Genomic DNA, 57671 nt, shown 5'->3' on the forward strand with positions numbered 1-57671 from the left:
TATCGCTAATATCGTGGCTGGATTAATCGCATACTCATTTTTTCCTAAAAAACCGTCCATCTCTTATCAATCGACCTATTCTAATCAGATGGCCGCCTTTTGATTAATCGAACTCAGGTTAATAGTACAGTTTTTGCCTCTGTGTTCATTGTGTTCCCCTCTTTGCGTACTTTGTGTTAAAAAAAATCAAACACAGCGTCCACAGACAAAGCACAAAGTACTCTAAGAATGTTATTTCCCCTCCAAAAAGCCGCTTATCGTCCCAAACGGCAATCCACCCTGCTTAAAACTTACAATCAAATCTTCCATCCTTTGCAACATCGCCTCCCCGCTGTTTTTACTTACATAGCCGGGGAAGCCGAAGCGTGCTTTATTGTGCAGGTTGGTAAATTCCCAGGGATGGTAGTACAGGTTAAGGTAGCCATCGGCCTGGTAGGTCTTTCGGCACAGGTATTTGTAAAACCATAGGGGGAAGTTGTGCAGGGCCAGCCAAAACAGGGGCAACCGCAAACGTGGACTAACCGATGCGGGTAATTGCAACACGCCATCCTGCATAAAATAGGTGCGCGATACCTTGAGGTTGTTATACCGCCCGGGCAACAAGGTAGGGTTAATGGAGCTGTTGTACACATAGCCTGCTTTGTGTATCTCAGTTTCGTCTACGGGCATCATGCGGGCCATGCGGTAGCCGGTAACGGGCGTATGCGTAATGGCTTCCAATGCCAGTTTGGAGCTGAGCAGGTGTGCAGGTTCAAATTCTGAATGGTAATAGCCGTGCGAGGCCACTTCGTGGCCGTCGGCAATAATCTGCCTGACCAGGTCGGGACGCGCCAGGGCAAAGGTAGCCGTGCAAAAAAACGTGGCCTTTACCTGCTGCCTTTGCAGCATAGCCAGTATAGTTTGGGTGCCGGTAGCGGATATGGCTATCTGGTCTTCGAAAGTAATTGTTTTGCCGTACTCAAACGGCATATCAAACTCTTCTACATCAAAACTCAACAAGATCATACTGGGGCTGTTTAATACTGCTGCTCTCTACCACATAATTCGGCCTCAACTTCGTTTGCAGGAATATTTTGCCCACATAAATGCCTATAATACCCATAATAATTAACTGCAGGCCTCCCAAAAAGAAAACCGCCATTAATATAGATGCCCATGCGGCAGAAGCGTACCCTACAACGGCGTTCCCCGTATAGTAGCAATATAGCACATAAGGAAGGCAGATAGCCGTTATGGTAGAGAAGGCAAAGCCCAGGTAAACCGCAAAATAAAGCGGGCGTATGCTAAAGGAGGTTATCCCCTGGAAAGCAAAGCGCACCATTTTGATAAAAGAGTATTTGCTTTTGCCGGAGTGCCGAGGGTCCGCCGTGTAGCTGATGCCGTATTGCGAAAAGCCCAGCCATTTGATAATGCCACGCAAAAAGGGGTCAATCTCTTTAAATTGCAAAAGCGCATCGGCCACCTTACGGTCAATCAGGCGGAAATCGGCGGTACCAGGTTCCATATTTATCTCACTGAGGCGGTTGGCCAGCGCATAAAACATGTTGGATGTAGCGCGTTTAAACAAACTTACCTTTTCGGTAGAGGTGCGCTTGCTGTAAACGATATCGTAGCCTTCTTCCCATTTGCTTAAAAAGGCGGGGATGAGTTGCGGCGGGTGCTGCAGGTCGCCGTCCATGCAAATTATGCAGTGGCCGTCGGCATAGTCTAGCCCGGCTTTCAGCGCGTTCTGGTGGCCAAAGTTGCGGCTCAGTTTAATATAGTGGATACGGTTATCCTGCACGTGGAGGGTGCGGAGCACATCGGCGGTATCATCTTTGCTGCCGTCGTCCACAAAAACAAAATCATAATCGTAGGGCAGGGTATCAAACACCTGCCTCAACCCCTTGATCAGGATGGGGAGGTTTTGGGCCTCGTTAAAAGCCGGCACCACAACCGACACCTTTTTGCGGGGCGGGGCAGTCCTGGTTTTTGGGCGTTCCTGTACGGATCTCATATCGTTGTAGGGGTAGGGGTTATCATATCGTTAAGAGGGGCAGCTTCGGGCTGTACGGCTGCAGGCTTTTTGGCCAGCATTTCGGTAACTATAGTCAGCCATACCATCAGGCAGGGCAGGGCTTTAAGGGCGTAGGGCATAATCAAATTGTTTTTGATATAGGCCGGAAAAATATCGGTACGGAACAAACTGCCAAAGTATAGCGTAAATGCGAATAAGGCAATTTGCCATTTGTTTACCGGCTGCGGGGCACTCATAAACCATATGCCTACGCCTACGAAGGCGATGATATACGTAGGATGCTCTGAACTGGTACTGAACAACACCACAAACAGCAGGCAACTAGCCAGCATCAGCAGGCGGCTGCGCAAATCGGCAGCCATTTGTTTTTTTAAGGATGAAACCGCAAATAACACTACGGCGGTAAGCAGTATGGGCAGTATATTTATCTGATGGCCTACAATGCGGCGCACCATACCGGTTACAGATATATCCTGATATTGGGTAGACATGGAAATGTTCTGCGCGTTCTTTTCCATCAGCGAATGGTACCAATCGATGTACGAATGGGCCACGAAAGCCGGCGAGAAGAAAAGCATTGGCAGCACAAAGAGTACCGCGCCCCAAAAGAACAAACCAGCGATGAACTGCTTTTTTTGTTTGGATAGCAGGAAGAACACCACACCCACAACCCCGTAAAGTTTTACGAAGAGGCCCAGCATAATGAACAGCGATGCCCAGAAATCTTTCTTATTTTCTACCAGTACCCAGGTAAAGATAAGCAGTGCGGCAATGGCACCGTTGGTTTGGAATTCTTTGAGGGAGATGATGAGTTCCTGCGCGCAGATAATGCAGATGATATTCTTTTTGAGCGTGCTTAAGGGCAGTAGCTGTATGGCGCAAAACAGGAACGCCACGTTGCAAATTTGCCAAAAATAGAGGCCCAGATTGCCCGCAAGCAGTGCGAATGGCGCGATGATTAGGCAGAAGATGGGGCCGTAGTGGTTAGTATCTGAATAAAATTGAGGGTAAGCGGCGTACAGGTTATGCCCCATAGCGGCATTGAAATAGGTGTACTTAAAAATGAGGTAATTGTTGATAGACCCGTAGCCGATGTACTTGTAAGTATAGAAAACGGCAAGGAATATCCACACCGCCAGGATGAAGTACCTATTGCTAAAAATTTTGTAAAACAGGCTAAGTTGCCCTTGTTTGGCCATCGGCTGTGCTTTTTTTCGTTGTTTTGAAAGCATTACGGCAAACGCCGACACTTTGAAACAGCAGTTTGAACAATAGTATATAACTTAATTAGGCTATAAAGATAAAGGATTTTTTCAAAGTGTATTGAAAATGTTACAAAAATACATTCGGTTATCTGGAGAGTTAAATTGTGCAGTACGGGAGTTGAAATGGCAGGAAGCCCCAAGGGGGGTTATCAACACGGGCGCGAAGATTTGAATAACACTAATTTTTCGAATTAAATCGAATTCCACTAATTTTCAGCTTCGTCCTTCTGGCAAATAAAACCTAATTGATAAACACAACGCTTCGTGAAATTCGTATAAATCTTTTTTAATTCGTGTTGTTTGAATAACACTAATTTTTCGAATTAAATCGAACTAATTGATAAACACAACGCTTCGTGAAATTCGTATAAATCTTTTTTTAATTCGTGTAGTTTGAATAACACTAATTTTTCGAATTGAGTCTAATTCCACTAATTTTCAGCTTCGTCCTCCTGGCAAGTAAAACCTAATTGATAAACACAACGATTTGTGAAATTCGATTAAATCTTTTTTAATTCGTGTTGTTTGAATAACACTATTTTTTCGAATTAAATCGAATTCCACTAATTTTCAGCTTAGTCCTCCTGGCAAATAAAACCTAATTGATAAACACAACGCTTTGTGAAATTCGTATAAATCTTTTTTAATTCGTGTTGTTTGAATAACACTATTTTTTCGAATTGAGTCTAATTCCACTAATTTTAAGCTTAGTCCTCCTGGCAAATAAAACCTAATTGATAAACACAACGCTTTGTGAAATTCGTATAAATCTTTTTTAATTCGTGTTCAATCCCTTATCAAACAGGGCAAGCTTTGTGTGGCTCTGTATTTATTTCTCTTAAAACAAGGCGGCAATTATAATAACTTCCATTTTTACCCTACAATGCTTTCCTTTGAACCATAAATTTTAACTCATTTGGCAAAAGATATATTCGGGCAGGCGCTGTATGATGCCTATAAAGGGCGTCAGGCTGCTAAGCTTTTCATCCATAACAAATACGGACCCAAAGAGGAGATGCCGCTGGATGTGTATTTCCGTACCGAAGCGGAAATGCCCGATCTGGAAGTGCTGGCCCTGAGCCACTGTCGTGGGCGTATTCTGGATATCGGCGCGGGAGCGGGCAGTCATGCCCTGTTTTTGCAGCAAAAAGGTGCAGACGTAACCGCCATGGATATATCGCCGCTGGCGGTGCAGCTCATGCAGGAGCGGGGTGTGAAGCAGGCGTTTGTACAGGATATATTTAGCTATACCGAGGAGAAATACGATACTTTGTTATTGTTGATGAACGGCATAGGCCTCTGCGGGAATATCCAACAATTACGTGTATTTTTACAGCACGCCAAACAACTCTTGAACCACGGCGGCCAATTATTATTCGATTCATCTGATATTGCTTATTTGTATGAGGGTGCGCCGCCCGCCGGTAATTATTACGGCGAAGTGTGGTACCAATATGCCTACAAGGGCCAAAAAACCGATTGGTTCCAATGGCTTTACGTAGACGCAGATACGTTGATACAAATTGCCGCCGAAGAAGGGTGGGCGATTGAGATTCTGGATGAAGACGATACGGATGGCTACCTGGCGCGGCTGATGCCATTAGATTAAACCAATTATGACAAGAAACTTTTATAAAATCCTGCATGCTTTCGGCCTGCTGTTGTTGCTTTCGGGTGCTACGCAGGCTCAAACAAAACTACCTGCCTGGGCCTTCGGCCCCTTTGTGCGGCCGGCGGGGGTGAACCCTTTGATTAGTCCGGATACCACCACCCGTTTCAACGATCCGATGTACAAGCGTAGCGTAGACTGGGAAAGCAACGATACTTTCAACCCCGCCGCTACTATCAAAGACGGCAAGATATATATCCTGTACCGTGCCGAGGATAAATCGGGCACGGGGATAGGGGGGCGCACATCCCGCCTGGGCCTGGCCGAAAGCAAGGATGGTATCAGCGTAAAACGCTCGCCGGTACCCGTGCTGTATCCAGCTAACGATAGCCAAAAGGAATTTGAGTGGACGGGCGGCTGCGAGGACCCCCGCGTGGCCATGACGGCCAACGGCACCTACGTGGTTTTCTACACCCAATGGAACCACGATATGCCGCGCCTGGGCGTCGCTACTTCAAAGGATCTCAAAACCTGGGTAAAGCATGGCCCAATATTCCGAAAGGCATATGGTGGCAGGTTCCATAAGATAGCAAGTAAATCGGCTTCCGTCATTACCAAACTATCTAATGGTAAACAGGTTATCGCCAAAATAAACGGCGAATACTGGATGTACTGGGGCGAAACCGGCGTATACGCCGCCACCTCTACCGATCTGGTGAACTGGACACCGCTAATAAACAGGGATAGCACGCTCAGGCCGCTTATCTCGCCCCGCCGCAACTTTTTCGATAGTGACCTTACCGAATGCGGGCCGCCGGCCATCGTAACTGCCAAAGGCATCGTGTTATTATATAACGGCAAAAACAACCCAACCTACGGCGATAAGAACTATACCGCCAACTCGTACTGCGGCGGGCAGGTGGTATTTTCGGCAACGGCCCCAACCAAGCCTATAGGCAGGCTGGATAAACCCTTCTTCGTACCGCAGGAAGCTTTCGAAAAAAGCGGACAATACCCCGCGGGTACCGTGTTTATGGAGGGCCTGGTTTATTTCAAAAGCAAGTGGTTTCTTTATTATGGCTGTGCCGATTCGAGGGTAGGGGTGGCGATATATAAGCCTGGGAAATAGAGGAGGATAATATCGAACGCCGAATTTCGAATGTTGAATAACGAAGGGAAGAACTGCCTGAGGAAAACCTGTGGCTTTTCCTTTTATCTCAAATCTCATGTCTCAAATCTCACCTCTATTTCCATGTGTAACAATCTTGCGCTATTACAACAAATTGGTAAAAATGTTTGCGAATAAAAATATTTATATATATTTACCAACTAATTATACTCCCTAATCTGCATAGGATATTGTGAAAAGGTTTTTTGTTATATTGCTATTAAGCGTTCACCTGTTTTATGCAGGGGGCTACACGCTTTTTTTTCAATATTTCATTCACCGTTCCGAAACCCAGATGGTGAAGCAGATTTACGAGAACAAAGTAGATGCAACCCAGCTGGTACAGATAAAAATACCTGTACATATGCCCCAGATAAAGGATTGGGCCGATTACGAACACGTGCAAGGTCAGGTTCAGCTTAAAGATAATTACTATAATTACGTTGGTGTTAAAATGACTCGGGATACCATGTACCTGGTATGTATTGCCAACAGTGTTAAAACACGCCTCGTAAGCGCAAACTTAATCGTAGCCAAAGATGTAGCTGATGTACCCCTTACCAAAAAGGGAGCAGAGCAATCATCGGTAAAGAAAGCCTCAGGAGGGTTTGAGTATAATATCCCCGCTATGCATTACAGCTATGTTGCATACGCCCAACCAGTGAAAGGACATGAGAACCCTATATCTGCTAAGTTAACCAACCCTTACATCGAATCTCCAGGCAAACCGCCAAACTTCGCCGGTTAATATATTTGACATCTTATTAGTAGCCCAAATTTTCTTGCTTTTATTGGTAAATGCGCTGCCGTGCGTCATGCAGGGTGTTTCTGAACCAGTCCTGAACATTTTATGGCTACTTCCCTGCTGCCGCTTTTAAACGGACGCACAGCACCATGCTGCTTGTTTACTTTATTAACTGTTAAAATTCCTTTATGAAATACTTTTTACGATATACTTACAGGTATTGTGTTGGTATTATTGCTTGCGTTGCTTTGTCACAAACGGTTTGTGCGCAAACGGAAAGCGATGCTATCATGATCCCGAAAAATTATTTATGCGTAGCCGGCATGTATGCCCACAACAGCTGGGATAATTACTGGGAAGGCACCCTCAAACGCGATAACTTAAACCTGGGCACCGTCAGTTCCAATATTTACAATGCTGGCTTGGTTTACGGGTTGAGCAACCGCATCAATATTTCGGCATTTGTGCCCTATATCCAAACCAAAGCCAGTGCGGGCACTTTGCGTGGCCAGCGCGGTTTTCAGGATATCAACCTGGCTTTTAAATGGATGGCCATCCGCGAGCAAATAGGTACGGGCATTTTAAGCTTTCACGCTATTGCAACAGGTTCTATACCCGTTAGCGATTACCAGGGCGATTATTTGCCTTTCGCACTGGGCAGCCGCAGCAAAAGCGTAGCACTACGCGGTTTAATTAACTACCAGCGCGGCAGGTTCTTTATTGCCGGTGCGGGCCAGTACATCCGCAAGGACAATATCACTATCGACCGTGATGCCTATTACACTACCGAAATGCACTACACCAACCAGGTTGCTTTGCCAAACGCCACAAATTTTTTGGTTAGCGCGGGTTTTCGTAGTTTATTGCTCAACGTAGAGGCTATTGCCACCAAATACACCACATTGGGTGGTTTCGATATCACCCGCAACAACATGCCTTTCCCCAGCAACCGCATGAATGCTACTGCAGTAGGCGGTTTAGTAAAATACATGCCTCAGTATGTTAGAGGGCTCGAGTTTACCATCGGCGGTAGCTACGTAACATCGGGCCGCAATGTTGGGCAAAACACCCAAATTATGGGCGGTATAGATTATGTTTTTTCGGTTAAAAAAGAAAAGAACTAAGCAGAGAGGATCACCATCATGAAAACAAGGATACTATATATATCATCATTAATGGCCGTATCGCTTTTTGCAGCATCGTGCAAAAAGGATATTACCGAACGTAATCAGGTGTTCGAGGCACTTGCGCCGGCTAATCCCGATTCGACAGCGGGTGCATGGACACCAATCTTAACGGGTTCGTCTACATTCACATTAGCTTTACCGGATGCGAAAGGTACGCCCAATTACACTGCCGACCTGAACGAGATAAAAAGCTACCAAAAGAATCTTACCAGCGAACAAAAAGATATCATTAAATACTGGAGCGCAGGTTCGGTATTGCGCTGGAACGAAATCTTGCGCGAACTGGTGGCCAAACATAACCTGCCGCCCTACCAAAACGACGACGGAACCTACCCCTTTCCCAGTGCGGCTAACCCTTTGGCCTATCCGCTTTTTCCCTTTTCTAACCCGCCATATGCTGCCCGTGCTTATGCTTACGTAAGTGCTGCACAGTACGATGCATTGGTGCAAACCTTTAAATTCAAATACACTAGTGGCTACAGGCGCGAAGCTCCTTATGCTAACGATGCCAATGTGCAGGCATTGGTACCCAAGTCAAAATTGCCATCGTACCCAAGCGAAGACGCGGCGGTTGCAGGCGCAACTGCCCAGATGATGATTTTGCTATTCCCCGGCGATTTGGATTACATACAAAAAAAGGTTGCCGAAGAGAAACTATACCGCTTAATGGCCGGCGCTAACACCCGCTCGGATTGGGATGCCGGCGAAAACCTGGGCAAACAGGTTGCCAATGTGTTCTTGGCACGTGCCCGTGCAGATAAAGCAAACCTTGCTGCCGGGGCAAAAGACGACTGGACAAAATTAGAAACAGATGCAAAAGCAGCCGGTAACACCCCTTGGATAAGCCTGGAACTGCCACACCGCCCGCCTATGTTGCCGTTGTTTCCAAAGGTTACACCAATATTGATGCCTGCTGCGGATGTAGTGGCCATTCGCCCCGCCGCACCTTTCAAAGAGGGTTCGGCTGAGTATCAGAAAGATATGGATGAAGTGATGGCCATGAGCAAAAACTATGACCGCGATCACGAACGCATTGTTGCGTTTTGGGCAGACGGCGTTGGTACCGCAACGCCTCCGGGCCACTGGAATAGCATCGCTGCTGAGGAATTTGTGAAACATAACTGGAGCGAAGTGCGCTGGGCACGTAATATGGCCTTGCTAAACATGGCCGAAATGGATGCGGCTATCGTATGCTGGGATACCAAATACTTTTACTTTAACCCGCGCCCAACACAAATGGTGGCCGGCATAAAAACGCTGACAGGCATACCCAACTTTCCATCGTACATATCGGGCCACGCTACCTTTAGTGGTGCTGCGGCAACGGTGCTGGGCTATCTGGTTCCCGAACGTGCCACAGAATTTATGACGATGGCCAACGAAGCGGGCATGTCCAGATTATACGGTGCTATTCACTACCGTAACGACTGTACCGTTGGCCTGGCTACCGGCGTAAAAGTAGGTACCTATGCTGTAAACCGCGCTAAAACCGACGGCGCAAATTAATATAATTGCAAGAGAGAGAATTAGAGAGAGACTAAACCGTGAAAACAGAACAAGGGCTTCATTATATTTTACGCATAGCAGTTGCTATGTGTTTTATAGGCCATGGTGCATTCGGCATCATCACCAAAGTGATATGGTGTAATTACTTTGCCGTATTTGGCATTGGTAAAGAAATGGCCTATACCTTAATGCCTTGGGTTGGTGGGATAGATATTGTGATGGGGGTAATTATGCTGGTTTACCCGCTACGTGCTATTGCCTTATGGCTGGTGTTCTGGGGTGTTTTGACAGCGTTTTTACGGCCCCTTTCGGGCGAGCCATTTGCAGAAGTTATTGAACGTGCCGGTAATTTTGGCGCGCCATTGGCCCTGCTGATATTATCCGGAGGCATAAAAAACCGGCAGGCTTTGTTTACAAAGATAAATCCTGCCGCCGTAACCACACCACAAACACTGGAAACTGTAAGCCAGTGTTTGCGTATGGTGGTATTTATGCTGCTGCTTGGCCATGGCTGGCTCAATATCATCGAAAAGAAAGCTTTGCTTAATCAGTACGCTTCGCTTGGGTTTACGCACCCGGCTAAAGTGGCTGTATTTGTGGGCGTTTTTGAGATCACTGCCGCCCTTATCGTGCTCGTCAAACCCATCAGGAATATATTGCTCGTATTATTGATCTGGAAAATAGCCACCGAATTGTTTTATCCCCACTATGAATTATTCGAGTGGATAGAACGCGGCGGTAGTTACGGATCTATACTGGCATTATGGTTGGCTCTTAAACAAGCATCCTCAGGTTTTAGCTTATCCGCTCTTGCAAAACGCAAACAAATAGAACATCATTAACCAATTGATAAACCTGTAAACAGCCTGCAAACACACGCCCCGGTGCGTGACAGCGTTTACTCATTTCATTCTTTTAAAGCCCAATATCACACATGAAAACCACCTTAAAATTAGTGGCTGTACTAGCCGTTTTTATCCTTTTTAATTCCACAAAAGCAAGCGCACAAGGCTGCGTGGCCATCCGTAGCACGGGCGGCCTCTGCAATATGGACGAGCACCCCGATAGCACCACATTAGGCGGCATATGGCTGTTCAATAGCAATAGCCGTTACTATCGCTCTTATAAGCACTTCGTGGGTTCTGAAGAGCAGAAACAACGTATTGAATTAGGTACTAACGTTATCAACCATTCTTACGCGCAAGATCTTACGCTTACGCGCATCTTTAACAACCGCTGGTCGTTCTCGCTGGATATTCCGGTGTTGGCCAACAGCCGTTCGTCGCTTTACGAGCACGGTGGTAAAGAACGCCGTCTTACGCATTCCTTTGGCGTGGGTGACGTTACCTTGAAGGCTTATGCCTGGTTGCTTAACCCTGCCAAAGCAACCAAGGGCAACATACAGATAGGCCTGGGTCTTAAATTGCCCACAGGCAGCTACACCTACCAGGATTATTTTTACAACACCGGCACAGATGGTGCTAAAACCCTTGGCCCTGTAGACCAATCTATCCAATTGGGCGATGGCGGCACCGGCATCACTACCGATATCAATACATACTATAACTTCTCGCATAAATTTGGCCTTTACGGTAGTTTTTACTACCTCATCAGCCCGCGCGAACTTAACGGCGTATCATCGGCCCGTGGCGGTACGCCGAGTGCCAAAGCATTGGCCAACGGTAGCGATATCATGAGCGTACCCGATCAGCTGATGCTGAGGGCAGGTGCAAACTATGGCCTAAACAAATTCAATTTCTCTGCCGGTATCCGTTACGAATGCCTTCCGGTAAAAGATCTGGTTGGTGGCAGCAACGGTTTCCGCAGGCCGGGTTATATCACTTCTATAGAACCGGGCGTAACCTACCGCATCAGCAAATTCTCGATATACACCTTCGTGCCGGTTGCTATTGTGCGCAACCGTACGCAAAGCGTGCCTGATAAGATTTCTACCCAGCTAACCGGTACCAATAGCCACGGTGATGCTGCATTTGCCGATTATGCCGTTAACCTGGGCGTATCGTTCAAATTATAATATTCTATGTGTTTAATTGTTTGGTTAAAAGCCGGGAGTAGTGACCCCGGCTTTTTCTTTGCTTCTAAATTTGCAACCGACAGCTGATTTGCTAAGCTTTTTGCCCAATGCTGGTGGTGATGGTAATATTGCCTACCAATATTTTGTGAATTGGGCAGGCATCGGCAATAGCCACCAGGCGTTTCTGCTGCTCCTGCGTTACTTCGCCTTTGAAGGATATTGCGCTATCTATCAGGATACCGTTGCCGGTACGGTACATTTGCAAGTCGACAGCAACTTCGTCTATAGCCCACATCTTACGGTTGATATAAATTCGCAGGGTAATTACCGTGCAGCTGGCCAAACTGGCCAGCAACAGGTTATAGGGCGACATCCCTGTATTGGTACCGCCTTCATCTAAGGGTTCATCGGCAATGATAGCGTGCCCGCCGCTGTTTACCAGCGTTTGATATTGTGCACGGCCAATAACGGCACGGCCATTAATAATAAATTCTTTTTGGGTATCGTCCATATCAACTATGGCAGTAAATTGCTATTCCTGGTTCAAATCAAGTAGTTTCCAACTCTCCTCGCGGTTGCCCGCACCACCCATGTATTTCAACGAGATGGTGAAGTTGGTGGTTGTTTTTTCGCCGCTGCTTGTTACAGCCGAGTAGGAGGATTTAATTACGTAAACCGAATCTGATTTTTTGGCGAATCTATACTCATCATCGTGAAACGATACACTTGATGCCAGTACCGTAGGGCGGATATATACCTTTGCAATGGCATAAGCAGCGTCGCTATCCGGCAGTCCGCTAAACACACTTACCGAGTTGGAAGTGGCGATTTTTATGAGTATAACTACGAATATTGCGCCAAACGCAACCAGTATCCATACACTACTTTTTGCTTTTTTCTTCTTTGCTTGCTCTTCTTTTAGGTATTTTTTTTGCGCCTCTTGCATTTCCCTTAATAATTGCCCTGTTTCGCTCTAATAATTTACGAATTTAATAAAAATCGTAACAACGGCGTGCACCATTGAATTTTCTGTACTCGTTACTGCGGTAGGGCAGTGTGGTTTCGTACCCAATACTGCCTTCGGTAGTACCACTGGTATTGCTATAGTTGAGGCCGCGACCGGATGGTACATCGTGGCTTACGCCCAGGCGCATTTTTTCACCACCTTCGTGGTTGATGAACAGATCGAAAATAAAAGATACTACGATAGAACTTGGCCCGTTGCTGAGGCCACCGCTACGGTACCAAAGCCCGGCATTTATGCTGCGCCGTTTGTACTGAAAGCCCACGCTTAAAGATTGCGCCTGGCTTTGTTTGTAAAATACTACCGAGGGTATGATGTATGATTTTTGGTCCTCGTCCAGGTTGTCGTCCTGCGTTACGTTGTAGCGGTAGCTGGCGTGGAAAACACCGCGCATAGGGAGTTTAGCCGGCACGCCGGTAAACGATTCGTTGGGGCGGTTAATATGCTGCACGGCTCCGCCAATGTTGAAATTACCTGCAGTGAGGTTAAGACCTGCACCCGAATCGAAAAAGAATTTATTATTGAATAACGCTGCATCGGCCCCGCTCACCGAGCCGGGGATATAACCCAGCCGGGGATCTATCTGATCGCTGAAGATCAACTTCGTATAATCAACCGCGCGGTTGGTTACGCCTGCCTGCAAGCCAAAAGAAAGTACGAAATCATCGTTGCCTATGCTATAGGAGTATATACCAGAGATGTTATTTTTGGTGAGATAAGCCGTACCCTCGCTGCCTCTGGTAAACATGAGCCCAAAGCCGCCGCCGAAGCGCGGTACGTTATAATCTATTGATGCGGTAAGATAGGTTAAGCCCCCGCCTGCAACAGACGAGTATTGATTGCGATAGATGAGGTTCATGCGCAAATCGCCTTCAAACTGGCCGTTAAGGGCCGGATTCAGATAGTTGGGCGAGTTGAAGAATTGCGAATACATATGGTCCTGAGCCTGTAAACGTACACCTGCAAACAGCGCAATTAGCAGCAATGCATAAAATCTCTTCGTATCCTTCATCACTTATCTTATTAAATGTATCACGCCGGTGCGTTTAGGCAGCGTTTTGGGGCCATATTGCATGCCTTTCCAATCCGTTCCGTTTATGAAATGTGCCGATGCCTGCCATATATATACGCCTTGCTGGGCGGGCACACCTTTATAAAGTCCGTCCCAGCTTTCTACAGGTTGCCCTTTCTCGTCGAGTTTGGTGGTTTCCCAAACCAATTGGCCATAGTTGTTAAATATCTGCAGGCGCCAGCTTTCTATTCCCGATCCTTTTATAACGAAGGTGCGCAGCTCGGTTGTGCTGCTTGCAGGCATAAAGGCATTGGGTATATAAAGCTGACCGGGTATGCCGGTAATTTGCACGTTATGCGATACGGTACTGTCGCATCCTTCGCGGTTAACCACTCTCAGCGTTACTTTGTAGGTGCCTGTATCGGCATAAGTGTGTGCCGGGTTTTGTTCAGTAGAGAAGGTTTTATCGCCAAAATCCCAGCGCCAGCTAACCGGGTTACCGGATGTTTGGTCGTCGAAGGCGAAATGGTAATTGGGTATTTTGGTAATGAAACCCGGGCTGGCCGAGAAATCTACGGTGGGTGCTGCGTCAACTTTAATAAAATCGGGCTTGGTAATCATATCCGTGCAGCCGGTAGCCAGGTTGGTTACTTTCAGCGTAACGGTGTAAGCCGTGCTCCTGGCGATATAAAGGTGCGGCAGTGGGGTATAACCGATAAAGTGCGCAGAGCCATCACCAAAATCCCATTCGTAGCTTAGGGATTGCGGAGGCGTTTGCCCGTTTACAGGCGTAAGGTTGGCAAAGGAAACCCTGATCGCCTTGCAGCCTTCCCGTATATCTGCATTAAAATCAGGTGCCGGTTTAGGGTATGCCTCAAATTTTATCCTCTCGGCAGATTCTGGCTGGGCGCAGGGATTAAAGGCCTGTATACTTACGTAATAAACGCCTGGTGCAGTAAAAGTATAAGGCTGTTCGGTTTTGCTACCCTGCACGCGGTCCAATTCCTTTCCGCCTGTAGGTGCATCATAAATGTGGTAAATAAAGGTATCCCCGCCCGAAGATATGTTTACGAAAGTTGCTGTAAACGGAAAACAGGCCGCTGTGCTATTGTCTTTCGCGAAGAATAATGGCACGAAGGTGGCCGGGAAAATATTGATGGGTATGGGTGTACTTTTTGATGTATTGCCGCAAAAATCTGTAGCTATAACGTAAACAGTGTAAAATAAATCGTTTTTGGGTGGTTCCAGCGATGGGAACGTAACGTCGGTTTTATCTGTTTTGGTTATCTGGAAGATCTTCACGTTACCATCGTAAACAAAGAAGTCATAATGGTCATTATTGCCGGGCGACGTATTTTTAACCTTTATAGCCAAGGCCCCGCATGCAGACAGCCGTTCGGGCAAAAGAGACGCGATTGGCGCCGAAGGCCTTACGGTGATGGTCATGGTAAAGGCTGGTCGTGGAAAGCAGTTGTTGATGATGCTTAACGATATAGTGTAGGTGGTATCGCGGCCATCGGTACGCGGTAAAAACGTATGCTTAGGGTTTGCTTCGTTGGTATTGCCGGTGCCATCGCCAAAATCCCACAGGTAATCGGTAGTTGTAAACACAGGCGTAGAGGTATTGGTAAACTTTATAGTTACCGGCCCGCAAACCGTTTTGGTATTATCAAATGTAAATCCAGGTGTAACGTCAGGTTTGTTCACAACGGTAATGGCATTTTGGCTGTCGGCGCAGGGGGCAGTGCCTTTTATTGTCCAAACAAAGGTGTAGGTGTTGCCGCCTATAAGGCCGGTAACCTGAGTTTTAGGGTTATTGGCATCGGCAAATACTACGGGCGGGCCGCCTGTTTGTGTCCATATCCCAACAAATGGGGAAGGGTCGTTGCCGTTGAGTGTTACCGTAGAGGCATTACAAAGGGTTGTGATAGGGTTGCCACCGTTGGCCGCCATTACAGGCTGGTTTACGGTAACGGTGGCAATAGTAGAGCGGGCATCGCCACAAACCCCATTTTTAACAATAGCCCTAAACTGTGTTGTTTGGGTGAGGCCACTATAATTATACTGGTTAAGGGCAACGTTGTGAATAACCCAGGTAAGGCCGCCATCTGTAGATGACTCCCAGCCCGTAACGTTGCCTACATTGCCGGTAAGGGTTAGCTGCCCGGCATTCGCATCGGCGCATACGGTGGCATCGCCCGCCGCAGTGCCGCCAACGCTTGGAGCATCGGTAGTGATGGTAACGGTAGATGTTGTTGGTGGGCAGCCCGGCGAAGTATTGATGCTCCACACAAATTTATAAACGTTGCCTGGTAAAAGGCCACTTACCGTTGCCGTAGGGCTGTTAGGGTTTGAAAAAGTTATGCCGCTCTGGCCCGATGCGAGCGACCAGGTACCTATGCCCGGCGATGGATTATTCGCTTGTAGCGTGTAAACAGGGCCGTTACAAATGGTTTCGTCTGGCCCGGCTATAGCTGGTATGGGTAGCGGCGCCACACTTACTACTACTGTACGGGGCTGCCCGGGGCAGGCACCGTGGTATGGCGTAATGGTGTAGGTTACTGTGCCGTAGGTTGTACCCAAATTCACCAATACGTCGCCTATTGCGGCAACCTCTGTAGCCTGGTTGGTATTGCCTGTTACGCCTGGCGAGGCTACGCTGGTCCAGGTGTAGGTCGTGTTGGGCTGGTTTGAGCCAAGCATTATGCCGTTTGGCGATCCGGTACAAATAGGTGCCGGGGGCGCAGTTGCCGTTAACACAGGTATGCGGTTTACGGTTAATTCTAAAGTAAACGGTATGCCGGGGCAGCCGTTGGTGCTGGGCGTAATAATGTAGGTAACTACAGCATCGCCCACGCCGGTATCGGTGATCAGGTCGTTAATGGTGTTACCGCTGCCTGTGGTGCCAAAGCCTGTGGCACTCCCTGTGGTAACGCTGGCCGTCCAGGTGTAGGTTGAGGCTGGGTTTTTGGATTTGATGGTGTACTTGAAGTTTGTGCCCGTACAAACCTCTGCGGTTAAGGCGCTTGTTATCTTATCTTTATTAATGATGGTGATATTGGCCGCACTGGTGATGATGTTACATGGAGCGGCAAGGTTGGTGGTAGCTTCTAAAGAAAGCGTTACCGAGCCAGCGGTTATTTCGGCCGCAGTAGGGGTGTAGGTGGGTTGCAGTACATTTCGGCTTGGGCTAAATGTACCTGCACCACCTACCCATTGGTAACTGATTACCGAGCCTGTAATAACGCCCGGCAGTGTTACCGGGTTGCCCTCGCAAATGGTTTGGTCGCCACCCGATTGCACATCCGGAGATTGCTGAAAGGTAAGTTTCTGGGTATCTGAGGCACCTACGGTATTGCAGTTGTTAACGTGCGTTACCGTTATAGTGTAAGTTTTATACTCACTGAACTTTACCTGTGGGTATTTGGTATTAGCATCAGTGCCGTTTACATAAGTAAACGCGCCGCCGGTAATTACCCAGTTATAAGTAGTGGGTAGCGCTTTAGATGTACCCGTAAGTGAGGTTTTGGTAGTTGTAGCATTTGGGTCAAAGGTTATGGTTTGGTCTTTGCCGCAAACAAGCGCATTTGGAGACAGGCTTGCTGTTGGGGCGAGGTTGATGACCACCTCTTGCAACTCGGATTGCACCAGTCCGCAACTGTTGGTGGTAATATCCAACTCTACGGTGTATACGCCCGATGAGTTGAAATTGAAGGTGGGCGATTTGCTGTTTGCGTTGGTGCCGTTAAGGTACCCAACGGCAGCAGGACCTTTAACTACCCAATTATAGGTTGAGTTTGCAAAGCAGGGCTCATCTATCACTGAGGTATTTATTGGCGTAACCGAACCTGAGGTACAAATGGTAGAGCCGGGCAGCGTAAAGCTGGGTTTAGGCGGGTTCTGGATACATATGTCTACAACAACATCTTTTACCTCGCAGATAGCGTTGGGGTTTTGCAGGTGCAAGCCTACAAAGTGCTGCCCGTTTGTGGTAAAGGTGTACTCCAACTGTTTGTCGAGCTTATAGTTTACGGCCACTACGTTGCCATCAACAATCCAGGTGTAAAGTGCGTTTTGGTTTGTACAATCAAATGAAGTGCTGTTAGGGTCCTGGCCGGGGATAGAAGAGTTGGTAAACTTCACCGGCGTATTGGTACATGCAGTTTGATTGGAAGTTATTTTGTTGGAAGGCGGCTGTATAATACGGGCATAGCCGGTAACCGGTGTGCCCAATTTTCCACAAAGGGTGCTGGTAGGCTGCAAGTCTATCTGGAAAACGTTTTGCAGGCCATTAGCCGAGTTACCACATGACGATTTTTTGTAGGTATGTTCTATAAAGCCGCCGGCCGCTACGATATCGCAAAGGGTGTAGTTGGTGCTAAACCCATCGCCCCAGTTAACGTTGTAGATGAGGCCGGGGTAGTTTTTTTGAATGCCGTTTGGCGAGTTAATATCAACGCTGTAGGTAAGTTTATTTTGTCCGTTAAGGCAAACCTGGTTACTGCCCGATGCACCAAAGCTATTATTTACCGCGTTGTTAATAAGCGAATAAGCCTTGGTACCCACTACGCCTCCATTTACTGCTTTCACAAAAACCGTATAATTGGCTGCTTTTGCATTGAACGCAGGGGCGGGTAGGGTAATGGTACCCTCATCGGCCTGGGCAAGCTCATTAAAAAAATTAAGGGTTACCGCAGATCCTGTAGTTGATGCATCTACAAAAGGGTACGGTGTGTTATCAGCACCTATACAAGAACCGTAAACTTCCGGCGCGGCGGTAGCATTAAGCTGTTGAGACGATGCAGCTGCCATTACGCCGGTTACGGCATTCACGGTAATGAAACCCGAGGTAGCCGGAGCAATTGCAGGATCGGTAGATTGAATACGTATGCGGTATTTAGTGCTGGCGGTGGTAGTAGCCGGTATCACCCCATTTACGAACGTACCGTAAAAGCCGGTATAGTTCCCAATCAATTTAGGTGCGCCGAAATTTCCATTGGCATCTGAAAGATAAAGGTTGAACACGTTGGTAGAACTGGCGCAGGCCGTTGAAGTATTGAGGTGGAAGGGGACACCGATAGTAGAGCCCCGCCCGTAAGGACCCGGATCGATATTACCTATAGTAATAGTTTGAGCCAACGCACCCGCCGTTATGAGGCAGCAAAAAGTAAATGCAAGAAAAAATATCCTGGTAAAAATTCTCTCCATCAAACCAAATTATTAGCTAATCTCAGCGCGACGCTAAAATAACACAAATGTTACACATAAAAAGGCCAAATTTCACAATGACATGAGCCCTCGATTGTATACGCAGAGGCCGTGACAATAGTTGTGTGGAGAAATAAAATTATTTAATAGATAATTATATATTCTTTTAGATTTAAATTTTATTATTGAAACAAGGTTAATAACTATCCGAAAAAGAGATACGACACCAGGATAGCTGCAATTACCCCTGCCAGATCTGCAATTAGGCCAAAAGGAATGGCGTAACGCGATTTTTTGATGCCCACCGAGCCAAAATAGAGTGCGACAATATAAAAAGTAGTATCGGCCGAGCCATTAAAAACGGAGCCGAGCCTGCCGGCAAAACTATCAGCACCATAGGTTTGCATAGTACTTATCATCATGGCTTTAGAACCCGATCCGCTAAGTGGTTTCATGTAGGCTACAGGCAAAGCGTCTACAAAACGCGTATCCAGGCCAGCCTTGCTTACTACCCAGCGTACGCCATCGTTAAAGTAAGTGAGCGCACCGCTATTGCGAAAAACGCTGATGGCCACCAGCATAGCCACCAGGTAAGGTATTATTTTAACAGATACCTCGAAGCCCCCCTTGGCGCCATCTATAAAAGCCTCGAACACATTTACACGTTTGCGCAGGGCACCTAATATAAACACCACCGGGATACAAAAGATGAGCGTATTGCTGATCACTTTAGATACCAGGGCAATCTGATCGTGGTTAAGCTGGGTAGTAAAATACCAAACCAGCAGGGTGATAAAGGCCGTCATACCGCCCAGCCAGCCAATGATCACCCTATCCCAAAGGTTTATACGCTGCTTGATGGATACGGCCAGCATGCCCACTACAGTAGCTACATAAGTGGCGATGATGATGGGGATGAACACATCGGCAGGATCTTTGGCGTGCAGGATATATCGCTGCGCTATAATAGTTACCGGTAGCAGCTGCAAGCCCGAGGTATGCAACACCAGGAACATGATTTGCGCGTTGGAAGCCGTTTCTTTGTCCTCATTAAGCTCTTGCAGGCTGCCCATGGCTTTTAGCCCGAGTGGTGTGGCTGCATTATCCAGGCCCAGCAGGTTTGCAGAGAAGTTCATCATCATTTGCCCGTTGGCGGGGTGGTTTTTGGGCACGCCGGGAAACAGGCGGCTAAGGAAGGGGCCTACGATACGAGCCAGAAAATTCATGGCACCGGCGCGTTCTCCAATGTTCATGATGCCCAGCCACAAAACCATATTACCGGCCAGGGGCAGGGCAATATCCATTACGGATGACTTCGACATATCAAACATACCATCAACCAAAAGCTTAAAGGCATCTACATCGCCCAGGAAAATAAGCTTGCAAAGCGCTATAACAAAGGCGATGAGGAAGAATGCTATCCAGATGTAGTTAAGGGCCATAGTATGTTTAAAGGCTTGAAGTTAATTTTTTTTGAATAATTTATGCAGGAATGAGGATATTTAAATGATTTTTAAAACTAATAAATACCTTTTATGCCTGATATAGCCGAAAGATTAAACCAAGCAATCGATGATTTTTTTGAGGACAGGTCGCCGCATGTAGATTGGGAGAACAGCGTGCTGCCCGGCAAATGGAACAACAAAGAAATCATCGGGCACCTGATAGATAGCGCGCACATCAACCTGCAGCGCTTTGTACGCTGCACCTACGAAGAACGCTTTAAATTGATTTATTACCAGGACGAATGGGTGAAAGCGCAGCACTACGCCGATGCCGACCCGCAGGAGCTTTTGCTGTTATGGAAACTGGTAAACAAGCAAATTGTGCGCGTGCTTGCCAATTACCCGGCCGACAGGTGGCTGGTAACCTGCGATAACAACATGGGCCAACCGGTTTACAATACGGTAGCTTTTATTGCCGAAGATTACGTTGCGCACATGCAGCACCATTTAAACCAATTGAAATAAAATGGGAACGGCAGGTTATTCGAGCACGCCGCTGGCGAAGAAGCTGGGTATAAAGCCTGGGTTCCGTGTGAAGTTAATCAACCAGCCTGCCCATTATTTTTATTTGTTTACAGATATGCCGCCGGATATCAATTTGATTGACGATGATGCTACGGCAGTAAACCTTATCCATTATTTCACTAAAGAGAACAACGAATTAATAGAACTGCTGCCCGCCCTGAAGCAGCAAATTACCAAAGATGGCATCATATGGGTATCATGGCCCAAAAAGGCGTCTAAAGTAGTAACCGATATTACCGAAGATAAAATACGCAACTACGGGCTGGAAATTGGCTTGGTAGATGTAAAGGTTTGCGCGGTAGACGAGGTATGGTCGGGCTTGAAACTGGTTTTCAGGCTGAGGGATAGAGAAAAAAGGGAATAATATCGAATGATGAATTTCGAATATCCAATATCGAAGTACCTTGCTCCTGTGTTTTTACTTCATCATTCAATATTCAACATTCGGTGTTCGATATTTACTTCTCATCTAATAGAAGGCACTTCCCTAAATCTCGCATCTCCTATCTTACATCTCAAATCTAAAATCTATTTTTGCCCAATGAGCATTTCGGTACAGGGCCTTACGAAAATTTACGGGCAGCAAAAGGCTGTGGATAATATCACTTTTGATGCCGGGCCGGGCGTATTGGGTTTTCTGGGACCTAATGGTGCGGGTAAATCTACCACCATGAAAATGCTCACCTGCTTTATTCCCCAAACATCGGGTGCAGCCACGGTTTGTGGTTTCGATATCAGCAAGCAACCTTTAGAGGTAAAACGGAACATAGGCTACCTGCCGGAGAGCAACCCGCTGTATACAGAAATGTACGTAAAAGAGAGCCTGGCCTTTGTTGCCGGTATTCATAAACTGCATGCGCCTGAAAAACGCATTGCCGAAGTATTGGAACAAACCGGCCTTGGGCCCGAACAGCATAAAAAGATAAACCAGCTATCGAAGGGCTACCGCCAGCGTGTTGGCCTGGCGCAGGCTATACTACACAACCCGCAGGTACTGATTTTGGATGAGCCCACCTCCGGCCTCGACCCCAACCAACTCATCGGCATACGCCAACTGATAACCGACCTGGGCAAAACCAAAACCATCGTACTATCTACCCATATTATGCAAGAGGTGGAGGCTGTTTGCAACCATGTTATCATCATCAATAAGGGCAATATCGTAGCCAACGATACCTTGCAAAACCTGCGCAAAAACAATAACAACAAAACGCTTGAAACAATATTTATTGGCCTCACCAATAAATAGACGGCGTATTAATGCGCTAAAGCACAAATTTTTAAGCCTTCATGCTTTTTTTAACTTAATTGTCGTAACGTTTTGGTTTAGTAAAACGTCTGTAAAACACAAAAAACCGCCGGGCAGAAGGTACCCTGCAAAGCGGCAATAAATGTTTATTACAATTTTAAATTACCATGAAAAAAGTATTATTTGCAATGACCGTTTTATGCGGTTTATCATTAGGCGCGTTCGCGCAGTCATCGTCATCTCAGGATAGTAAATTCAGTATCGGTTTCGAAGGCGGTTTGCCAACAGGCGATGCCAAACAAGCTTACAACGCTGTATTAGGGGCCTCGCTTAAGTACGATTATAATGTTGCGACCGGCACTTATTTAACAGGTTCGGCAGGTTACAATGCGTTCCTCGTAAAATCGCAATACAAAAGCATTGTCGGTTCTACAGATGGCGCTATCCCGGTAAAAGCAGGCATTAAGTATTTTTTTGGCAGCGGCTTTTACGGCGAGGGGCAGTTAGGCGCTGCATTCTCTACCGAAAGTGGTGGCGGTACCGCGTTTGTTTACTCGCCGGGTATCGGTTATGATTTTGGCAGCGGCGTAGATGTGGGCGTGCGTTATGAGGCTTGGTCTAAAGACGGTACTATTGGCCAGGTTGGGTTACGTTTGGGCTTCAGTTTTTAAGCAGCATCTCTAAATTAATATAGAAAGTCCCGACCGGAATCTCCCCGTCGGGACTTTTACTTTTTTAACGAGTTAAGCAGGAAAAAAGCGTAATTGGTGCATTATATTTGTAATTTCGGCGTTGATAACTGGAAAGTAATATCATATATGAAGAAATTCTTACCCTTATTATTTTTGTTCTTTTACGCAGCAGCTCACAGTCAAACCCAAACCTCCCCCCAAAAAGCTTTCAGTGTTGGGTTAGATCTGGCAATCCCCACCAATAGTATCTATAACATCGGTTTTGGCGGCTCGGGCAAGGCCGAGGTACCCATTGTAGGTGCGGCCAGCCTTACCTTTACAGCAGGTTACACCAGCTTGTATTTCAAAAGTTCGTTGTTGGGCAGCGCGCAATCGCAGCAGCCCAGCGGCTTTTTGCCATTAAAGGCCGGCGTAAAGTATTATTTAAGCGAAGGTTTTTATATAGAGGGTGAGGCCGGCACATCCATAGAAACCAATTACGCCAAAAACAAACTGTTTGCCTTTGCCATTTCGCCGGGGTTCTTGCTGCCAATAAACCAAAATTCTGCTGTAGATTTAAGTTTTAGGTATGAGAACTGGGGTAACGGCCGCGTGCGTCAAACCGGCATAAGGGCCGCTTACCGGTTCAGCTGGTGATTAAATAATTGAATATTTTATATAATATTCGATATAATGGTACTATATTTCCAAAGTTTTTTAATAAATGCTACAAATGATGAAAAAATTACTAACCGTTGCTTTGGTACTAATTGGTTTCTATGCACAGGCCCAGGAGCGGACGACTGTCTTCGAAAGATTCACAAATCAGCATGCAATAGGTATAGGTGTTACCGGTTACCTTCCGTCGGGAAATGTATTTAAAACTGGTTATGGGGCCTCGGTAAAAAGCGAATGGCCAATTGCACAGGATTTGAGTATCACCGGTACAGTTGGCATTGCCCAATTTAATTATAAACGCATTTTCAATGAAGAGTTGCAGCCCACAAAGGCAGCTACGTTTGTACCAATAACAGTAGGCGCCAAGTATTTCCTGGGCGAAGAATTATATTTTGAAGGCAATTTTGGTGGAGGTTTTGCATCGGGCTACCCCCGCAAAGATGGTTTTTTTACCGTAGAACTGAGCGCCGGTTACCAATGGAAGCTAAGTAAAACGGGCAGCTTAGATACTTCTGTTGGTTATTTGAACTGGGGAAATAATGACAACCTTAAGGTGGTCGCGTTTAAAGTTGCCTACAGGGTTCAGTGGTTTTAAGTTTTTGCTATAAACATTGTTTGTGTTAATGCCTGGAAAATTAAAAGCGACAGCATATTGGTGCGTTTAGTGCAAATTCAAATCGTAACTTTGGCACTCTGATTATAGTTTAACCAAGCGCGAAACAGTGTTCCCTATCTTAAGAAAAGAAATTACCACCTATTTAAGTTCGTTGGTGGCCTATGTTACCATCGGTGTTTTTTTGCTGGTTTTAGGCTTGTTTTTATGGGTATTCCCGGCTACCAGCATACTGGGCTATGGCTATGCCGGGCTTGAGAGCCTTTTTAGCACTGCCCCATACCTGTTTATGTTTTTGGTGCCGGCCATTACCATGCGCTCCCTGGCCGAGGAGAGGCGGGAGGGCACCTTTGAGTTATTGCTTACCCGCCCCTTAAGCTACCTGCAAATTGTATTGGGTAAGTATTTTGCCGGTGTGGTGATAGTGCTTTTTGCGCTGGTGCCTACACTGGTTTATTACTATAGCGTGTACACCCTTGGCGCGCCGCAAGGTAATATAGATAGCGGCGCGGTTATCGGTTCGTACATCGGCTTATTTTTATTGGGCTCATCTTTTACGGCTATTGGTTTGTTTGCCTCATCGGTAAGTAAAAACCAGGTGATTGCTTTTACCATTGCCGTTTTCCTTTGTTTCTTTTTCTATAGCGGATTCGATTCGCTTAGCGGGCTGCTGTCTTTACAAAGTCTCGGCATTCAATCGCTGGGGATTACAGAGCACTACAATTCGGTGAGCCGCGGCGTACTGGATACGCGCGATCTGGTGTACTTTTTGGTGCTCGATGCTGCTTTTATTATGCTTACTATTTTTGTATTGCACAGGCAACAGCAAAAAAAGTTCATCAATACCGTTTTCTTAAGCACCATTGGTATTTTGTTCGCACTAACGTTGGGCAGCCAAAAGGCGTTCACCCGTTTCGATTTTACCAAAGAGAAACGTTTTACCATATCGCCAATCAGCCGTGCCGTGCTGGATAGCCTCCCGGCCAGTGTTAACGTGACCGTTTACCTGCAGGGCGAAGGTTTCCCTGGAGGTATCAAAAGGCTGCAAACAGCCACTAAAGATATGCTGAGCGATTTGCAGGCCTACAGCCATAATAAACTTAGCTTTGTATTTGTAGATGCATTAAAGGGCCTCTCGCAGGAGGAACAGCAAAAAACGGTTACGGACCTGGAAGGGCAGGGGGTATTTGCGCAAACACTCAGCGTAAAAAGCGATGATGGTGTGCAATCTAAGGTGATGGTACCCTACGCGCTAGTGAGTTATAACGGCAAAGCCATCCCGGTAAAATTGTTGGAGAACCAAAGCAACCTGGATACCAGTCCGGAGGAGAAGCTCAACAGCTCCATCCAAAACCTGGAATACGCTTTTACTTCGGCCATTAAAAAAATTACCACAGGCGGCAAACGTCGTATAGGCTTTACCGAGGGGCATAAAGAATTGACCGACCTTCAATTGAACGATGCCATGCGCAACCTATCCGATGGGTATTTGGTAGGCCGCATAAACCTGGCAACCATCCCCTTCGATAGTCTGCGCAAGGTTGGGCTCCTGGTCATAGCCAAGCCCGATAAGCCTTTTACCGAGCAGGAGAAATTCAAGGTAGACCAATACATTATGCGTGGCGGTCGTGTGCTGTGGGCCATAGATCAGGTAAGCGCCGAGTTGGACAGCCTGCGGGGCAAAGGTAACCAGGCGTTGGCTTTCAATAAAGAACTTAATCTGGACGATCAGCTGTTTCGTTACGGCATCCGTATCAATTACAATTTAATTGCCGATATCAACAGCTCGCAGATACCGGTTACCACCGGCGACGCAGGTGGCGCCCCGCAAATACAATTGCTTAACTGGTTGTTTTACCCCGTGTATATCCCGCAATCTACCCACCCGATAGTGAAGAACCTGGATGGCATTACCAGCCAGTTTGCCAGCACTATTGATGTATTGGAAACAAAGGATGTAAACAAAACCGTACTGCTAAACACCTCACCGTATAATAAAACCATCAAAACGCCGCATCTTATTTCGCTGATGTCGCTGCGCGATGAACCGGACCCTAAGGAGTTTCAAAGCCCGCAGAAGATAACCGGCGTACTGCTGGAGGGGAAATTTGTGTCGGATTTCCGCAACCGGCCTGTGCCCGATAGCCTGGGCGAAAAGATAGCGTCGCTGCCCGAAAGCAAACCCACCAAAATGATTGTGTTGAGCGATGGCGACATATTGCGCAACCAGGTTGGTGCCGATGGGTCGCCCTTCCCATTGGGGTATGATAGATACACCAAGCAAAGCTATGGCAACCTGGCCCTGCTGATGAACATTGCCGATTACATGGCCGATGATTCGGGTCTGATATCGCTACGCAGTAAAGAAGTGCAGATACGCCTGCTGGATAGGGCACGCATCCGCAGCGAAAAAATATACTGGCAGCTCATCAACAACATCGTGCCGATAGCATTAGTGTTAATATTCGCTGTTGGTCAATATTATATCCGCAAGCGGAAGTACGCAAGGTAAATGTTTACGATTCAGTCTCATTTTTTCCGTCTGACAAGTTTTTGATGATTTCAAAACACTTATCAATAATCTCGTCTTTATAGCGCGTTGTTAAATAATCCAGCTGTGTATCTTGTTGTTTAAGAAACTCAGGATTATAAGTAAGTCGTTCTGTACCGATGGGTAGATTTGCAGTCTGCGCCATGTATTCCTGAAATACATCTAAGTCAATGTTGTCTATTGGTGCAATTTGGCCAATCCAATAAATAATTGTTTTCATTTTTTGCACGCCGAGAGGAAGCGCAATTTGGTTTGATATGATTGCCCTGGAATTAGAGACTAGTTTTTTTATGAAGTTATTTCTCTTAAATTCATCGTGTTGGTTTAATTCCATTTAATTTTCAGCTTTGCTTTATTACAAAAATACGTACGTAAGTATTGGCGATACCTGTAGTTCTGCCATTGTTAATATTTCCCTTAGTTTTCAACAATGCTTTCATATCAAGAGGGAAGCACATTAAATTTTATACTTTTGATTTACTAAAAGAACTTACCTATTATGAGATTCATAGTTTCCACATCAACCTTACTAAAGCAACTACAGTCTGTAAGTGGCGCGCTTAGCAACAGCACTGTGTTGCCTATACTGGAGAACTTTTTGTTCGAGATAAAAGACGGGAACCTAACCATCTCTGCAACCGACCTGCAAACCAGCATGACCACTTCCCTGGCTGTTGAAGCTAAGGAGAATGGCCGTATAGCCATACCATCGCGCATATTGCTTGATACCTTGAAATCATTGCCAGAGCAGCCCGTTTCTTTTTCGGTAGACGATAAAACCTTCTCTATAGAAATAAGTGCCGGCGACGGTAAATACAAGCTGAGCGGCGAAAATGGCGAAGATTTCCCTAAGATACCTGTGGTAGAGAACGCATCGTCGGTAAACCTGCCTGCATCTGTATTGGGCGAGGCTATCAACAAGACCATCTTCGCGGTAAGCAACGATGAGCTTAGGCCAGCCATGACGGGCGTTTACTGCCAGTTGAGCAGCCAGCACCTTACTTTTGTGGCAACTGATGCCCACAAGTTGGTGCGTTACCGCCGCAAAGATGCCAAAGCCGATAGCACTACCTCGTTCATTCTGCCCAAAAAAGCGTTAACGTTGTTGAAATCTGCCCTGCCTGATAGCGACGTGAACGTTTCTGTAGAATATAACAGCACCAGCGCTTTCTTCAAATTCGGCAATATCAATTTGGTTTGCCGCCTTATAGATGAACGCTACCCCGATTACGAAGCCGTTATCCCTAAAGAAAATCCGAATAAGCTGGCTATAGACCGCCTGGCACTGTTGGGTACGCTTAGCCGTGTGGCCATATACGCTAACAAAACCACGCACCAGGTGCGTTTGAAAATAAGCGGCAGCGAACTGAATATATCTTCGGAAGATATCGATTTTGCCAACGAAGCGCACGAACGCCTAAGCTGCCAGTACGAAGGCGATGATTTGGAGATTGGCTTTAACGCCCGTTTCCTGATAGAAATGCTGAAGAACCTGAGCTGCGAAGAAGTATCGCTTGAAATGTCGACACCTAACCGTGCTGGTTTATTATTGCCACAAGGCGGCGACGAAAACGAAGATGTATTGATGCTGGTAATGCCGGTAATGCTGAATAGCTATGCATAGTTGGTGAATAGTGAATAGAGCGTGGTTAGTAGTTATCAGCTATATAAACTACCTACGCTCACTAGTCACTACTTACTACTCCACAAAAAAAGTCCGGTGCACCAACCGGACTTTTTTGCGTAAAGGATACCAAAAACTGCCTTTATACAGTTATTATTGCATCTGCTAATACATATGAATTTTAAGACAATTGTTTTTGTACTCTTTTCGGCCCTGGCCATTGCTGCCTGCAATAAAGGCGACGATAGCGTGCCGACCTCCTCTACGCTGACTACTACCCTCAATGTGGTGAACACCACCACTGATACGCTTAACTATTACCTTAACGGCAGCCGGGTAAATACCACTTCATCATTATACCCTTTTGGCTATACTGGCTATCTGGCGGTAAAGTACGACGACCAGGACTACCAGTTTAAACGCCTGGGCAGTGCCGACGTATTATTTAACTTATCTTTGACACTGGATACCAACAAGGTTTACTCACTGTTTGTAGCGGGACGCGCTGCGGAGCAAACCTTTACCACGCTCGATACTTTAACCGCAGATACTTCAGGCCGTGCACGCATACGTTTCGTAAATGCCTCGCCCGATGCCGGCAACCTGGATGTACTAATAGGCGATACCGTTAATTTTAAGGTGAGAGCGTACAAATCGGCTTCGGTGTTTTTGCCGGTAGGCGCGGGTATAAAACACGTTCGGGTGTTTCAATCGGGCAGTGCTACAGCCATATCGGATACTACACGTACCCTGGTTGCAGGGCGGGTTTATACGCTTTTTGCTAAGGGGAAGCTGGCTGGTATTGGTGGCGCAAAATTCGGCACGGGGCTGATGGTCAATAAATAGTTTCGATTAATTAACGATGAATAATCATAATAGCAGCATATTAAAGTACCTGGGCGTGGTTATAGGGAGCTTGCTTCTTGTTTCGCAACTGGTATCGTGCGGTAAAGACAATACCACTTCGCTGGGTACTGATAACGGCTACCTCAATATCGTAAACCTGAGCCCCAACATAAACCCGGTAAACCTGTATGCCGAATATATCAAACAAGGCACAACCCAATATAGGTACCCCAACGCGTCGGGCTATTTTTTAATGAACATAAACGATACACCATTGCAGGTGAGGCCTGCGCTAAGCACAACCAGTAGCCAGATTAATCTGATTTCGCTACCCGGATCGCTTAAAAAGAATGTGCGTTATACCTGGTTTTTAACGGGCTTACGGTCTGATAGTTCGCTCACGTATATCTTTACAGTCGATTCGGGCGCAACGCCTGCCATAGGGCGCAGTAAGGTGAGGTTGGTGAATGCATCGCCCGGTAGCCTTGGCATCAACGTTACGGCTAACGATTCGGAATTGTTCTCAAAGATAGCCTACAAGGGTGTGAGCGACTACCGCGAAGTTACCTCGGGCTCGTACAATTTTAAAATAAGTGCCACCAACGCACCTGGCGTTATACTTACCACGCTAAAGAATACCACCGTGCTGGATGGTAAGCTGTACACCATTTATGCTTACGGCCTGCCCAACCGAACCGATACCGCCGCCTTTAGTGCCGGTATTATCCTGAACACCATCCCCGATAAAAATTAGGACAAAGGGCGGCATATATGCTTAATCTTGCTATTTTTGGCTAAAATTAAAACGCTTTGGAACTTATACACGGCCTGATAGACTTCATACTGCATATTGATAAGCACCTTTCGGATATAACCCGCGATTACCAGGGTTGGACCTATCTCATCTTATTCATCATCATATTTGCCGAAACGGGTTTCGTGGTAACGCCTTTCCTGCCCGGCGATTCCTTGTTGTTTGCAGCCGGTGCTTTAATTGCAGGAGGCAAATCTGGACTGGACGTTAATTTATTAGCGGTGATACTCATCATTGCGGCATTTGCCGGCAATACGGTAAACTATATGCTGGGCAATTTCCTTGGTGCAAAGGTTTTTAAGGAAGAAAACAAAATACTGAAGCTAAGCTACTATTTGCAAACGCAGGCCTTTTTTGATAAGCACGGCGGCAAAGCCGTAATATTCAGCAGGTTTATGCCCATTATACGTACCATTGCGCCGTTCGTAGCTGGTGTAGGTAAAATGCCTATTGGGCGATACAGCCTGTACAATATCATCGGTGGCTTATCGTGGATAGTGTTGTTCTTGTACGGCGGCTACTTGTTTGGCAATGTAGAATTCTTTAAAAAGAACTTCTCGCTGGTGGCCATCGGTATTGTGCTGCTATCGATATTGCCGCCTATTGTTGCGGTAATAAAAAGCAGGTTTACTAAAAAAGAAGAGCAGCCGACTAAGCAATAAACCTACCGGTCGGCCTGGGTTACCAGTTCCCCGTTTTTATACCGATGCGTTTTTTTCCAGGCTTTGGTGGTGCGCCATTTGCGCCATTGCTGCAGGGTGATTAGTTTAAAATTTAACCCGTTGCCATTGTCGTAATCGTCCAGATAATAAACGTGCAAGGTTTTCGGGTCTACGAATAATTGATATGTTGCGCGCAGCATGCCAAAGTTACCTGTGCCAACCTTAACCCACCAGTAGTTTCGCCAACTGGGGCTCGGCCCATCTACATACACTTCCGGCTCACTAACCTTAGCGCTTTTTAAAAATTCCTGTGTTTCGGGCAGGTTATTAATGGTCGTAAAAATAGCTTTGTAGGTTTTGGGGTATTTTGCCTTCAAGTCATTCTGCGCTTGGGCGTATAGGCTAAATAATACAGCGATAAGCGTAACAAGGCGGGCTTTCATGGAGGGTAAACTAATTCCCTAAAATAAACACTTTCCCTGCCCTATACAAAGCTTCTTCCTTATTTATCTGTTGCTTTTGAGCGGAGGTTGGTGGGCTGGCAATCAGCTTATCCAGGTTGGGTTGCCCGGCATCTACCCATGCCGAAAACCAAAAACTGCCCACACTTAATATAGATTGCCGCATTTTGCGCTGCACCATGCCTGCCAGCATTTTATGGTAGGCTTTGCTATAGGCCACCGAGTATGCCTTCACCATGCGGTTACCGCGTTGTTCCATGGCGTATTTGGTGCTATCTGTAAAGCGTTTATTGAGCAGTTTCTCGAATTTTAGCACGCTATCGGCGCTTTTGAAACTGGCCCGGCAAATGGCGAAGGCTTCGGCTTGGGGGTTGGCTATGTAACGTGCCTTGCCCACATATAAATTGTATTGGTTGGCAAAAAGCTCGGGCAGCCTGCTTTCCCACAGCGAATGGATGCCGTTTTGGCCCGTTAGCTGGCCATCGTAATTTTGGGTGAGGTGTAGGGGTGTATGCGCGTCTGATACGTAATGCCCCAAATTGGCCGATAGGGTAAGGATGGCTGTAGTATCGTGCCGTTTGAAGGCTTTTACCAGCCAGTAATAGTTGGAGGTGATAACCCAGGGCAGGGTGCCGTATTTGTTGAGCGTATCTGATGAGTATTTAGCCGCTGCGTCTATCCAATGCTGCGGCATGGCTTTAAAGGGCTGTCTGCCGTAATGGTCGGCATCGAAGAAATGGTGCGGGGCCTCGGTAGAATCGATATAGCGCTTTTTGTCGGCGCTTACAGCGTGTTCGGTTATGTAATTGATATTGGCCCTGTAGAAGCCCGCCATGGCCTTGGGTAGCGTAAAAACAGCAAGCCGGTGTATGCGGTAATGCGCAAAGAAACCCCAGGAGGTGCAAACGGAAGTGATGATAGCGGCAGTAAGGAAGAGTAGGAGGGGGCGCTTCATGGAAGGTTGTCTGAACTCGAATTTTTAGAATTAACGAATTTACAGAATTAACGCAATGGAGAATCTTAATTCGAAAAATTCCATGAATTCCTTAAATTCGAGTTCAGGCAACCCGCGTTGGTGATTGGAAGGGTTTAGCCACTGTGTGGTGGACCGGAGCGCTGGGTAAGGGGCCGGAGCGCAGCGCAGCCCTGGAAAGCACGGGCCGAAGGCAACGCCATAATGGTGAGTGGTTGATTAGGGTGAGTGGTGGGCGGTTGCATATCGCCAGCGCGTTTTTACCAAATATCTCGCAGATACAACCACTCACCAGCTAACCACTCATCCAATCAACTACCCACCACTCAGCCATCCTTCGCCCGTCTGTTTTTGAAGCGGAATTAAACGGACAGGCGAATAAACACCGCATTTTTCCTTGGAATGTTGTTATATTTGGCGTTTCGGGGGCTGCTTTGTCTGATTAGATAGCAAACTTTCCCGTTATTCAAAAAATAATATCAACACTCTTGCAAATTAAAGTTTAACGGCCTATATTTGCACCTCTAAAAATAAAGAAAGAATAACAAGCTGAACGATGGCAAATCATAAATCATCCTTAAAAAGAATCAGGTCAAACGCTGCGAAGCGTCTGCGCAATAGGTACCAGGCTAAAACCACCAGGAACGCTATAAAAAAATTAAGAGGCACTACCACTAAGGTTGATGCTGCACCTTTATTGTCGAAAGTTATTTCGATGCTGGATCGTTTAGCTAAAAAGAACGTTATTCACAAAAACAAAGCTTCTAACAATAAATCGAAGCTTACCAAATTTGTAAACGCTTTAAGCTAATCGCTTAAAACGATATATTAAAAAGGGATAATGCACAAGCGTTATCCCTTTTTTAATGCGTCAGAATCAGAATTTCTCACTTTAAACTGTACTTTAAACTGTTGTCGAAAGTGCTGCGCCGTTTACAGAATTAAGGAATTTTCAGCATATCGATAGTTCTGCACGGTCGTCACATGAATGTGACGGCAATAAAGGTGGATAGCTGGTATAGTATCAGAACCCCACCTTCTTTGCCGTTGGTTTCCAACCAACGGAGATCGGCCAGGCATAGGAGCAATATCCTGCCCTTCCATAATTTCGTTCAATTCGAGTTCAGAAATTTTTCTATCTTCCCCTCATAAAACCTACGCCCGAATTGGAAGATTACAGTAATAATTTAAGTATAAAAAGCTGGGCCGAGGCCGACCGCCCCCGCGAAAAACTGAGCGGACAGGGCCGTCGCGCCCTTACCGACGCCGAACTCATCGCCATCCTCATAGGCAGCGGTAGCCGCAACGAAACCGCCGTTGAGCTGAGCAAACGCATCCTGCACCATTATGATAACGACCTGAACAAGCTGGGCAAGGCCGGCATAGCCGAACTATCTAAATTCAAGGGAATAGGCGAAGCCAAAGCCATCAGCATTATAGCTGCGCTGGAGATTGGCCGCCGCCGTGGCGAAACAGAAAGCGCAATCCCTGAGGTGCTTACCTGCTCGCGCGATATCTACAACGTAATGCGCCGCCACCTGATGGACCTGAATCACGAGGAGTTTTGGATAATATTGCTGAGTCAATCGAGTAAAGTTTTGGGTAAAGAACTCATCAGCAAAGGTGGCCTTAATAGCACCGTTGCCGACCCGCGCATCATTTACTACACCGCCGTGCAGCACCAGGCCAGCAGCATTGTGTTGGTACACAACCATCCCTCGGGAAGCCTGAAACCCAGCCGCGATGATGTTATGCTCACCCGCAAAATGGTGGAGGCTGGCAAGCTGCTGGATATAAGGGTTGTAGACCACGTAATTATTACCGATAAGGGGTACTTTAGTTTTGGGGATGAGGCGATGCTGTAGAGATTGTCTGAACCCTGATGATTAGGATTTGAAGATGGCCATGATGTCGCTCATCAGGTAATCCAAAAATCGTGTAAATCAAGGTTCAGATAAATTAAAACAACCGCGTAACTTAGCCGTTGTAATTAAACAATCAAAAACCCGCAAACCATGATAGAGCCAGAAGACGACCAACTGCAACAAGACGACCAGCTTGGCCAAACCGAGAACGACGACCAGATTAGCCAGCAGGATATCCACTCCAATGGTTTCGACGAAACTAACGAGCCCATTGGCGAAATTGACGAAAGCGCACCATTACAGCGTGCCTACGATGCCGCCGAATCTGCCTACACCCTCAACTTGGGTGAAGACGGCGATGCTATAGATGAGGATTAAATAATTTGTCTGAACTCGAATTTTAAGGAATTTATAAAATTAATAGAATGCCGGCATAAGGTAATTATGTAAATTCCATTAATTCGAGAAATTCGAGTTCAGACATTCCGAAATCTGAAATCCGCCCTCCGAAATCTTTCCGCCTTTCCCCCTAAATCGTATCTTTGCCGATTATCATTCTGCTATAATGAAGATATCGTACAACTGGCTAAAAGAATTTATTGATACAGATAAAACCCCCGAGGAGATATCCACCATACTCACCGGCACGGGTTTAGAGGTTGAGAGCCTCGAAAAGGTGCAGGCCGTACCCGGCGGGCTGGAAGGTCTGGTTATTGGTTACGTGCTTACTTGCACCGACCACCCGAACAGCGACCACCTGCATATCACCAAAGTTGATGTTGGTGGCGTAGAACCCCTTAACATCGTTTGCGGCGCAGCAAACGTAGCCGCAGGGCAAAAGGTGGTTGTAGCTACAGTAGGCACTACTGTGTACCCAACCGTGGGCGAACCATTCAAGATAGGCAAATCAAAAATACGCGGCGAAGCATCTGAAGGGATGATTTGCGCTGAAGATGAGATAGGTCTCGGCAGCAGCCACGCAGGCATTATGGTATTGCCTGCCGATGCACCTGTGGGTAACCCTGCAAAAGCATACTTTAATCTGAACGACGATTTTATGTACGAGATTGGCTTGACGCCAAACCGTGCTGATGCAGTATCGCATCTGGGTACCGCCCGCGATATCGCCGCGTTCCTTAAAATAGGTATTATTAAACCAGATGTTAGCGCCTTTAAGGTGGATAACAACGATAGCAAAATAGAGGTTGTAGTAGGAGATGAGCAGGCTGCTCCGAGATATGCCGGTGTAACCATCTCAGGTATCGAAGTGAAAGAGTCGCCGCAATGGCTTAAAGAGCGTTTGGCGGTGATAGGTGTGCGCAGCATCAACAACGTGGTTGATGTTACTAATTACGTGCTGCACGACCTTGGTCAGCCCCTGCACGCTTTTGATGCCGCAGCTATTACGGGCAACAAAGTTGTCGTAAAAACCGTTGCCGAAGGTACGGTGTTTAAAACGCTGGATGATGTGGATAGGAAGCTATCAGCCAGCGACCTGATGATATGCAATGCCGATGAGCCCATGTGCATTGCAGGCGTATTCGGCGGTGCAAAAAGCGGCGTTAGTGCAAGCACAACCAGCATCTTTTTAGAGAGCGCGTACTTCAACGCGGTATCGGTACGCAAAACTGCCAAAAGGCACGGGTTGAAGACCGATGCATCCTTCCGTTTTGAGCGTGGTACCGACCCGGATATGCCGGTGTTCGCCCTTAAACGTGCGGCCTTGCTGATACAAGAGGTAGCGGGCGGTGTGGTATCGTCGGAAATATTCGATCATTACCCTAACCCTGTAGCACCGTTCGAGATAGAAGTTACTTATAAAGGCATCGACAGGCTGATAGGCAAAGCCATTGGGAACGATACCATCAAGGCCATCCTAACCGGGCTGGATATCCATATTGTTGCCGAAACTGAAGAGGGTTTATCGCTAAAAGTTGCCCCTTACCGTGTGGATGTAACCCGCGAGGTGGATATTGTGGAAGAGATTCTGCGTATCTATGGCTACAACAACATCGAGATACCTACGCAGATAAGGGCATCGCTTAACAACTCCATCCGCCCGGAGAAAGATACTGTGCAGAACGCCATCTCTGATTTATTGAGCGCCAATGGCTTCAACGAGATCATGAATAACTCGTTAACCAAATCGGCTTACTCAGACGATTTGGAGCACGCCGTAAAGATACTGAACCCGCTAAGCAGCGATCTGGATGTTATGCGCCAGAGCATGCTCTATTCGGGTTTAGAGGCCATTGCATACAACCAAAACCGCAAAGCTGCTGATCTGAAACTGTATGAATTCGGTAAGATATACAGCTTTGTAGATGAGAAGTACGTAGAGGCGCAACGCTTCTCCATCTTCCTGACCGGTGCTTTCAAAACCGAACAATGGAACGGTAAAGCGGTTCCTTCATCGTTCTACAATTTAAAAGCAATAGTGGATGGCTTGCTGAAAAAACTAAGCATTACCGATTATACTACAGAAGAAACCACAGCCAATGGTTTTGCCTACGGTCTGCAATATTTACGCGGCAATAAGGTACTGGTAAGCTTCGGTTCGGTAGCGGCGTCGGCGTTAAAAAAGGCCGATGTAGATAAGGAAACTTTCTATGCCGATTTCGACTTCGATACCCTATTGAAGCTGGTGCGCAAGAATGTTATCGTGTACCAGGAAGTGAGCAAGTTCCCTGCCGTAAGGAGGGATTTGAGCATGCTGGTAGATAAGAGCGTGACCTTTGGGCAGTTAAAGCAGATAGCCATACGCACCGACAAAAAGCTGCTGAAAGCGGTGGATGTGTTTGATGTGTATGTAGGCGATAAGTTGCCGGCTGGCAAAAAATCGTACGCGCTTAGCTTTATTTTGCAGGACACCGAAAAAACTTTAACTGATAAGGCAATTGATGCTACCATGCAGAAATTAATTTATAATTTAGACAAAGAAGCAGGAGCGGAGATAAGGAAGTAGTTGGTGAGTGGTGAATAGTTGATTGGGTGAGTAGTTTCGCGCTGTCAACATTAACACCAAACAAACTAATCTAACTTAATCAACCAATAAACCATTAACTAAAAGATGCCTTCAGTAGCAGAACAATTAACTAAAGTTGTATATAAAACCGAGCGGTTGATAGAGCTTTGTGCTGCGCTACAGGAAGAGAACGACTTGCTTAAACTGGAAAGTGATGCGCTTAATGCCGCGCTTGATGCCAGCAAAAACAAGACTAAAGACCTGGAAGAAAAGCTTCGTGTATTGAAACTGGCAAAGTCTTTTTCAGAAACAAATGAAAAAAGTGTTGACATTAAGCAAAAAATTAACGACTTTGTGCAGGAAATTGATAAGTGTATTGTATTGCTTAAAAAGTAGTACAAAAAGTGAAAAGCTCAAATGGGAGAAATCTCAATAAAAATAAATATTGCTGACCGAGTTTACCCCTTAAAGGTAAACATGGAGGAAGAAGAGATAATAAGAAGGGCAGCCAAGCTCATCAACGACCGCATAAAGGAGTACCAGGAGAACTATGCGGTTAGGGATAAGCAGGATTTGCTTTCGATGTGCGTGTTGCATTACGCAACATCTGCGTTAAAAGCGGATAAGAAAGTTACGTCCGACGATTCAGAAGTTACGGATAAGGTTTACCATTTAGACCATATTCTGTCTGATTTTTTTTCTAAACAATAACGTTCTTTAAAATAAGCAGTAAGCCAAAAGCATAAAGTCCAAAGCAATAAGAAGCTTTCGGCTTTAATCCCTTCAGCTTTCAGCTCAAAAACGAGCCATTAAGATTTAACCGCAGTTAAATTTTAAGTTTTCACTATTAAAAACTTAACGCTTCGATATCTACGGATCAAAGAGGCATGCGTTGATCGTGTATTTTACGGTAACCCGTGATCCCGAGCCATCCGACCAGAAGTTTTAACAATACATGAACACTTAGAAGTTTAGTTGCGGTTTTTTTATTTATTATAACCTAAGAAATGAACACATATTTGTATTTGATTATCGGGGTGCTCATAGGAGTACCCACGGGCATCGTCATAGGCCGTTTCCTGCTAAGGAAGCTGTTTAAAGACCAGGAATTGAACGCCCAGAATAAAGTAAAGAAGATTTTAAAAGAGGCGGAAATAAACGCCGACATCCTTAAAAAGAACCGCCAGCTGGAAGCCAAAGAGAAATTTTTGCAGTTGAAGGCCGAGCATGAGCAGGAAGTAAACATCAAAAACAATGTGCTGAATCAGCGCGAAAACGGCATCAAGCAAAAAGAGCAGTCGTTTAATCAAAAGCTGGAAAACCTTAATCGTAAGGAAAGCGAACTGGATAACGCCCGTAAGAAACTGGAAACCCAAACCGATACCCTGGCCAAAAAGCAGGAAGAAGTTGAGCATCTGAAAAACCAGCATGTTACCCAGTTGGAGGCCATTGCCGGCTTAAGTGCCGAAGATGCCAAGAACCAGCTGATAGATAACCTGCGCGAAGAAGCCCGTAGTAAAGCTATGGCGCAGATAAAAGATATTGTTGACGAAGCCAAGCTTACAGCAACCAAGGAAGCCAAGAAAATCGTTATCCAAACGATACAACGTACCGCTACCGAGAACGCTATAGAGAACACGGTATCGATCTTCAACATCGAGAACGATGAGATAAAGGGCCGTATCATCGGTCGTGAAGGGCGTAACATCCGTGCGCTGGAAGCCGCAACCGGTATAGAGATCATTGTGGATGATACCCCGGAGGCCATCATCCTTTCGGGCTTCGACCCGGTGCGCCGTGAGATTGCCCGTTTAGCTATGCACCGTTTGGTTACCGACGGGCGTATCCACCCGGCACGTATCGAGGAGGTAGTTGCCAAAACCCGTAAGCAGATCGAGGAAGAAATTGTTGAGATAGGCGAGCGTACCGTTATCGATTTAGGCATCAATGGCCTACACCCCGAGCTTATCCGTATGGTGGGCAGGATGCGTTACCGCTCATCGTATGGGCAAAACCTGCTGCAGCACTCGCGCGAGGTTGCCAACTTCTGCGCCACCATGGCGGCAGAACTAGGCTTGAACGTTAAGCTAGCCAAACGCGCAGGCTTACTGCACGATATTGGTAAAGTACCAGATGATAACCCGGAACTGCCACACGCTATCTTAGGCATGCAGTTAGCCGAAAAGTATAAAGAGCACCCCGAGGTTTGCAACGCCATAGGTGCCCACCACGACGAGATTGAAATGACCTCGATGCTATCGCCAATCATACAGGTTTGTGACGCTATATCGGGCGCAAGGCCGGGCGCACGCCGCGAGGTGGTAGAAAGTTACATTAAGCGACTGAAAGAGCTTGAGGAGCTTGCCTTGTCGTACCCTGGTGTAGAGAAAACATTTGCTATACAGGCAGGTCGCGAATTGCGTGTTGTAGTAGAGAGTGAAAAGATAAGCGATGCCCAAAGCGAAATACTGGCGGCAGATATCTCCAACCGTATCCAAACAGAAATGACCTACCCGGGCCAAATAAAGGTTACCGTAATAAGGGAAACCCGCTCGGTAGCATTTGCAAAATAATAAGCCCCACCCAACCCTCCCCTAAAAGGGAGGGCTTTTTTGTTTATAGCCTAATTATTTATGGCAAAATTTAAACCCGTAACGCTTAAACCGATTCTTCCAAAGAAAGACGAGCGCCCCGTAGATGTTTACTTTAACCGATTGGATGCGAGTCACCGTAATCCCAGCAACCGCCTGCTGCATTTTATTTGTGTGCCGTTGATGTTGTTCTCTGCGCTAGGCATTGCCTGGGCTATCCCTTTCCCATACCTCAAATTTTTAGGCACCTATAATGGCATGTTCAACTGGGGCTCGTTTCTAATAGCTTTTTGCGTTTATTACACGCTAAAACTTTCGCCAATACTATCTTATACCATGCTGCTGGTATTGTTTGCACTAAGCTATGGGGTATCGCGCCTCGCGGCTCTCGAACTAGCCGGCGGCCCGCCCATGATATGGGTTTGTACTTTTACCATGGCACTAGCTTGGCTGGGCCAGTATTTAGGCGGTAAAAAGGAAGCTAATGAGCAATCATTTAAAGATGATGGGCAATTGGTGTTGAATACCCCGATATGGGTGCTGTACAGCTTGTTTAAAAGATTGGGGTGGAAGTATTAAAAAGATGGATTTGTCTATTTTATTACATACCAATAACCACCGCGTCATTGCGAGGATCCATCAGGCGGTACCCTGAAAAAAATGGTTATGATGTGTAAAAAAATCATATTGATTATCAATAACTTACGGCTACGTCATTATAAGGAACGAAGCAATCTCTACGTAGGACATCCACAAGGGTTTTTAAGTTCACCTCACCACCGCGTCATTGCGAGGAACGAAGCAATCTCTACGTAAGCAGAGAGGATTTGCTTTGTTGTTATGCATAACTTAAACATTGCTTCGTACCTCGCAATAACGGTAATATAATAATCCGGCTTTGCTATTCCTCCAACAGCCCATCGTACAAATTCTTCCAATCCGGATTCATAGATTTAACCAGCTGCCTTTTGTATTCCTTACTGCTACCCTTAATTGTCTTCTCCGCCGCGATGGCTTCCTCAATGTGCGGATAAAAGCAATAGTAGACAAGCTTGGTGCAATTGTATTTGGCAGTAAAACTATTGGGGTAAGTTTTGTTTTTATGATCCCAGATACGGCTAATTAGTTCCGAGGTGACACCGGTGTACAAAACGGAATTATACTTATTGGACATAATGTAAACGCAACCGCCCTTTTGAAAAACCATTCTGCAAAATAAGATTTTAGATTTATTTCACCGCTTCCTCGAGAGGTACGAAGCAATCTCTACACTTGCTTAACCGCTTTTTAGTTCGCTCTGCCAATCGGGAGATTGCTTCGTTCCTCGCAATGACGCGGTGGAGAGGGTTCGCTTACAAATTCTTCCCCAATTTCTCCAAAATATCCTGCGGCACCTTCTCCAGATCCAAAACCAAAAACCCATCCAGGCAATCGGAGAATTTAGGGTCGATGTTGAAGCTGATGATTTTGGCGTTGAGCTGAATATACTGGCGAAGCAATACTGGCACTTTCATGTTATGTGTTTCCACTTCGGATATTAGGTTATCCAGCCCTTTAAAGCTGTCGCCGGTGCTCATCAGCAGGTCGGTATCAATATTCTCGAAGTTTACCTTGAATTTTTTGCGTGGCTTTACATATTGCGCCAGTTCATGGTCGAAATGGTTACGGTTGATGTAATCTACGATAAGCGATTTGGAGAACTGCGAGAACGAATTGCTGATGCTTACCGGGCCTATCAAATAGCGGTAGCGTGGGTTATCTAATAGGTATTTAAGGATACCTTTCCACAGCAGGAACAGCGGAAGTGGTTTTTGCTGATATTCCTTGCGTATCCAAGAGCGGCCAAGTTCAAGGCTTTTCTTAAGCACCGGGCTGAATTGTTCTTTTATTTTAAACATTTCATTGATGTAGAAGCCTTTTTTACCTACGCTGTAGAATATTTCGTCGCCAAGACCAATGCGGTAAGCGCCTACGATCATTTTGGCTTCCATATCCCATATAAACAGGTGGTGATAGTAAATGTCGTACTCGTCAAGGTCTGTAGCTTTGTTTGTGCCCTCACCCACCTCGCGGAAGGTAATCTCGCGCAGGCGGCCAATTTCGCGTATGGTGCAGGGTATTTCTGAAGTTGGCGTTATAAATACCTCGTAGTTTTTCTCTGTCCATACCTTATAGTGTTCGCGCAGGGGGGCAATTTCGGCTTCTAATTTGTCGGCCGCAATTTCGGGTACGATGGCTTCGGGCAGGCGTTTTATCTTGAACAGGTTACGCGGGTTGAAGATTTTTTTCTCCTCATCAAGCCCTGCACCCAGGGCATAAGTTTTTGCCCGCAGGTAGTTCAATACTTTAGCACCGTTGTTATTATCGGGGATATCGGTTATTTTAATGGGTTTGCCAATACGCAGCTTTATAGTATGCCCCTGTTTATTGAATAGTTCTGATGGCAGCTTAGCGGTACGCAGTGCCGGGTGTATTAAACTGAGCAGGTTGAATAGCAAGCCATTATTCCCATGGAAATAGATGGGCACTACAGGTACCTTAGATTTGGCGATGATTTTGCCCACCACAGGGTGCCAAAGCCTGTCGGTAACCTCTTTTTTCTCCATTTTAAAGGTAGATACCTCGCCCGCAGGGAAAATACCTATCGGTGTACCGTTGGCCAGTAGTTCCAACGTGGTTTTAAGACCACTAATGCTGGAGGAGTGCTCCACGTTTTCGAAAGGGTTCACGGCAACAAAGTAATCGGCCAGGTTGGGTATCTTTTTCAGCAGGAAGTTGGCCATCAGCTTGGCATCGGGCCGTACCATACAAAGTATCTTTAGCAGCACCATACCTTCTATGCCGCCGTAGGGGTGGTTGGCAATGGCGATGAAAGCACCATCCTTAGGTATGTTTTTTAGTTCGCGCTCGTCAAAGTCTATCTCAATGCCGCAGCCTTTTAAAATAGCGTCTACAAATTCGGGGCCTTGTTTGGGCTGGGCCTGGGCAAACAGATCGTTCACCTGGTTAATTTTCATCAGTTCCATCAGCAGGGAGGCCAAGCCGGGCATCTTTAGTTTGTCCAGTTTAGTTGCTTTGGCAAATTCCTCGGTGGTTATAACTTTCATCCTCGTTTAGCGGATTAAATGGTTGTAAAATTATTACTTTAACGCTTGCAATTGTATGATATGAAAGCGCAGCTTAAAAACTATCTGTCCCTCACCAAAAAAGAATGGAACGGTATGCTTGTGCTGGTTATTTTGATAATTGTGGTTTTAGCTGCGCCCTACGTTTATCAATGGTGTCACAAAGATAGTAGAATTAATAGTAAAGCGTTCTATGAGGCGGCGGCGCAGCTGAACAAAGCCAACCCAGGGTACCAGGCAGTGGTGGATGCCGGTCGGACCAAAGCATCCAATCTTTCCAAATTCGACCCCAATACCTTGGCAGCTGCCAAATGGAAAGCGTTGGGAATAAGCGACAAGCAGGTGTCTATCATCCTAAATTATAGGGCAAAAGGTGGGCGGTTTTATAAACCGGAGGATTTGAAAAAGGTTTATGGCATCACAGATAGTAATTACAAAGCTATTGCTCCCTACATCGATATCAGCGCACGTAAAGAATCGGTATTGGTTATTGAACTCAACACTGCCGATTCGGCAAGGCTTACGCAGGTAAGCGGCATTGGCCCTGCGTACGCTAAGCGGATTATCTACTACCGCGAACGGTTGGGCGGTTTCGTAAACAAAGAGCAAGTGAAAGAAGTGTACGGGCTGGATGAGTTAAAATACGCCGAAATGGCCGGGCAGCTAAAGGTTGATGCCCGGCGGATACGCAAGATACCCATCAATGCCATCAGCTTTGATAAGCTGCGGCTGATGCCTTACCTAAACTATAAACAGGTAAACGCCATCATCGAGTACCGCAAGGAGCACGGCAATTATGCTTCCATGGCAGATTTACGCAATATTGCCATTATAGATGAAGGAATTTTGCGTAAAATTGAGCCATATTTAAGCTTTGAATGATACAGCAACAAATAAAGGATGCTATCCGCGATATCCCCGACTTCCCGAAGCCCGGTATAGTATTTAAAGACATTACGCCAATTTTGAAAGACCCCAGCCTGTGCGATAGCATAGTGGATGCCTTTGTTGCGGGCCTTAAAGATACCCGGGTAGATGCTATTGCCGGTGTGGAAAGCCGCGGGTTTTTATTCGGTTTAACGCTGGCTACCCGCTTAGGTGTGCCCTTTATACCGGTACGCAAAGCGGGCAAACTGCCTCACACTGTAATGCAAAAAGTTTACGAACTGGAATACGGTACCGCCACCATTGAATTGCATACCGATGCCTTTAAACCCGGCGACCATATCCTCATCCACGATGACCTTTTGGCCACCGGAGGCACCGTAACCGCAGCCAGTGAACTGATACAGGATATGGGCGGAAAAGTTGCCGGCTTTACCTTCGTAGTAGGCCTAGGCTTCTTAAATGGCCTCGAAAAAATAAGGCCTATCAGTAATAACGTAATGGTGCTGGCCAGTTACTAAGGTTTTTTTAGATAGAAACCATCTATATTTCACCTTATATTTTAGGGCTCTAAAAGCGGCAAAAACCCTCTAATTTTAGTAATTATAGGGTTTTTGCTTTATAAAAAATCCACAAAAATTGATATCCGTTCGCGATACCGCAAATGTGTTATAATTTCAACCAACCAAAATGATGCTCCGCCATATCGAGGCATCATTTTAAACCAGCCTGATTTAGGCTGCCCATACCATTATAAATATTCGCTGAACAAAAGAATGAAGATTGCTAATCGTTGTATTGCCCTTGCTGTAATTTTCGCAGCCTGCACCCATGTTGCCGGCGCACAAACCCTGTTGAAAAGGGTGGGCAAAATTACCGGGGTAACTGTAAGTAACCAGGAAGTTGATATTAAAACCGAGAATGCCTTCATTAAGCTGGTTGTTTATAGCCCGAACATCGTAAGGGTACGCATGGATAAGCAGCCCCTTGCCGACGATTTTTCATATGCAGTTATCTCCAAACCAGTTACGACAAAAGTATCGCTTACGCAAAACGATAGCGAGATAAAGCTCATTACCGATTCGCTTCAGGTAAACATTAAAAAGAACCCTTACGCCATTACTTTTAGCACCCTTGCGGGCGAGGTTATAAACCAGGACGAAACCGGCTTAACCACCTCATGGGTGAGCGAGAACGTTACTACCTACAAACACATGCAGGATGGCGAGCACTTTATTGGCCTCGGTGAAAAAACCGGCTCATTAGACCGCCGTGGCAATGCTTACACCAACTGGAACAGCGATGTATTTGGCTACTCTACCGGGCAGGATCCTTTGTACTCCACCATACCTTTTTATATCGGCGTACACCACAACGTGCAGTACGGTATATTTATGGATAACACCTGGCAGTCTGATTTCAACTTCGGCGCCAGCAATAACCGCTTTTCGTCTTTTGCGGCTAAGGGGGGGGAGATGAATTATTATTTCATCTATCACTCGCACCTTGCGGATATCATCACCTCGTACACTTCGCTTACCGGGCGTATAAAAATGCCGCCGCTGTGGAGTCTCGGCTATCAGCAAAACCGCTACAGCTATTACCCTGATACCGAAGTTTACCGCGTTGCTAACACTTTGCGCGAGAAAAAGATACCTGCTGATGGCATCACATTGGATATCCACTACATGGATAAGTATAAGGTATTTACCTGGGATAAAAGCCGTTTTCCCGATCCACCTGCGCTTACCAAAAAGCTGAAGGACATGGGCTTTAAAGTTACCCTGATAGTAGACCCGGGCGTTAAAGAAGAAAAAGGCTACGGCGTGTATGATCGCGGGCTGGCACAGAATATCTTTGCAAAATATCCCGATAGTACAAACTACACCGGGCAGGTTTGGCCGGGCTGGTGCAACTTCCCCGATTTTACCAACCCTAAGGGGCGCGCGTTTTGGGCAAGCGAATTAAAAACCTATGCGGCAGATGGCGTAAGCGGCATTTGGAACGATATGAACGAATTTAGCACCTGGGGCCAAAAAGCACCGGATAATATATTCTTTAACTATGAGGGCAAGGGCGCATCGCACCTGCAGGTACATAATGTGTATGGCCTTGAGATGATACGCAGCAGTTATGAAGGCTATCGCGCAGCATTGGGCGGCAACAAACGCCTCTTCGTGCTAACCCGTTCAGGTTATGCGGGTTTACAACGCTACGCCGCCTTGTGGACCGGCGATAATCGCGCTGAAGACAGCCATATGCTTGCCGGCATTCGCCTTATGAACAGCCTGGGCTTAAGCGGCGTACCTTATACAGGTATGGATGTAGGCGGTTTTACAGGTGGAGCTTCGCCGCAATTGTATGCCCGCTGGATGCAGATTGGTGCATTTAACCCCTACATGCGCAATCACACGCAAATCAACACCAAATCATCCGAGCCTTGGGCCTACGGCGAAGAAGTTTTGGAGATAACCCGTAACTACATTAACCTGCGTTATAAATTGCTACCTTACCTGTATTCATCATTCTACGAGGCTAAGGAAAATGGCAAGCCGCTGATGCGCTCGCTGGCAATAGATTACACGCACGATGAAAACGTGTACAACGGCACCTACGAAAACCAGTATATGTTTGGCCAGGCCTTTTTAGTGCTGCCGTTTGATGGGCAAACCTCTATAGGCAGGGCTTATTTCCCGGCCAGCAAATGGTACGATTTATACAATGGCCAGGTACAGCAAGGCAATACTAAATTGAACATTGAATTAGGAATGAGTAAGCTGCCGGTTTACGTAAAAGAAAGCAGCATTATCCCGATGCAATCGCTGATACAAACTACGGCCGATAAACCTACTGATACCCTGTTCGTACATGTTTACAAAGGTGATATCAACAACAAATTTGTTTATTACGAAGACGATGGCGAAAGCTACAACTACGAGAACGGTGATTTTTACAAACGCGCCATCACTTATGATGCCGCCAGGAAATCCATCACCTTTGCTAAACCCGAGGGTTCGGCAAAATCCAAGTTCAACAATATAAAATTGATTTTGCACGGTTTTGGCGCCGGCCCTGTTAAGTTGAATAACAAAACCGCAAAAGCCGGTGATGATTTTAGTGCGCTAATGGTGCCAATCTCGCGGTTCGATCCTACCGGTTTATCAAACCCGGTAGAGGGCGAGAAAGTTAAAAGTTTGATGCTGAAGAATGTATCTGAGCAAATTATAATAAGCTACTAAATATAAACTGATCTTATAAATAGCCAGCCCGCAGCGGTAAACGCTGCGGGCTTTTCAGGTTTAGTTCACCCACTTCCTTGCTTCAAATTATCAAAATCTCATGCCCTGATTGCAGGGCTGTTAGCGAGTCGTTAACAAAAACTAAAATTAGTCATCATTATAGTAAAAACCACCAAATGCGTCTGTACATGTTCGACGTTTAATTTTTAGTTATTAACTTTAATCCCGTCTCAATGCCAATTTATGAGGATATTTTTACTGTTTTTCTTCTCGTTGCTTTTTTCTGTTCCGGCGTTTTCGGCAGATAATGACGCGCTGCTGAACCAGCTTAAAACCGAGATAACCAAAAAAGACACTTATGAAAGTGCCAAGCAAGCTCGTATCCGTCAGTTGATGCAAAGGAGATCGCAGATTTCGCCAACTAATTATGCCCTGCAGTACGATCTTTGCCTTAAATTGTACGATGAGTACAAATCTTACCAGTACGATTCGGCCTATGTATATGTAAATAAGCTAAAGGACCTTAGCGTGAGCATGAACGATATGTCGCGCGCGTATTATAGCCGCATAAAGCTGGGTTTTATTTTGCTCTCCTCGGGCATGTTTAAAGAAACCTTCGACTGTATGAGCCACGTGAACCCAAAATTGCTTAACGATAGCATGAAGGTGGAGTACTATTTTATTATGTACCGCTGCAACAGCGATCTGGCAAAATACAATAGCGATAAATACTTCTCGCCCGATTACCTGGCCGCGAGCAACGCTTATATCGATTCGGCCATAGCGCTGAGCAAGCAAGGATCGGTAGATAGGATTTATTACTCTGGCCTTCGGCATGTTGGCTCTAACGATAACTACAGTGGATCGCAGGAATTGAGCAAACTGGTTGGGCCCGGCGTACCTATATCCATGCACCTTCGTGCCATGATAACCTGCTCGCTGGGGCAAAGCTACATCAACTCCAACCGGCGCGATGAGGGTATAGCATTCCTGATACAATCTGCCATTGCCGATATCAGGTCCTCTACCAAGGAAACGGTTGCCCTTTTTACGCTTGCAGAGCAGCTTTATAAAGTAGGGAACGTAAAAGATGCCTATAGTTTTGTACAGTTGGCCAAAGTCGATGCAGATTTTTACGGTGCTCGCCAGCGCAAAATACAAATAGGTGCCATATTGCCCCTTGTAGCCGCCGAGGAGCTTAACCACAGCGAAAGCGAAAAAGATAGGATAATGATGTTCTTGCTGGCCATAACCGCCCTGGCATCACTTGTAATATTGTTTTTGGTGATGATTTATAAGCAATTGGCCAAACTGAGGCACAAGGAGCGGATCATCGAGGATAAGAATGTGCTGCTTAAGCAGGTAAATTATAAACTGATAGAAGACGCGCACATCAAGGAAGAATATATCGGGCAGTTTTTTAAGATCATATCAGGGTATATACTCAAACTTGAAAAGTTGAAGATGTCGGTTGATACCAAGCTATCTATCAAAAAGTATGATGATATCAGGATGATAATCAATAATATCAATATAAAGAAAGAGCGGGAGGTGCTTTACCATAGTTTCGATCACATCTTTTTGAAGATATTCCCCAATTTTATTGCCGTGTTCAATTCGCAATTCGACGAGAAAGACCAGATTTGGCCCCAGGAACACGAGGTGCTCAATACCGACCTTAGAATATTTGCCCTCATCAGGATGGGCATAAATGATAATGAAACCATTGCCAAGATACTGGAGTATTCTGTAAACACCATTTATGTGTACAAGATGCGCATCAAAGCAAAGTCTAAAAACCCCGAGCAATTCGAGCACCGTATAATGGATATAAAAGCGGTTGATTCTGTTGAATAGATAAAAGAGCAGCAGTGGGCTTTTTTGATATTTTAAAAACTATTTGAGGTACTATTTTAACAATCCGAGCTTTAAAAACACTAAAAAACGCTTATATTTTTAGTGGTAATTTTGTAATTAAATGTTTGATTTTTAAGTACTTAATAATAAATAAACCTATATTTTTTTAGAAATGCTTCAAATGTGTAGGGATTGAGGCGTAAGACACACATCTTTGTATTGATGTAAAACTCTTTAAGAAGTTAACCGCTCAAAAGAGATACGACACAAGGCAGCTTTTAGGATTGCCGTTACCAATTATTAAACGTTTTAAGTTTTTTTTTGAATCCCCGTGTGTAAGCACGTTTTTGTTTGGAATCGGTCCTGCAGGCTTTCTGTGCGGCTGGTTAATAATCAATAGTGAACCATGTACAAGAACTTTTATATAACCAATTTTAATTAAACCACAAACTATGCAATTTAAACACTTACTCACATTATGTTTTTTTGCTTTAACCTGCTTCTTTATTCAGCCCGCACTGGCTCAGAATAAAGTAATTACAGGTAAAGTAACCGACAAAAAAGACGGTTCGCCCCAGATAGGCGTTTCCGTGAGTGCTGGCAATGGTATCGGCACCCAAACCAACGTCGACGGTACCTTCAGGTTATCCGTTCCGGCAAACACTACCTCCCTTACTTTCAACTACATCGGTTACCAATCGCAAACCGTTAACCTTGATGGCAAATCTTTCATCGCAGTTGCGTTGGAATCTACCAGCAAAGCGCTTAACGAAGTTGTTGTAATTGGTTACGGTAGTACCCGCGTTAAAGATGCAACCGGTTCGGTAGCATCTTTAAGCCCTAAAGACTTCAACAAAGGCGTTATCGCAACGCCAGAGCAGTTATTACAGGGCCGTATCGCTGGTGTACAGGTAACTCCATCAAGCGGCGAGCCTGGTGCAGGCGCTACGATCAACATCCGTGGTGCAAGCTCTATCCGTTCTGGTACAAGCCCATTATATGTAGTGGATGGTGTGCCTTTGGATAACGGCGGTACCTCGGGCGGTTTTGATAGCGGCGCGGGTGGTGCTTCGGCACGTAACCCATTGGCGTTTATCAACCCTAATGATATCGAAAACATCTCTGTATTGAAAGATGCGTCTGCATCGGCTATCTACGGTTCACGTGGTGCCAACGGCGTTGTATTGATCACAACCAAAAAAGGCCGTAAAGGTGCTGGTTTGCAATTTGGTGCCAGCACAAGCGTTGCAAATGCTGCCAAAACTTACGATCTGCTTGGCCGCGAAGATTTCCTTAAAGCAGTTGCAAGCGTAGGTGCTGATGCTGCTGCGGTTGATTACGGCGGCAATACCGATTGGCAGAAAGAAATTTTGAGGACTGCCGTTTCTCAAAACTATAACCTTTCTTTCGGTGGCGCAAGCAACACCGGTAGCTACCGTGCCTCTACCAACTACGATAACCAAGAGGGTATCGTTAAAAACACCAATCTTAAGCGTTTCAACGCACGTTTAAACGCTTCTCAATCGTTCTTTGGCGAAAGGTTGAAATTCGATTTGCAATCTTTGTACTCTAACGTTAAAGACAGGTTTGCTCCGGTAACCAACAACGCCGGTTTCAACGGTAGCTTAATTGGTGCTGCACTGCAAACTAACCCTACTATTCCGGTTTACGATGCACAAGGCAGGTATTTCAATTTAAATGGTTACTCTGCCAGCGGTATCCCTAATGGTAACAGCTTCCGTAACCCGGTTTCGTTGTTGAACCAGATAGATGATACAGATAACATCAACCGTTACCTGAACAACTTAACCATGACCATCAGGCTGATTGAAGGCTTGTCTTACAAAGGCAACATCGGTATTGATAGGGCCAACTCGTTAAGGCAAACTTATTACGATCCAACAATCGTTGGTTTCACCGATAACTCGGGCATCAGGGATTTCACTGTTCCCTCTGCAACAGGTAACGGCCGTGGTATATTGCAGCACAACGAGTTAAGGAGCACCACTACAGAACATACTTTAAATTACGATAAAAAACTAACCCCTAACAGCACTATTACAGCATTGGTAGGTTATTCCTATGCTACATATAAAAACTTTTATCGTTACGATATTGGTTGGGGTGCTGCAAATTCAAAAGACTTTCTTAAAAACTACAGTAGTTTCGCTAACCATTTAGCATATCCTATCGGCGATAGTAGCAGCTACAAACTGCAATCGTACTTTGCGCGTGTTAACTACTCTTACAAAGACAAATACATCATCACTGGTACAGTAAGGAGAGACGGTTCATCTCGTTTTGGTGCTAACCACCAATACGCTACTTTCCCGGCCGTTGCAGCTAAATGGCGTATCAGCAGCGAAAGCTGGGCTCCAAAAAGCATCTTCGATGATTTGAGCCTTCGCTTAAACTATGGTCAAACAGGTAACCAGGATTACCCTTCTTACGCTTCGTTGAAACTGAAGCAGCTTAACTACTACGGTACTTCAAGCTCTCCTTTGAACGCTGCCAATCCAGATCTAAAATGGGAAACCCAAACCGCTTATGGTGCAGGTATCGATTTTACCGTGCTGAGAGGTCGTTTATCTGGTACTGTTGAGTACTTCAACAAATCGCAAAAAGACCTGCTGTTCTTACAAGATTTGGCTCAACCAGCTGCCGATACAAGGTACTGGGTTAACTTGCCTGGTAACGTAAGGAACACAGGTGTGGAAGTAGGCTTAAAATTTGCTGCTGTTACAAATTCAACCGCAAAAGGCTTTACCTGGGATATCGACTACAACATGACTTTCGTGAAGAACCGTGTTGAGAACTTCGGTAACCGTAACGTAATCACCGGTAACATTGATGGCCAAGGCTTATCTGGTGCATACGCACAGTTTATAGGCGACGGCTATCCGCTGTACACTTTCAATGTGTCACAATACAATGGCTTGGATGCAAACGGTTTCGGTATCTATCCTAACGGTATCGATGCTGCAACTCCACACGGCAGCCCGCTTCCCACCTTCCTTGCCGGTATTAACAACAGTTTTACTTACGGAAACTGGAACGCCAGCTTCTTCGTAAATGGATCAACCGGTTTTTATATCTATAACAACACAGCAAACGCTTTCTTCTACAAAGGCAATCTGGTAAGCGGTCGTAACGTAACTAAAGAAATTGCTGCTACTAACGAGAACGCACTTAACTCTGGCGAGGTATCAAGCCGTTTTGTTGAGAAAGGTGATTTCTTAAGATTATCAAATGCGGTTATCGGTTACACCTTCCCTGTTAAAAATGGTGCTTTCAAATCGCTGCGTGTATCGTTAACTGGTCAAAACCTTTTATTGATTACTGGTTACAGCGGTCTTGATCCGGAAATTAATACCAACAAAGAAAGAAACGGCGTGCCATCACGCGGTATAGATTATACTTCTTACCCAAGCGCACGTACATTCACATTAGGTTTAAACGCGAGTTTCTAAAAAAAATATGAGCATGAAAAAAATAACATTGAAAGCAACACTTTGTGGTATGGCGCTTTTGGCCGCTACAGGTTGTGCAAAATTAAACGAAACTGTTTACGGGTCTAAATCCGTAGACGCTGGGGGAGCATCAAGTGCGGCGGATTTGAATGGTGTTTATTCACAATTAAATGGTCAGGCAGATCAGGCAAACACTTATGCTCTGCAAGAACATTCTACAGATGAGATGATGGGCCCAACCCGTGGTACCGACTGGGGAGACTTTGGAACATGGCGCAAGCTGCACACCCACACCTGGACTCCATCGCACAACCAGGTTAACGATACCTGGGACCAATTAAATATTGGTGTGTTCCGTGCAACTCAGGTAATTACCAGGGCAACATCTGATCAGATCAAAGCAGAAGCAAGTTTTTGCCGCGCTTACTTTATGTTCCAAATAGTTGACTTGTACGGCCAGCAGCCATTCCGCGATCCTGATGCTCCAAACTCTTCTGTGCCAACAGTAATGAACCGAGCAGAAGCTACTGCCTTCATTATTAAGGATCTGGAGTTTGCAGAATCTAAATTAGGTGCTGCAGCTAACATTGGTGTTGCCAGCAAGGCAGCCGCTGAAGCTTTATTAGCCAAAGTTTACCTTAACAAAGCAGTTTATACAGCTGCTACAGTGGGTGGCCCATTCACATTTGCTAAAGCAGATATGGATAAAGTTATCGAGTATGCTAACGCGGTTACTGCTGCAGGTTACACATTAGAGCCGGCCGGTAAATACTTCCAGGATTTTGCATGGGATAACTCAGACCAGTCTCACGGTAATATCTTTGGTTTGTACAACACAACTGCACGCCAAACAGGTAACGCAAAAAACCGTTGGAAAATGGGTTTACACTACAACCAGACACCAGATGGCTGGAACGGTTTCACTACCCTTGCCGATTTCTACAAATCATTTGAGGCATCTGACGAGCGCCGTGGTGTTGCTTACCCTGGCTTGACTGATAAAGTTGGCTTAAGGGCAGGTTTTGCAGTAGGGCAGCAATACGGCCCAGGCGGTGTTGCCTTGAAACAACGTGGCGGTAAACCACTCATCTTTACAGAAGATGTAAATATTAACTTCTCTACAGAAGCACAGGGTATTAGGGTGTTCAAATACTTTCCGCATCCTAATGCAGATGGTACAGTGCCTGATAACAGCGAGGATAACGACTATGTTTTCTTGCGTTACGCCGATGTTTTATTAATGAAAGCTGAAGCAATTATGCGTGGCGGTACAGATCCGCTTGGTCAAACTGCAGTAAGCATTGTTAACGCGGTACGTACCCCTCGTGGTGCAAGCACCCTGGCAAGCGTTGATGCAGCCACAATGCTGGCAGAACGTGGCCGCGAGCTTTACTACGAAGGCTGGAGAAGGAATGACCTGATCCGTTTCGAAAAATTCAACGATCCGGTTGATCAGCGCCCATTGGCAACTGATAAAACAAAAACGCTTTACCCAATCCCTCAGCGTGCGGTTGATACCAACCCTAACCTGAAACAGAACGCGGGTTACTAAATAAAGGAACATTTTTCAGTTTTATATTTGATTTGAACGTAGCGAAGTAATTCGCTACGTTTGTTTTTTCTAAACGTATAATGTTTATAAAAAAGCCCTTTCTCCTAATCGCTATTGCTTCTATTTTACTGGTATCCTGCGACAAAACGGGCGTTGACAATCCACTGTTTTGTTTGCAGGATAATAGCGCTGTAGGCATAAACTTTACCAACAAACTAAACGAGCAAGACCGTACCAATGTGTTCACCTTCCGCAATTACTACAACGGTGGCGGCGTGGCCGTAGGCGATATTAATAACGATGGGCTTAACGATGTGTACCTCACCTCTAACCAGGGTGGCAACCAGCTATACCTCAACAAGGGCAACTGGAAGTTTGAAGATATTACCGACAAGGCGGGTGTAAAAGGAACCAAATACTGGAGCACCGGCGTAACCATGGTTGATATAAACGGAGATGGTTGGCTGGATATATACGTTTGCCACAGCGGCAATATCATTGATAGGAAAGGAAATGAACTTTTTATAAACCAACACAACGGCACTTTTAAAGAAGAAGCCGAAAGGTATGGCCTGGTGGATAACGGATTATCTACCCAGGCCATATTTTTTGATTATGATAACGACGGCGACCTGGATTGCTTTGTGCTCAACAACTCTTTCAGGCCCATAGGTTCTTTTGATTTTAGTAAGAATTTGCGGGCGGTAATAGATGAACTGGGCGGCGCACGCCTTTACCGTAATGATGGGGGCCACTTTACTAACGTAACCAAAGGCGCAGATATATTCAGTAGCGATATTGGCTTTGGCCTGGGCGTATCGGTAGCCGACGTGAATAACGATGGCTATCCGGATATCTACGTATCCAACGATTTTTTTGAACGCGATTATCTTTACATCAACCAAAAGAACGGCACTTTTAAAGAAGACATACAAGCCGAGACCGGCCACCTGAGCCTGGCATCGATGGGCTCGGATATTGCCGACATCAACAACGACGGCAACCTCGATATTTTTACTACCGAGATGTTGCCCGAAGGCGACAGTCGTCTGAAAAAGATGACTTCATTCGAATCCTTCGACGTAATAAAGCTGAAACAGCACGATGGTTATTTTAACCAATACATGCAAAACTGCCTGCAGCTAAATAACGGCGACGGAACATTTTCCGAAGTGGCCTTTAATGCAGGAGTTGCCGCCACCGACTGGAGCTGGGGCGCGCTATTTTTTGATATGGACAACGACGGCTGGAAGGATATTTTTGTATCTAACGGCATATATAAAGACCTTACCGATCAGGACTACATCGAGTTTTTGGGTAATCGCGAGAACATGGATAAAATTGCCCAAAAGAAATCATTTGATTATAAAGATTTTACGGACAAGATGGTTTCGACACCACTTTCCAACTATGCATTTTCCAATAACCATAACCTCACTTTTACCAATAAAGCAAAAGAGTTTGGCCTCGACGAGCCATCATTCAGCAACGGGGCAGCCTACGGCGATTTGGACGGCGACGGCGATAACGATCTTATCGTGAATAATGTTAACTCCCCGCTGTTTATCTACAAAAATAACGCGGAAGTACTGAAGAATAACTTTATCCAAATAAAGCTGCAAGGCGATAAGCTGAACCGGTTTGGGGTAGGGGCAACTATCAAAACATTCAGTAAGGGGCAGGCCCTGATTTATTATCAGCAGCCTACGCGCGGCTTCCAGAGCAGCACTTCGCCAAATTTAATCACCATCGGCCTCGGCAAGATAGCCTCGATAGATTCTGTACAGGTTATCTGGCCCGGCGGTAAATATCAGGTGGCAAAAAACGTAAAGGCAAACAATACGTACACCTACAACATCGTGGATGCAAAAGGCGCTTACGATTTCAGTAGGAAAGCGGTTAAGCCGTTGTTTACCGAAACCGCCAAAGCCCTGTTTGATTCCATACCCACACATATGGAGAATGGTTTCATCGATTTCGACAACGAACGACTCATGCTACAGATGCTCTCTACCGAGAACCCATATATGGCAAAGGGCGATTTAAATAAGGATGGCCTCGCCGATTTTTACTTCGGCAGTTCTAAGGATAGCCCGGCATCCATCTACCTGCAACAAAAAAACGGCAAATTTAAAATATACGTCCCCGATGACCTGGGCAAGCAGAGCTACATGGAAAATGCAGGCGCAGCCTTTGGCGATTTTGACGGCGATGGCGACGAGGACCTGATTATTGGTGTGGGCGGCAATGAAGATGAACCCGAAAACCCCATATATTTTCCGCGCTTTTACGAGAACGATGGTAAAGGCAACCTGCATCGCAACCCACAGAAAAGTTTATCTGCACCTGTAAATGCATCGGTAGTGATGGCTTGCGATTACGATAAAGACGGCCACCTCGATTTATTCATTGGCGGCAGGAGCGTGCCCGGCACTTACGGTGCATCGCCACGATCTTACGTGTTTCACAACAATGGCGACGGGCACTTTACCGATGTATCTGCACAAGTGCTCGGTGCTGATGCTAAACCGGGGATGGTAACATCCGCTCAATGGGCGGATATAGACGGTAATGGCTATCCTGATCTCGTTATTGCGGGCAATTGGATGGGGATTGAGATATACCTGAACAACAAGGGCAAATTTACCCATGATAAGCAACTGGATAACTACAAAGGCTGGTGGAGCGCATTGCAGATTGCCGATGTTAATGGCGATGGCAAGCCCGATATTGTAGCCGGCAACATTGGTCTCAATATCAAATTCAAGGCATCGTTTGAAGAACCTATGAAGATTTATGTGAAGGATTTCGATAAGAATGGAACCAAAGAGTGCGTAACCTCTATGTACAAAAGCGACCATATCCCTTACGTGTTCCACATGAAGCCTGATTTGGTTGGCCAAATGCCTATCCTCAAAAAGAAGTACCTTAAATACAACGATTACGCGGGCAAGCCTTTCAGCGAGGTATTTCCCGACGAACAATTAGAAGGAGCCGAAACGCATGAAATGAATTACATGGCTTCGGCGGTGTTTATAAACGAGGGAGGCAAGTTTGTGGCGAAGGCATTGCCTTATAATGCGCAACTATCCAACGTAAGCACCATCCTTTGCGAGGATATTGATGGCAGCGGTATCCCGTCGATTATATTAGGCGGTAATTTTTATGGCTTTAAGCCCGAAGTAGGCCGGTTAGATGCCAGCCGTGGCCAAATTTATAAGTATGGTAAAAGCGGATTTACGTATATTTTGCCGTCGCAAAGCGGGATGGATTTGTCGGGCCAGGTGCGGTCCTCGTTGATGATAAAGAATGCCGGCGGAGAGCAATACTTTTTATTTGGCCTGAACGATGATAAGCTAAAAGCCTATAAATTACGCAGGTAAAACTGGAATATCTATAAAATGAAAAAAGCCAAGCGTAAAAAAGCCATACCCAATACGCGCCCTATAGTTCTTCGGTCCACAGTAGTAATTTGCTGTGTGGTGCTTGCTTTGATTGCTTTTTTCTATTCTTGCAGATCGAAAAGAGTGGGGGACGGCATTTTTAAACTGGTGCCTGCCGATGAGAGTGGTCTGGATTTCGTAAACCGTAACGTGGTAACCGATTCGGTAAATATCCTGGATTACCTGTACTTCTATAACGGTGCGGGCCTTGCCGCAGCCGATTTCAATAACGACGGACTACAGGACCTTTACTTTGCATCTAACCAGGGCGAAAACAAATTGTACCTGAATAAAGGCGACCTTAAATTCGAAGACATTACTAAGAAAGCAGGTCTTGCCGGTACCGGTAACTGGAAAACCGGCGTAACGGTTGTAGACATCAACGGCGACGGCTTAAAAGATATTTACGTTTGCGTAGTGAGCAATTACAAGGGCTTCAAAGGTAAAAACCAGCTGTACATCAACAACGGCAATCTTACCTTTACCGAATCGGCAGCGAAATATGGCCTCGACTTTTCGGGCTTCTCCACCCAGGCTAGCTTTTTTGATTATGATAAAGATGGCGACCTGGATATGTTCCTGCTTACTTCATCTGTACACAGTACAGATACGTACGGTGATTCTACCCAGCGCTTTAAGTATAGCCATGATGCAGGCGACCATCTTTTCCGCAACGATAACGGTAAATTTACCGATGTAACCCAAGGCTCGGGCATTTATTCGGCACCGAT

Annotated in this window: 48 protein-coding genes and 1 pseudogene (1 of these 49 running past the window's edge); 36 read left to right on the top strand and 13 right to left on the bottom strand. The window is 45.9% G+C overall.

Features of this window, described 5'->3' with window-relative positions; all coding sequences use genetic code 11:
- Nucleotides 1-103: pseudogene (locus tag E2R66_RS29400) on the top strand (IS982 family transposase); the annotation flags it as partial.
- Nucleotides 104-231: 128 nt separating this feature from the next.
- Here the strand turns inward: E2R66_RS29400 and E2R66_RS20330 are convergent.
- The 3 genes from E2R66_RS20330 to E2R66_RS20340 are packed head-to-tail and all read right to left on the bottom strand — an operon-like array spanning nucleotide 232 to nucleotide 3216.
- The gene (locus E2R66_RS20330) at nucleotides 232-1005 is read right to left on the bottom strand and encodes a polysaccharide deacetylase family protein (RefSeq protein WP_133234175.1); all 774 of its coding nucleotides are present in this window, start codon (nucleotides 1003-1005) and stop codon (nucleotides 232-234) included.
- A complete protein-coding gene (locus E2R66_RS20335; protein WP_133234177.1) occupies nucleotides 986-1996 on the bottom strand; it encodes a glycosyltransferase family 2 protein in 1011 nt (336 codons plus the stop codon). The genes E2R66_RS20330 and E2R66_RS20335 overlap by 20 nt, the downstream gene beginning before the upstream one ends.
- Complete coding sequence (locus E2R66_RS20340; RefSeq protein ID WP_158288461.1) at nucleotides 1993-3216, bottom strand: glycosyltransferase family 87 protein; 1224 nt, start codon at nucleotides 3214-3216, stop codon at nucleotides 1993-1995. The genes E2R66_RS20335 and E2R66_RS20340 overlap by 4 nt, the downstream gene beginning before the upstream one ends.
- 982 nt (nucleotides 3217-4198) lie before the next feature.
- Here E2R66_RS20340 and E2R66_RS20345 point away from each other — a divergent pair.
- The 7 genes from E2R66_RS20345 to E2R66_RS20375 all read left to right on the top strand — a co-directional run bounded on the left by E2R66_RS20345 (nucleotide 4199) and on the right by E2R66_RS20375 (nucleotide 11532).
- Nucleotides 4199-4891, top strand: a complete 693-nt coding sequence (locus E2R66_RS20345; protein ID WP_204985965.1) for a class I SAM-dependent methyltransferase — start codon at nucleotides 4199-4201, stop codon at nucleotides 4889-4891.
- A 7-nt stretch (nucleotides 4892-4898) separates the two neighbouring features.
- A complete protein-coding gene (locus E2R66_RS20350; protein WP_133234181.1) occupies nucleotides 4899-6020 on the top strand; it encodes a glycoside hydrolase family 130 protein in 1122 nt (373 codons plus the stop codon).
- 232 nt (nucleotides 6021-6252) lie between these two features.
- Nucleotides 6253-6807 carry a hypothetical protein gene (locus tag E2R66_RS20355; protein WP_133234183.1) on the top strand — a complete coding sequence of 185 codons (555 nt, stop codon included), beginning with the start codon at nucleotides 6253-6255 and terminating at the stop codon, nucleotides 6805-6807.
- Nucleotides 6808-6992: 185 nt separating this feature from the next.
- Nucleotides 6993-7928 carry a hypothetical protein gene (locus E2R66_RS20360; protein WP_133234185.1) on the top strand — a complete coding sequence of 312 codons (936 nt, stop codon included), beginning with the start codon at nucleotides 6993-6995 and terminating at the stop codon, nucleotides 7926-7928.
- An 18-nt stretch (nucleotides 7929-7946) separates the two neighbouring features.
- Nucleotides 7947-9497, top strand: coding sequence for a phosphatase PAP2 family protein (locus tag E2R66_RS20365; RefSeq protein WP_133234187.1), 1551 nt, complete (start codon nucleotides 7947-7949; stop codon nucleotides 9495-9497).
- 38 nt (nucleotides 9498-9535) lie between these two features.
- Complete coding sequence (locus E2R66_RS20370) at nucleotides 9536-10339, top strand: hypothetical protein (RefSeq protein ID WP_133234188.1); 804 nt, start codon at nucleotides 9536-9538, stop codon at nucleotides 10337-10339.
- Between the two features lie 92 nt (nucleotides 10340-10431).
- On the top strand, nucleotides 10432-11532 hold the full coding sequence (locus E2R66_RS20375; protein WP_133234190.1) for a hypothetical protein: 1101 nt from the start codon (nucleotides 10432-10434) through the stop codon (nucleotides 11530-11532).
- A 91-nt stretch (nucleotides 11533-11623) separates the two neighbouring features.
- Here the strand turns inward: E2R66_RS20375 and E2R66_RS20380 are convergent, their stop codons facing one another.
- The 5 genes from E2R66_RS20380 to E2R66_RS20400 form a co-directional block, all read right to left on the bottom strand.
- Nucleotides 11624-12043 (bottom strand): OsmC family protein, encoded by a 420-nt coding sequence (locus tag E2R66_RS20380; protein ID WP_133234192.1) that lies wholly within the window; start codon nucleotides 12041-12043, stop codon nucleotides 11624-11626.
- Nucleotides 12044-12064: 21 nt separating this feature from the next.
- A complete protein-coding gene (locus E2R66_RS20385; RefSeq protein ID WP_133234194.1) occupies nucleotides 12065-12478 on the bottom strand; it encodes a hypothetical protein in 414 nt (137 codons plus the stop codon).
- Between the two features lie 43 nt (nucleotides 12479-12521).
- The gene (locus E2R66_RS20390; protein WP_133234196.1) at nucleotides 12522-13568 is read right to left on the bottom strand and encodes a PorP/SprF family type IX secretion system membrane protein; all 1047 of its coding nucleotides are present in this window, start codon (nucleotides 13566-13568) and stop codon (nucleotides 12522-12524) included.
- Nucleotides 13569-13571: 3 nt separating this feature from the next.
- Nucleotides 13572-18776: a PKD domain-containing protein gene (locus tag E2R66_RS20395; protein WP_133234198.1), complete on the bottom strand. Its 5205-nt coding sequence runs from the start codon at nucleotides 18774-18776 to the stop codon at nucleotides 13572-13574.
- 203 nt (nucleotides 18777-18979) lie between these two features.
- A complete protein-coding gene (locus E2R66_RS20400; protein ID WP_133234200.1) occupies nucleotides 18980-20218 on the bottom strand; it encodes a nucleoside recognition domain-containing protein in 1239 nt (412 codons plus the stop codon).
- Between the two features lie 93 nt (nucleotides 20219-20311).
- Here E2R66_RS20400 and E2R66_RS20405 point away from each other — a divergent pair, with 93 nt between their 5' ends.
- The 7 genes from E2R66_RS20405 to gldG all read left to right on the top strand — a co-directional run bounded on the left by E2R66_RS20405 (nucleotide 20312) and on the right by gldG (nucleotide 26529).
- Nucleotides 20312-20746 carry a DinB family protein gene (locus tag E2R66_RS20405; protein WP_133234202.1) on the top strand — a complete coding sequence of 145 codons (435 nt, stop codon included), beginning with the start codon at nucleotides 20312-20314 and terminating at the stop codon, nucleotides 20744-20746.
- Between the two features lies 1 nt (nucleotide 20747).
- The gene (locus tag E2R66_RS20410; protein ID WP_133234204.1) at nucleotides 20748-21170 is read left to right on the top strand and encodes a DUF3052 family protein; all 423 of its coding nucleotides are present in this window, start codon (nucleotides 20748-20750) and stop codon (nucleotides 21168-21170) included.
- 177 nt (nucleotides 21171-21347) lie between these two features.
- Nucleotides 21348-22055, top strand: a complete 708-nt coding sequence (locus E2R66_RS20415) for an ATP-binding cassette domain-containing protein (RefSeq protein WP_133234206.1) — start codon at nucleotides 21348-21350, stop codon at nucleotides 22053-22055.
- 167 nt (nucleotides 22056-22222) lie between these two features.
- Complete coding sequence (locus tag E2R66_RS20420; protein WP_133234208.1) at nucleotides 22223-22726, top strand: hypothetical protein; 504 nt, start codon at nucleotides 22223-22225, stop codon at nucleotides 22724-22726.
- 147 nt (nucleotides 22727-22873) lie between these two features.
- Nucleotides 22874-23383 carry a hypothetical protein gene (locus E2R66_RS20425; RefSeq protein WP_133234210.1) on the top strand — a complete coding sequence of 170 codons (510 nt, stop codon included), beginning with the start codon at nucleotides 22874-22876 and terminating at the stop codon, nucleotides 23381-23383.
- A gap of 76 nt (nucleotides 23384-23459) precedes the next feature.
- A complete protein-coding gene (locus E2R66_RS20430; protein WP_133234212.1) occupies nucleotides 23460-23999 on the top strand; it encodes a hypothetical protein in 540 nt (179 codons plus the stop codon).
- Nucleotides 24000-24126: 127 nt separating this feature from the next.
- Nucleotides 24127-26529, top strand: coding sequence for a gliding motility-associated ABC transporter substrate-binding protein GldG (gene gldG / locus E2R66_RS20435; RefSeq protein WP_133234214.1), 2403 nt, complete (start codon nucleotides 24127-24129; stop codon nucleotides 26527-26529).
- Between the two features lie 4 nt (nucleotides 26530-26533).
- Here gldG and E2R66_RS20440 read toward each other — a convergent pair whose 3' ends face one another.
- The gene (locus E2R66_RS20440) at nucleotides 26534-26902 is read right to left on the bottom strand and encodes a hypothetical protein (RefSeq protein WP_133234216.1); all 369 of its coding nucleotides are present in this window, start codon (nucleotides 26900-26902) and stop codon (nucleotides 26534-26536) included.
- 165 nt (nucleotides 26903-27067) lie between these two features.
- Here E2R66_RS20440 and dnaN point away from each other — a divergent pair, with 165 nt between their 5' ends.
- The 4 genes from dnaN to E2R66_RS20460 all read left to right on the top strand — a co-directional run bounded on the left by dnaN (nucleotide 27068) and on the right by E2R66_RS20460 (nucleotide 30514).
- Complete coding sequence (gene dnaN, locus E2R66_RS20445; RefSeq protein ID WP_133234218.1) at nucleotides 27068-28192, top strand: DNA polymerase III subunit beta; 1125 nt, start codon at nucleotides 27068-27070, stop codon at nucleotides 28190-28192.
- Between the two features lie 174 nt (nucleotides 28193-28366).
- The gene (locus tag E2R66_RS20450; RefSeq protein ID WP_133234220.1) at nucleotides 28367-29038 is read left to right on the top strand and encodes a DUF4397 domain-containing protein; all 672 of its coding nucleotides are present in this window, start codon (nucleotides 28367-28369) and stop codon (nucleotides 29036-29038) included.
- A gap of 16 nt (nucleotides 29039-29054) precedes the next feature.
- Nucleotides 29055-29792, top strand: a complete 738-nt coding sequence (locus E2R66_RS20455) for a DUF4397 domain-containing protein (protein ID WP_133234222.1) — start codon at nucleotides 29055-29057, stop codon at nucleotides 29790-29792.
- A 56-nt stretch (nucleotides 29793-29848) separates the two neighbouring features.
- On the top strand, nucleotides 29849-30514 hold the full coding sequence (locus tag E2R66_RS20460; protein WP_133234224.1) for a DedA family protein: 666 nt from the start codon (nucleotides 29849-29851) through the stop codon (nucleotides 30512-30514).
- A 2-nt stretch (nucleotides 30515-30516) separates the two neighbouring features.
- Here E2R66_RS20460 and E2R66_RS20465 read toward each other — a convergent pair whose 3' ends face one another.
- Nucleotides 30517-30957 (bottom strand): hypothetical protein, encoded by a 441-nt coding sequence (locus tag E2R66_RS20465; RefSeq protein ID WP_133234226.1) that lies wholly within the window; start codon nucleotides 30955-30957, stop codon nucleotides 30517-30519.
- A 10-nt stretch (nucleotides 30958-30967) separates the two neighbouring features.
- Complete coding sequence (locus tag E2R66_RS20470) at nucleotides 30968-31930, bottom strand: zinc dependent phospholipase C family protein (RefSeq protein ID WP_133234228.1); 963 nt, start codon at nucleotides 31928-31930, stop codon at nucleotides 30968-30970.
- Nucleotides 31931-32073: 143 nt separating this feature from the next.
- Here E2R66_RS20470 and E2R66_RS28445 point away from each other — a divergent pair, with 143 nt between their 5' ends.
- The 9 genes from E2R66_RS28445 (at nucleotide 32074) to E2R66_RS20510 (ending at nucleotide 39948) form a co-directional block, all read left to right on the top strand.
- A complete protein-coding gene (locus E2R66_RS28445) occupies nucleotides 32074-32247 on the top strand; it encodes a hypothetical protein (RefSeq protein WP_158288462.1) in 174 nt (57 codons plus the stop codon).
- Nucleotides 32248-32504: 257 nt separating this feature from the next.
- Nucleotides 32505-32759 (top strand): 30S ribosomal protein S20, encoded by a 255-nt coding sequence (gene rpsT, locus E2R66_RS20475; protein ID WP_128531649.1) that lies wholly within the window; start codon nucleotides 32505-32507, stop codon nucleotides 32757-32759.
- 355 nt (nucleotides 32760-33114) lie between these two features.
- Entirely contained in the window at nucleotides 33115-33813 is a 699-nt protein-coding gene (radC, locus tag E2R66_RS20480) for a RadC family protein (protein ID WP_133234230.1), read from the top strand.
- Between the two features lie 150 nt (nucleotides 33814-33963).
- The gene (locus tag E2R66_RS20485) at nucleotides 33964-34191 is read left to right on the top strand and encodes a hypothetical protein (protein ID WP_133234232.1); all 228 of its coding nucleotides are present in this window, start codon (nucleotides 33964-33966) and stop codon (nucleotides 34189-34191) included.
- Nucleotides 34192-34378: 187 nt separating this feature from the next.
- Nucleotides 34379-36778, top strand: coding sequence for a phenylalanine--tRNA ligase subunit beta (pheT, locus tag E2R66_RS20490; RefSeq protein WP_133234234.1), 2400 nt, complete (start codon nucleotides 34379-34381; stop codon nucleotides 36776-36778).
- A gap of 105 nt (nucleotides 36779-36883) precedes the next feature.
- Complete coding sequence (locus E2R66_RS20495) at nucleotides 36884-37174, top strand: hypothetical protein (RefSeq protein ID WP_128531645.1); 291 nt, start codon at nucleotides 36884-36886, stop codon at nucleotides 37172-37174.
- Nucleotides 37175-37195: 21 nt separating this feature from the next.
- Nucleotides 37196-37489 (top strand): cell division protein ZapA, encoded by a 294-nt coding sequence (locus E2R66_RS20500; RefSeq protein ID WP_133234236.1) that lies wholly within the window; start codon nucleotides 37196-37198, stop codon nucleotides 37487-37489.
- Nucleotides 37490-37785: 296 nt separating this feature from the next.
- On the top strand, nucleotides 37786-39351 hold the full coding sequence (gene rny / locus E2R66_RS20505) for a ribonuclease Y (RefSeq protein WP_133234238.1): 1566 nt from the start codon (nucleotides 37786-37788) through the stop codon (nucleotides 39349-39351).
- A gap of 60 nt (nucleotides 39352-39411) precedes the next feature.
- Complete coding sequence (locus tag E2R66_RS20510; RefSeq protein WP_133234240.1) at nucleotides 39412-39948, top strand: Mpo1 family 2-hydroxy fatty acid dioxygenase; 537 nt, start codon at nucleotides 39412-39414, stop codon at nucleotides 39946-39948.
- Nucleotides 39949-40270: 322 nt separating this feature from the next.
- Here E2R66_RS20510 and E2R66_RS20515 read toward each other — a convergent pair whose 3' ends face one another.
- The gene (locus E2R66_RS20515; protein WP_262710314.1) at nucleotides 40271-40576 is read right to left on the bottom strand and encodes a GIY-YIG nuclease family protein; all 306 of its coding nucleotides are present in this window, start codon (nucleotides 40574-40576) and stop codon (nucleotides 40271-40273) included.
- Nucleotides 40577-40721: 145 nt separating this feature from the next.
- Nucleotides 40722-42476, bottom strand: coding sequence for a lysophospholipid acyltransferase family protein (locus tag E2R66_RS20520; protein WP_133234244.1), 1755 nt, complete (start codon nucleotides 42474-42476; stop codon nucleotides 40722-40724).
- Between the two features lie 60 nt (nucleotides 42477-42536).
- Here E2R66_RS20520 and E2R66_RS20525 point away from each other — a divergent pair, with 60 nt between their 5' ends.
- The 8 genes from E2R66_RS20525 to E2R66_RS20560 all read left to right on the top strand — a co-directional run.
- Nucleotides 42537-43376, top strand: coding sequence for a helix-hairpin-helix domain-containing protein (locus E2R66_RS20525; protein WP_133234246.1), 840 nt, complete (start codon nucleotides 42537-42539; stop codon nucleotides 43374-43376).
- On the top strand, nucleotides 43373-43900 hold the full coding sequence (locus tag E2R66_RS20530) for an adenine phosphoribosyltransferase (protein WP_133234248.1): 528 nt from the start codon (nucleotides 43373-43375) through the stop codon (nucleotides 43898-43900). Before E2R66_RS20525 ends, E2R66_RS20530 begins: the two co-directional genes overlap by 4 nt.
- 255 nt (nucleotides 43901-44155) lie before the next feature.
- Nucleotides 44156-46618 carry a glycoside hydrolase family 31 protein gene (locus tag E2R66_RS20535; protein ID WP_133234250.1) on the top strand — a complete coding sequence of 821 codons (2463 nt, stop codon included), beginning with the start codon at nucleotides 44156-44158 and terminating at the stop codon, nucleotides 46616-46618.
- 243 nt (nucleotides 46619-46861) lie between these two features.
- Nucleotides 46862-48475: a DUF6377 domain-containing protein gene (locus E2R66_RS20540; protein ID WP_133234252.1), complete on the top strand. Its 1614-nt coding sequence runs from the start codon at nucleotides 46862-46864 to the stop codon at nucleotides 48473-48475.
- Nucleotides 48476-48927: 452 nt separating this feature from the next.
- Nucleotides 48928-51945 (top strand): SusC/RagA family TonB-linked outer membrane protein, encoded by a 3018-nt coding sequence (locus E2R66_RS20545; RefSeq protein WP_133234254.1) that lies wholly within the window; start codon nucleotides 48928-48930, stop codon nucleotides 51943-51945.
- A gap of 13 nt (nucleotides 51946-51958) precedes the next feature.
- The gene (locus E2R66_RS20550) at nucleotides 51959-53497 is read left to right on the top strand and encodes a RagB/SusD family nutrient uptake outer membrane protein (protein WP_133234256.1); all 1539 of its coding nucleotides are present in this window, start codon (nucleotides 51959-51961) and stop codon (nucleotides 53495-53497) included.
- Nucleotides 53498-53577: 80 nt separating this feature from the next.
- Nucleotides 53578-56880, top strand: a complete 3303-nt coding sequence (locus E2R66_RS20555; protein WP_133234258.1) for a VCBS repeat-containing protein — start codon at nucleotides 53578-53580, stop codon at nucleotides 56878-56880.
- 18 nt (nucleotides 56881-56898) lie between these two features.
- Nucleotides 56899-57671 carry the 5' portion of an FG-GAP repeat domain-containing protein gene (locus tag E2R66_RS20560; protein WP_133234260.1) on the top strand. 2593 nt of this gene lie beyond the right edge of the window, so the window shows 773 of its 3366 coding nt (coding positions 1-773); the start codon lies at nucleotides 56899-56901; its stop codon lies beyond the right edge, outside the window.

Origin of the sequence: Mucilaginibacter psychrotolerans (genome assembly GCF_004519315.1) — a bacterium.
GTDB classification, from domain to species: domain Bacteria; phylum Bacteroidota; class Bacteroidia; order Sphingobacteriales; family Sphingobacteriaceae; genus Mucilaginibacter; species Mucilaginibacter psychrotolerans.

What these genes read in the sequence shown, in the direction of transcription:
- E2R66_RS20515 (WP_262710314.1), bottom strand. Translation starts at nt 40,576, where the DNA reads ATGGTTTTTCAAAAGGGCGGTTGCGTTTACATTATGTCCAATAAGTAT.
- E2R66_RS20430 (WP_133234212.1), top strand. Translation starts at nt 23,460, where the DNA reads ATGATGAAAAAATTACTAACCGTTGCTTTGGTACTAATTGGTTTCTAT.
- E2R66_RS20380 (WP_133234192.1), bottom strand. Translation starts at nt 12,043, where the DNA reads ATGGACGATACCCAAAAAGAATTTATTATTAATGGCCGTGCCGTTATT.
- rny (WP_133234238.1), top strand. Translation starts at nt 37,786, where the DNA reads ATGAACACATATTTGTATTTGATTATCGGGGTGCTCATAGGAGTACCC.
- E2R66_RS20470 (WP_133234228.1), bottom strand. Translation starts at nt 31,930, where the DNA reads ATGAAGCGCCCCCTCCTACTCTTCCTTACTGCCGCTATCATCACTTCC.
- E2R66_RS20535 (WP_133234250.1), top strand. Translation starts at nt 44,156, where the DNA reads ATGAAGATTGCTAATCGTTGTATTGCCCTTGCTGTAATTTTCGCAGCC.
- E2R66_RS20520 (WP_133234244.1), bottom strand. Translation starts at nt 42,476, where the DNA reads ATGAAAGTTATAACCACCGAGGAATTTGCCAAAGCAACTAAACTGGAC.
- E2R66_RS20340 (WP_158288461.1), bottom strand. Translation starts at nt 3,216, where the DNA reads ATGGCCAAACAAGGGCAACTTAGCCTGTTTTACAAAATTTTTAGCAAT.
- E2R66_RS20405 (WP_133234202.1), top strand. Translation starts at nt 20,312, where the DNA reads ATGCCTGATATAGCCGAAAGATTAAACCAAGCAATCGATGATTTTTTT.
- E2R66_RS20335 (WP_133234177.1), bottom strand. Translation starts at nt 1,996, where the DNA reads ATGAGATCCGTACAGGAACGCCCAAAAACCAGGACTGCCCCGCCCCGC.
- E2R66_RS20485 (WP_133234232.1), top strand. Translation starts at nt 33,964, where the DNA reads ATGATAGAGCCAGAAGACGACCAACTGCAACAAGACGACCAGCTTGGC.
- pheT (WP_133234234.1), top strand. Translation starts at nt 34,379, where the DNA reads ATGAAGATATCGTACAACTGGCTAAAAGAATTTATTGATACAGATAAA.
- rpsT (WP_128531649.1), top strand. Translation starts at nt 32,505, where the DNA reads ATGGCAAATCATAAATCATCCTTAAAAAGAATCAGGTCAAACGCTGCG.
- E2R66_RS20400 (WP_133234200.1), bottom strand. Translation starts at nt 20,218, where the DNA reads ATGGCCCTTAACTACATCTGGATAGCATTCTTCCTCATCGCCTTTGTT.
- E2R66_RS20415 (WP_133234206.1), top strand. Translation starts at nt 21,348, where the DNA reads ATGAGCATTTCGGTACAGGGCCTTACGAAAATTTACGGGCAGCAAAAG.
- E2R66_RS20410 (WP_133234204.1), top strand. Translation starts at nt 20,748, where the DNA reads ATGGGAACGGCAGGTTATTCGAGCACGCCGCTGGCGAAGAAGCTGGGT.
- E2R66_RS20365 (WP_133234187.1), top strand. Translation starts at nt 7,947, where the DNA reads ATGAAAACAAGGATACTATATATATCATCATTAATGGCCGTATCGCTT.
- E2R66_RS20375 (WP_133234190.1), top strand. Translation starts at nt 10,432, where the DNA reads ATGAAAACCACCTTAAAATTAGTGGCTGTACTAGCCGTTTTTATCCTT.
- E2R66_RS20510 (WP_133234240.1), top strand. Translation starts at nt 39,412, where the DNA reads ATGGCAAAATTTAAACCCGTAACGCTTAAACCGATTCTTCCAAAGAAA.
- E2R66_RS20530 (WP_133234248.1), top strand. Translation starts at nt 43,373, where the DNA reads ATGATACAGCAACAAATAAAGGATGCTATCCGCGATATCCCCGACTTC.
- E2R66_RS20350 (WP_133234181.1), top strand. Translation starts at nt 4,899, where the DNA reads ATGACAAGAAACTTTTATAAAATCCTGCATGCTTTCGGCCTGCTGTTG.
- E2R66_RS20550 (WP_133234256.1), top strand. Translation starts at nt 51,959, where the DNA reads ATGAAAAAAATAACATTGAAAGCAACACTTTGTGGTATGGCGCTTTTG.
- E2R66_RS20545 (WP_133234254.1), top strand. Translation starts at nt 48,928, where the DNA reads ATGCAATTTAAACACTTACTCACATTATGTTTTTTTGCTTTAACCTGC.
- E2R66_RS20555 (WP_133234258.1), top strand. Translation starts at nt 53,578, where the DNA reads ATGTTTATAAAAAAGCCCTTTCTCCTAATCGCTATTGCTTCTATTTTA.
- dnaN (WP_133234218.1), top strand. Translation starts at nt 27,068, where the DNA reads ATGAGATTCATAGTTTCCACATCAACCTTACTAAAGCAACTACAGTCT.
- E2R66_RS20440 (WP_133234216.1), bottom strand. Translation starts at nt 26,902, where the DNA reads ATGGAATTAAACCAACACGATGAATTTAAGAGAAATAACTTCATAAAA.
- E2R66_RS20330 (WP_133234175.1), bottom strand. Translation starts at nt 1,005, where the DNA reads ATGATCTTGTTGAGTTTTGATGTAGAAGAGTTTGATATGCCGTTTGAG.
- E2R66_RS20500 (WP_133234236.1), top strand. Translation starts at nt 37,196, where the DNA reads ATGGGAGAAATCTCAATAAAAATAAATATTGCTGACCGAGTTTACCCC.
- E2R66_RS20450 (WP_133234220.1), top strand. Translation starts at nt 28,367, where the DNA reads ATGAATTTTAAGACAATTGTTTTTGTACTCTTTTCGGCCCTGGCCATT.
- E2R66_RS20385 (WP_133234194.1), bottom strand. Translation starts at nt 12,478, where the DNA reads ATGCAAGAGGCGCAAAAAAAATACCTAAAAGAAGAGCAAGCAAAGAAG.
- E2R66_RS20420 (WP_133234208.1), top strand. Translation starts at nt 22,223, where the DNA reads ATGAAAAAAGTATTATTTGCAATGACCGTTTTATGCGGTTTATCATTA.
- E2R66_RS20395 (WP_133234198.1), bottom strand. Translation starts at nt 18,776, where the DNA reads ATGGAGAGAATTTTTACCAGGATATTTTTTCTTGCATTTACTTTTTGC.
- E2R66_RS20465 (WP_133234226.1), bottom strand. Translation starts at nt 30,957, where the DNA reads ATGAAAGCCCGCCTTGTTACGCTTATCGCTGTATTATTTAGCCTATAC.
- E2R66_RS20540 (WP_133234252.1), top strand. Translation starts at nt 46,862, where the DNA reads ATGAGGATATTTTTACTGTTTTTCTTCTCGTTGCTTTTTTCTGTTCCG.
- E2R66_RS20525 (WP_133234246.1), top strand. Translation starts at nt 42,537, where the DNA reads ATGAAAGCGCAGCTTAAAAACTATCTGTCCCTCACCAAAAAAGAATGG.
- E2R66_RS20390 (WP_133234196.1), bottom strand. Translation starts at nt 13,568, where the DNA reads ATGAAGGATACGAAGAGATTTTATGCATTGCTGCTAATTGCGCTGTTT.
- E2R66_RS20360 (WP_133234185.1), top strand. Translation starts at nt 6,993, where the DNA reads ATGAAATACTTTTTACGATATACTTACAGGTATTGTGTTGGTATTATT.
- E2R66_RS20455 (WP_133234222.1), top strand. Translation starts at nt 29,055, where the DNA reads ATGAATAATCATAATAGCAGCATATTAAAGTACCTGGGCGTGGTTATA.
- E2R66_RS20495 (WP_128531645.1), top strand. Translation starts at nt 36,884, where the DNA reads ATGCCTTCAGTAGCAGAACAATTAACTAAAGTTGTATATAAAACCGAG.
- E2R66_RS20425 (WP_133234210.1), top strand. Translation starts at nt 22,874, where the DNA reads ATGAAGAAATTCTTACCCTTATTATTTTTGTTCTTTTACGCAGCAGCT.